Raw genomic sequence first — 57,671 nt, 5'->3', positions numbered from 1 at the left:
ATCGTTCAGGCTGACGTTCCAGTGCATATGCGGCCCGGTCGCGCGGCCAGTTGAGCCGACTTTCCCGACCACCTCACCACGCGCCAGTTGCTGGCCGACTTTCACGTCGATCTTCGACATGTGGCAGAACATGCTGATAAAGCCCTGGCCATGGTCGACGAATACCGTATTGCCGTTGAAGAAGTAATTCCCGATCAGGATTACCTTGCCGGCGGCCGGGGTTTTGATCGGCGTTCCGGCGGGTACGGCAAAGTCTAAACCCGCGTGGGGATTGCGTTCTTCGCCATTGAAGAAGCGGCGCACCCCGAACTTGCTCGACAACGGCCCATTGACCGGTTTGTCCAGCAACAGGTTGCTCGGAGTATTCGGGCTGAAGCTGCGGTAAGCCTGGATCTGCTCGGCCAACTCGCCCTCGATGCGCTTGAGATTCGCCGGGTTCGGATTGACCTGCTGCGTATTCTTCAGGGTGATGTGCTGCTCCGGGTATTTCTTGTTGCCGACGGTGAAGCTCAGGTTGCGACCACCGCTGCTCAGCGACTGGCTGCCCGGTTTGACCGTCAGCGGCACGCCGACGATGGCCAGCCAGTTGTTCTGCTCCTTGACCACCAATACGGGTTTGCCTTGATAACTGGCTTTCGGTGCCTGGGCGGAGCTGCCCAGATCCACCACGGCCACGCCACCCGGCACCGGTTTGTTCAACAGGCGGGTGATGTAACTGTCGGCGTGGGCGTTGAAGGTCAGGCACAGCAACAGCAGCGGAGCGAGAAAACGCGGCATGGATCAATCCAGTAAAGAAAGGGTGACAGGCGTCAGGTGATTGTCTTCGACCCGCACTTGCAGCTCGCCGTCGCCGAGTTTGGCTTTCAGGCGCTGGCCGGTGTGGGTTTGCGCGGCGCTGCGGATCGCGTTGCCGCGCTCGTCCAGCAGAATGCTGTAGCCACGAGCGAGGGTCGCCAACGGGCTGACCACATGCAGCGTCTGCATCTGACTTTGCAATTGCAGGCGACGGGATTTAAGCCCTTCGCGCATGGCCCGAGGCAGGCGCTCGGCGAGGCTGTCGAGGCGCTGGCGAAGCATCGCCAGTTGTCGTCCGGGATGTTGCCCGGCGAGACGGGTTTCCAGGCGGATCAAACGTTCGCGACGGGTATTGAGGCTACGTTCGAAGGCGCGGCGCAGGCGCATGTCCAGATCATCCAGGCGTTGCGCTTGCTGACGCAGGCGTTCGCCGGGATGGCGCAAGCGGCGAGAGATGCCTTCCAGACGCAGCCGATCGCGCATCAAGCGGTCACGCATGCGCATCACCAGTCGTCGGTGCAGGCTTTCGACCCGACGCACCAGATCGCTGGAGTCCGGCGCCAGCAGTTCGGCGGCGGCGGACGGCGTCGGGGCACGAACGTCGGCCACGAAGTCGCTGATCGATACGTCGGTTTCATGGCCGACGGCACTGACAATCGGCGTCACGCAGGCATCCACGGCGCGGGCCACGGCCTCTTCGTTGAAACACCAGAGGTCTTCCAGCGAGCCGCCGCCACGGGCCAGGATCAACGCATCGAAACCACGGGCGTCCGCCAGCTTCAGCGCGCGGACAATTTGCGCGGTGGCTTCGCGGCCTTGTACGGCGGTGGGGATCAGCGTCAGTTGCACCTGCGGCGCACGGCGGCGGAATACGCTGATGATGTCGCGTATCACCGCGCCGGTGGGTGAACTGATGATGCCGATGCGTTGTGGATGAGCCGGCAATGGCACTTTGCGCTCGGCACTGAACAGGCCTTCGGCGCTGAGTTTTTCCTTCAATGCATCGAAGGCCAGACGCAGGGCGCCATCACCGGCCGGCTCCACGGTGTCGAGAATCAGTTGGTAGTCACCACGGCCTTCAAACAGCGAAACCTTGCCACGGACCTTGACCGCCAGGCCATCCTTCAGCGCCTGGCGAACCCGTGCCGCGTTCTGCCGGAACAGTGCGCAACGCACCTGGGCGCCGCTGTCCTTGAGGGTGAAGTACACATGGCCGGACGCCGGGCGGGCGAGGTTGGAGATTTCGCCTTCGACCCAGATGTTGCTGAACACGTCTTCGAGCAACACCCGCGCGCGGCCGTTGAGCTGGCTGACAGTCAGGACTTCCCGGTCCAGGCCGAGTCTTGCAAAGGGATCTTTAATCATGGGGCGCAGTTTAAAGGCATTCGGCGATCAATCTCCATGAGCCAGTGTAAATCCCTTGTGGGAGCGGGCATTGCTACGGCAATCGAGTGAAGTGTTCGACGAATTGCTGAACCAGCGCGGTAGGATCTTGCCGGCAGGCGAGGGCGACGGTGCTGTAGCAATCCGGATCGGCCAAGGGGAGAAAATGGATATCTGGCGGCGCAATGTCCTGCATCGATTCCGGTAACAGCGCGATGCCGAACCCGGCCTGGATCAATTGCAGTTGCGTGGTTTTGCGTGACACCACCCGAGCCGCCCGGGGAAAGAACCCTTGGCGCATGCACAACTCGGCAGATAGATAGCTCAGGCCGCCACGCTGTGGATGAGGGATGGAAATAAACGCTTCATCTTTCAACTGTGCCAGATCGATGCCGTGCGTGGACTTGTCCACAGCCAGCCAATGATTCGGCGGCACCGCCAGCAACAGACGTTCGCTGTACAGCGGAACAATCTGCACCCCTTCACGCTGACGCAGCACCGGCAGGCGCAACAGACCCACATCGAGGCGACCTTCGGCCAACTCTTCCAGTTGTGCCTCGGAGGACAGCTTGACGATGTCCATCGACACACCGGCATGCAGATCCAGATAAACGCTGATCCCGCGCAGCAGTCGACCACTCATGGGCACGGTGCTGGAATGGCTCAGGCGCAAGACGCCCAGTTGACCAGTGCCCACTTGAGTGGCCATTTCGCTGGCCTTGGTCAGTTCGTTCAGCAGGTTTCTGGCCCGAGGCAAAAAGGCTTCACCCGCTGCCGTCAGGCGGGGCTGGCGGGCGGTGCGTTCGAACAGCGGCGTTTGCAGGCGGTTTTCCATGTCCTTGATCTGCCGGCTCAAGGCCGATTGAGCAATAAACAGTCGTTCGGCCGCCGCGCTGAAGCTACCGCTCTCGGCGATTTCCACGAAGTAACGCAATTGGCGGGTTGAAAGCACCAGATATGCCTTTTTGAGATGGGTGGTCGATTTTGAAGATATTAGTCGCAACGCCCGGCGCTGGCTAAAGTCATCACAGGAATAAAAGGAACTGTGTCGATGAATGTGTTGGAGTTGTTAAACCAATGGCCGTGGGGTGCGGTGGATTGGTTGGTGATCGGATTGGGTGTTGCCCTGGCCTACATCGTGTTCGGCATTGCCGGTTTTGGCACCGCGCTGGTGGCGGGGCCGATTCTGATTCTGTTCATGCCACTGTCGAAAATCGTGCCGCTGCTGGTGCTGCTGGATTTCGTCGCAGCGTTCGGCAATCTGCTGCCCTCGCGCCGAGATGTGGAGCGGTCCGAGTTGCTGCGACTGCTGCCGTGCATGGCGGTGGGTTGCACATTGGGGGTGATTTTTCTGCTGAACCTGAAATCCGATGTATTGCTGCTATTGATGGGGCTGTTTATCAGCGCCTATGCGATTTACAGCCTGTGGATCAAAACCCGTCCGACACAATTATCCGCCGGGTGGGCGGTGCCGATGGGCACGGTGGGCGGGATGTTCGGGGCGCTGTTTGGCAGCGGCGGCTTGCTATATGCGATCTATTTGAACAGTCGCTTACCCAAAGATGAGGCCCGAGCCACCCAGAGTGCGCTGATCAGTTGCAGCACCGTGGTGCGTTTGAGCCTGTTTGCCGTCGCCGGTGTGTATGCCGAGCTACCCTTGTTGGTATTGGCGCTGTGTTTGTTGCCGGCGATGGCGTTGGGGCTGTGGATCGGTCGGCGGTTGATCATGAAGTTGTCCCGTGAGGCCTTTGTGCGGCTGGTGACCTGGCTGGTGCTGGCCAGCGGGATTGCCTTGATTGGGCGTTATTTGAGTACTTGACCGGATTTCGTCAGGGATTAAGCTGCCGGCCGCCCTGACAATCGGCGCATCGCAGCAACATCCATTTGACGCAGTAGGCTTGCACCATGAATTCGCAAAGCATCATCGTCCCGAAAATCTCCACACTGCCGGTACACGAACCCCGGGCCCGGGCGGTCGTGCGGTGGCTGGTGCGCAAGAACATTATTAAAGAAGAGCTGACCACCTGTGGCCGCACCGGCAATCACATGGCCCACGCCATCGCCGACGGCGCTCGCGCCGTGGTCCTGCACCCTGAAGCGCTGCCGTTCGGCGAGCCGATCAATGGGCTGGAGATCATCACCAAGCGTTGCATCTATACACCGGCCAAGGGTTTTCTCGAAGAAGCCGGCTGCGCCGAGTGCCGCAAGGAGATCGGCGAAGCGCTGTTCGAAAGCCTGGAAGACTGGATGCCGGGGCGCACCGATAACTTCACCTGCCCTGAGTGCGGGCATGAAGACGACATCAACGGCTTTCTGTTTTTGCAGGAATGCGGCTTTTCCAACCTGGGGTTCATCTTCAACAATTGGCTCGAGGCCGGGTTCAAGCAGGACTTTATCGATGAGTTTGCCGATTGGCTGGATCAGCCCGTGAGTTGGGTCAAAGTCGAACTCTAAATGCCGGCGTCGGTCCCCTACGGGGGACAATGTTTCTCCGTATGTCAGTAATGCCAATAATAGACAGAGTTTTACATTGAACCCGAGAGGGTGTCTGACTATAATGGCGCGCTTCCATTTTCCCGCTCGGGAGCCCCCGCGATGCTGCGTATCAGCCAAGAAGCTCTGACATTCGACGACATTCTCCTAGTGCCCGGTTATTCCGAGGTGCTTCCTAACGAAGTCAGTCTCAAGACCCGCCTTACCCGTGGCATCGAGCTGAATATTCCACTGGTTTCCGCCGCTATGGACACCGTTACTGAAGCCCGTCTGGCAATCGCCATGGCTCAGGAAGGTGGCATCGGCATCATCCACAAGAACATGACCATCGAGCAGCAAGCTGCCGAAGTGCGCAAGGTCAAGCGTTACGAAGCCGGTGTGGTCAAGGACCCGATCACCATCGAGGCCGATGCCACGGTGCGTGAACTGTTCGAACTGACCCGCCTGCACAACATCTCCGGCGTTCCGGTACTGCACGATGGCGACCTGGTCGGCATCGTCACTTCCCGTGACGTGCGTTTCGAAAACCGCATGGACGTCAGCGTCCGTGAAGTGATGACGCCTAAAGAGCGTCTGGTCACGGTCAAGGAAGGCGCCAACAAGAACGATGTGCGTGAATTGCTGCACAAGCACCGCATCGAGCGCGTGCTGATCGTCGACGACAAATTTGCCCTCAAAGGCATGATGACTGTCAACGACATCGAAAAAGCCAAGGCTTATCCGCTGGCCAGCAAGGACGATCAAGGTCGTCTGCGCGTTGGCGCTGCAGTCGGTACCGGTAAAGACACCGGTGACCGTGTAGCTGCCCTGGTCCATGCTGGTGTTGACGTGGTGGTGGTCGACACTGCCCACGGTCACTCCAAAGGTGTGATCGACCGCGTTCGCTGGGTCAAGCAGAACTTCCCTGAAGTGCAGGTCATCGGCGGCAACATCGCCACCGGCGCTGCCGCCAAGGCCCTGGCCGAAGCCGGCGCTGACGCAGTCAAGGTCGGTATCGGCCCAGGCTCGATCTGCACCACCCGTATCGTCGCCGGTGTCGGCGTCCCGCAAATCAGTGCCATCGCCAACGTTGCCGCTGCCCTTGAGGGCACCGGTGTTCCGTTGATCGCCGACGGCGGCATCCGTTTCTCCGGTGACCTGTCCAAGGCCATCGTGGCCGGTGCCTCCTGCGTGATGATGGGCTCGATGTTCGCCGGTACTGAAGAAGCGCCAGGCGAGATCGAACTGTTCCAGGGCCGTTCGTACAAGGCTTATCGCGGCATGGGTTCGCTGGGCGCCATGTCCCAGGCTCAAGGTTCCTCCGACCGTTACTTCCAGGACTCCTCCGCGGGTGCCGAGAAGCTGGTTCCGGAAGGCATCGAAGGGCGTGTTCCTTACAAGGGCACCCTGAGCGCCATCATCCATCAACTGATGGGCGGCCTGCGTTCCTCGATGGGTTACACCGGCAGCGCCGACATCGAAGAAATGCGCACCAAGCCTGAGTTCGTGCGGATCACCGGCGCTGGCATGGCCGAGTCCCACGTTCACGACGTACAGATCACCAAAGAAGCGCCAAACTACCGCGTAGGTTGAGGCTTCAAGCAAATCGTTAAGCAACCGGGGCTGTTCTATTCAGCCCCGAGTTGTTTCTGAATCACGACTGTTTCTGAATTACTTAGACGAGACTGAATCATGGCCCTCGACATTCACGCTCACCGCATCCTGATCCTCGACTTCGGTTCCCAGTACACCCAACTGATCGCCCGCCGCGTGCGTGAAATCGGTGTTTACTGCGAACTGCATCCGTTCGACATGGACGAGGAAGCCATTCGCGAATTCGCTCCAAAAGGTGTGATCCTCGCCGGCGGCCCCGAGTCCGTGCACGAAGCTGACAGCCCTCGCTGCCCGCAAGCGGTGTTTGACCTGGGCGTGCCAGTCTTCGGTATCTGCTATGGCATGCAGACCATGGCCGAGCAACTGGGCGGCAAGGTTGAAGGTTCCGACCTGCGTGAGTTCGGTTACGCCCGTGTTGACGTGGTCGGCAAGAGCCGCCTGCTCGACGGCATCGAAGACCACATCGACGCCGATGGCCTGTTCGGCCTCGACGTATGGATGAGCCACGGTGACAAAGTCACCAAGATGCCGGAAGACTTCCACATCCTGGCCAGCACCCCGAGCTGCCCGATTGCCGGCATGTTCAACGATGACCGTGCCTACTACGGCGTGCAGTTCCACCCGGAAGTGACCCACACCAAGCAGGGCGGTCGCATCCTGTCGCGCTTCATCCTCGACATCTGTGGCTGTGAAGCGCTGTGGACGCCATCGAAGATTGCCGAAGACGCCATCGCCCAGGTCCGCGCCCAGGTCGGCACCGACAACGTTCTGCTCGGCCTGTCCGGCGGCGTGGACTCCTCGGTGGTTGCCGCGCTGCTGCACAAGGCCATTGGCGATCAGCTGACCTGCGTATTCGTCGACAACGGCTTGCTGCGTCTGCACGAAGGCGAGCAAGTGATGGCCATGTTCGCCGAGAACATGGGCGTCAAAGTGATCCGCGCCAACGCCGAAGAGCAGTTCCTCGGTAACTTGGCGGGTGAGTCGGACCCGGAGAAGAAGCGCAAGATCATCGGCCGTACCTTCATCGACGTGTTCGATGCCGAATCCTGCAAGCTGGATAACATCAAGTACCTGGCCCAAGGCACCATCTACCCGGACGTGATCGAGTCGGCTGGCGCGAAAAGCGGCAAGGCACACGTGATCAAGTCGCACCACAACGTGGGCGGCCTGCCGGAAGAAATGAACCTCAAGCTGGTTGAACCGCTGCGCGAGCTGTTCAAGGACGAAGTCCGTCGTCTGGGCCTGGAACTCGGCCTGCCGTACGACATGGTCTACCGTCACCCGTTCCCGGGTCCGGGCCTGGGCGTGCGGATCCTCGGTGAAGTGAAGAAGGAATACGCCGACCTGCTGCGTCGTGCCGACCACATCTTCATCGAAGAACTGCGCAAGGCCGACTGGTACCACAAGGTCAGCCAGGCGTTCGTGGTATTCCAGCCGGTGAAATCGGTTGGCGTTGTCGGCGATGGCCGTCGTTACGCCTGGGTCGTTGCCCTGCGTGCCGTGGAAACCATCGACTTCATGACCGCGCGTTGGGCACACCTGCCTTACGAACTGCTGGAAACCGTCAGCGGCCGCATCATCAATGAAATCGAAGGCATCTCCCGCGTCACCTATGACGTGTCGAGCAAGCCGCCGGCGACGATTGAGTGGGAGTGAGTTGAATAACAAGGGCGCCGTAAGGCGCCCTTGTTGCATCTGCAGGAAATGTTTACATCTGTGTATCCTGCGTACTGACCGGAAGCTGGTGCTCGAACAAAAAATAGTGTCAATTTTGCCGGGGCAGTGAATTCGGATTCCGACTACATGGATGTGGACAGGCTTTGAACGGGCCTGCATAAGGGATATATGGTTTCTATTTACGTCAGGGGTAAAGACGACGCTGAGCAGATCAGTGACTGGACGATAAGGAGTGACGGCCACGGTGAGTTCGTGCTGACTTGTCGCGGTCTATCCGGCGAGCGCGTTCCTTATTCGCTCGGGGACTGCGAAGTCATTCCGACCCGAGAGTTGAAAGACCAGCTTCTGCGTAAGAAAGGCAGCTCAGTAACAAGTCCCATTGAGAAAGCTGCGATCTACGGCGAGAAATATGCCGTTGTACAGTATTCGGGAAGTACGGCGCGTTACCTGTTCAAGATGGACACTATCGAGCTTTTCCCCCCTACAAAGATGAAGGATGAGCCGACCTACAGCTATTTCCTTTCCGTCGCCAATAGTCGAGTCGAACAGGCTGTGAAGCCTGCGGACAAAGTGATCGCTGAAAATGTGCTGCGCCAGCTAAGCGCAATATCTTCATGCGCGGATACTGCATTGCACGCCTACTGCACCGGGAAGAACGCTCAGCAAGAACAGGTCGGTCATTTCATCTTTCCTTTTGGTATCAATGAAAGTCAGCTTCAGGCCGTGGAGAAGGCCTTCACCTCGCAGATCAGTTTGATCGAGGGGCCACCCGGTACTGGCAAGACTCAGACCATTTTGAACATCGTCGCCAACATCCTGTTGCGTGGGAAAAACGTGGCGGTGGTGTCCAACAACAATTCGGCCGTTGCGAATGTCTGCGAAAAACTGGGTAAGTCCGGGCTGGATTATCTTGTTGCCAGTTTGGGCAGCAGCGAGAACCGTGCGGCATTCTTCGCCGATCCGCGTCCTCGACCTTCGGCGGTTCCCGAAGCCGCTCCTTCAATGGAGCGTATTCAGGTCGTGTTGCAACAGCTCAAGGGGTTTCTGAGTGCCCGCAACGCGGTGGCGCAGTTGCAGATTGAGATCGATGAGCTTGAGGTGGAGCGGCGTTATCTGCGGCAATGGCAGCAGGACAACGGCGTGCAAATGCCGGACTTGGACAAGTACAAGCTCTCCCCGCAAAAGTCCGCTGATTTGATGGCTTACCTGACACATATGGCTGGCGGCCGCGTCAGGATCAAGGACAGAATCGAGATGCTGTTCAATTTCCGAATTTTGCGCATGAAGCCATTCGATAATTGGGAAAAGCGCAAATCGACTTTCTATGCCCTGCAGCTTCATTACTACGACAAGGTTTTGCAGGAAAAGCAGGCAGCATTGACCAGCCATCAGCAAGCGTTACGACTTGGCAGTTACCAAGCGTTGCTGGAAGAGCTGACGAGCGCTTCGATGAAGTACCTCAAGCAGCACCTGCATCAGCATGTGCCGAACCCTGACCCCTTTGATGCCAAGACTTACAAACGCAAGTTGGATGGGTTCCTGAAGCGCTATCCGATCATTTCCAGTAGCACGCACTCGATCATCAACTCGCTCGAAAGCGGCGCGATGCTCGACTACGTCATCATCGACGAGGCCTCGCAACAGGACATCATTCCGGGAATATTGGCACTTGGTTGCGCAAAGAACCTGATCATTGTGGGCGATAGAAAACAGTTGGCGCACATTCCGGCAACGTTAGGTATGGCGGCGCCCAAGGATCACTACGATTGCGAGAAGCACAGCCTGCTAGATTCGTGCATCAGTGTGTTCAATGGTTCGATCCCGACGACGTTGCTCAAAGAGCACTATCGTTGCCACCCGCGAATCATTCAGTTCTGCAATCAGCAGTTCTACGACAACCAACTGGTACCGATGACCAAAGACAGCGGTGAAAAGCCGTTGTCTTTGCTGGTCACTGCCAAGGGCAACCACACGCGAAAGACCACCAACCTTCGCGAGCTGGATTCGTTGATGGCGATGCTTGAAGGAGAGGGCGAAAGTGCCTGGGAGGGTGAGGACGGTCGGGGCTTCATCGCGCCTTTCAGGGCTCAAGCGACGCTTTCGGGAACGGTTTTGCCGGCCGACTTCGTCAATGACACCGTGCACAAGTTCCAGGGGCGTGAGTGCGACGAGATAGTCTTTTCAACAGTGCTGGACAAAAAGAGCATTACCCCAAAATTCCTGACATTCGTGGACGATCCACGCATGGTCAATGTGGCGGTATCCCGCGCCAAGCATCGCTTCACCCTGGTCACGGGAGACGACGTCTTCACGAAGAACAACGGGCACATCGCGGCGCTGGTTCGCTACATCGAATACTACGCGGAAGAAGGGCAACTGCACCGCGCAACGGTGATCTCGGCCTTCGACCTGCTCTACAAGGAATACGACCAATCGCTCGAACGGCTCAAGGCCCGGTTGCGACGGAATGACTCCCGATATAGATCCGAGCAGATCGTGGCGCAGATACTGCGTGAGGCGCTGGATCAGGATGCGTTCCAGGGGATCACGTTCCACTCTCAGATCGCGCTGATTCAGTTGGTCTCGACAGCCTGCGCGGGCCTGACAACGCGGGAGCTGGCATTCATGAGAAACCACGCCAGTTGCGATTTCGTGCTCTATTACAAAGTAGGAAAAAAGCCGCTGGGTGTGATAGAGGTCGATGGGGGCGAACATGACAAACCGGATCAGGCGGAACGGGATGTCTTGAAAAACAGCATCCTGCGCAAGTGTGATATGCCCTTGTTGCGTTTGCGAACCGTCGAGAGCCGCATTGAGGAACGAGTGGCCGCATTTCTGTCGCAGTGGGCAAGCAGCGTTTCGAATTAAGTCGAGGGGGTAATTTGAAGCACAGGGGCGCCGTGCAGAGGCGTTCGACGCTTGGGCTATTCCTGTAGCCTTCTAATGAAGTGTTGGATCAGTTCTAATTTGCTGATTATTTTGAATTTTTATCACCAGTTGATAAAGAGGGTGTGATCCCCGTTTCAACTGATCGTCCGTAGCACCTGAAAGGCCCTGTGAACGCCAGTTCACGGGGCCTTTTGCGTATCAGGAACCTGCTACCTGGACGGGTTTGAGGCCTATGAGCCTCAATGCCGTCGAGAAGTCCACAATGCTGGGGTAGCGTCGGCCACTGATGGACGGCCATTTGGGGCGTTCAACATAGAATGAGCCATGGTCGCGCTGGATCGGTGTACGAACGATAGAACCATCGCTGCTGCGATGAATGAGCATGGCCCGGTTATCGATATTCATCACCACGCAATCACCGGTGTTGCGCAGACCTTTTTCCAAATTTTCGGCCAGCGTAACACTGGGCGGTGTATCCAATTGCAGACGCAGATCACTTTTGACGCTGGCCAGTGGTCGTCCGAAGTTATCGGTTGGAACCCGCCCCGGGTCCACTTCGATACCCCTCGCTGTGCCGGCATCGGTACTTTCGATGCGCAAACTGATGCCACCTTCCAGTTCACTGATACCGGGCACGCCTCGCCATGTGCTGGCGTGACTGTCCCCCATAAGCGCGACCCAGCGATGAGCACCTCGGGCAGCCTGATCGGCGCTGATGACCTGATGGGCAAAAAAATTCATCATCCTTTGTCGAAAGTCGGGTTCTACACCGGTCATTCCCGTGCTCCGGTAGCTAGCCATGCAATCAATGGCCTGTACCCGGATATGGCTTCGGCGGGCCGCCTTGACCACTTCCAGAAATGTGAACTGACCGCTGGAGTCGGTGCCGTGCCCTCGATCCTGAATTTTCAGGTAATTCTCCAGATTTTCGGACATCGTCCCCGTTCGGTTGAAGACATCCAGGTCGGCCTGGTGAAAGTCGGTCAGCAAGTGCTCCATGTAGAGCGTCTTGACCTTTTGCTTGCTCAGCACCTCCATGTTTTCGATCAGGAACTGTTTGCTCGCCACACTTGAATGGCTCTCACCGACAACCAGTCCAGATGTCAGGCGAAACAGCTTCTTGATGATGTCCTTGTTGGGCAGGCGGGCTGGCAGAGCAGGGATTTCGGGCCTGACTGGCGGGGTGTTTGACTCGAAGAACGTCGTGGCATCCTGGTACAGGGTTTTGCGCATGGCCTTGAAGTCGGCAACGGGATTGCTGCCGTCAGGCTTGGGCAGGCTGGCGGTGTAGTCTTTGAGGTCGTACTTGCTTCCCCCCCCTTGGGCGAGGTCTTTGAGCTGTTCGCGCGAGGCCTGCGGCATATCGTATGCGCTGGACGGGCTGTCGATGTCCGGCAGAGGAGTGCCATCACGGCCCCATGGCCATAGCCCGTCGAATTTGCCACCGCCGAACAGGCCCGGACGGTTGATGGGTTGCCATTCTCCGGTTGCATCCAGGCGAATGGGCAGGCTGCGATAGAACGAGTAGGGGTTGGCTGGGTCAATGATGACCCAGGTTTTCAATGCCTCGACATAGCGTACGAGGTAGTAACTGTCGCTGATCAGCACATAGCTGCCGCCGCTTGATGGCTGATAGATACCCGCGAACTTGCCCTCCTCGCTGATGGGTGACAAGCCATCCAGCACTTCATTGGTTTCGAAGGATGACAGCAGCTCCGCGCCTTGCTCCGCATAGGCTGGGCCAGGAGCGAATCGGGCAATGGGTGGTATGCCTGATGGGTGGGCTCGTCCTTCATCGATAGTTTCGGTGACGCTGTCCTGCGGACTGAAGGTTTCGCTGGCTTCGCCCACTTCGGCAAGTTCCGTTGCTCCACGCAGGAAAGGCAGGTTGAACAGGGTTTCGATACCGCTGGAGATGGCGCCAACGACTCCGGCCTTGCGCTCGGCCTTGGTGCTGCCGTTGATCGCCTGATCAATGTTCAAACCCATGTCGGCAATGCCAGCGCCAACGGCAGCCAGTGCCACCGGCCATCCAAGACCGGCCATTGAGCCGAAGAGGTGAACAAACGCGTTCAGATAGCCAATCCACATCTTTTTGCGCAGTTGTCCGTTGGAATGCAGGGACAGATCCGCATCACTGTACATACGAGCCTTCACCGAGTCTCGCAGCCAGCTGAAAACATCGCCGGTGATTGGCTCGGCGTTTTGATTGATCAAGTGATGGTCGTAGGCACCCCATGTGGTGTAGAGCAGGTCGATCGTGGCGTTCAGACCGATTTTTTCGTCGTCCGCCTGTTGGGCGGACAGCGGGAAATGGCTCATGAATCGCGCCCGATTTTCCGCAAAGTTGTTTTGCAGCAGCAGCCACCAATGAAAATCGAGCAGGGTGGAAAAGATGTGAAAGGTTTTGGTTTCACCCGGTGTGTAAAGAATATTCACGCCGTTGCGGTCGGTGATGCACAGGATGTCGCTGGCCTGATAACCCCCTATATCCAACGCGCACACCCGTAATCCGTCCGCGGTCGGTGCCTGCGTTTGCAGCATGTCCAGGCTCACCGGCCAGCTCACATTGCCGGCCACGGCTTTGATCACGGTCTTGAGGTTTTCGTTGTTCAGTCGAGCCCCGTTGTGTTCGTCCAGCGCCTGCACCAGGAAATTGAGTTTGGCCAGGGTACGAAAGTCGTCCGAATGGAGGGGCCAGAAACGCTCCATTTTATCTCGGTAGGACTGGCTGAAGTTGAGGGCCCAGAAGTCCTTCAGGACATCCCTGGGGTACATTCGGACTTCGTTGGTTTCGTTGAAAATGGAGGCGTGCGGGCCTTCGCTGTAGAAGCCGCCGTCGCCATCCGGCATGCCAGGGTCTTCCTGATCGCTGAGGCGGAATCGCTGGACGACCAATTGCGGCAAGGTCAACGATTCGCAGGGTTTGGGATAACGCTCCCAGCCCAGGAAAGCCTTGGTGCTGCTGACCGATACATTATCGAAACGGTGCCACCAGACCTTGTCCGGGTCGATGCCTTTGATTCCATGTTTTTCGAGTATGCCCTTTGCGACTTCGTAGGACATCGCATGCATATCAGGGCAAGCCTCGGTAAAAGGCAGCACCAGCGCTTTCAGAGATTGCTCGTCGGCTGGATTCGGCAACAGGGACGGGGTAATTGATTCAGCTGGGTTCATTTCTCGCTCCTTGAGAAATCGGATAGGCGTCATGGGCACTATGGCGAGTCAGCTCGCTGGCATCTGTAGGATCGGGAGCTATCGGAGTCAGGGGCGATGGACGAGGGCTGTAAGAAAACAGCTCCAGCCGATCATCACTCCTGTGACGAATGGCTGAAGTTGTGGGTGTTTAAACTGACAGACGTCTCTGGAGTGTCAGGCCCATGCGGGCGAGTGCACTACGCAGCTATGCCCAAACGCGATATGCGACCGTGCAGGGTCAGCGCCTGGCTACATCCGAAAAGTAAAACTTATCCAGCGTATGCCGCGACTCGGTGTACTCGAACTGCCTCCCGTCCTGCAGGAACGTCTGATTACTGACCACGATTACATGGCTCTGACCGTCAAGGTCCAGGTGTTGCTGGTCGTCCTTGCTGCGCGGCACCGCTTCAATGGTGCGCTGGGCGTAGGCGATTTGCAGTTGCAGGGTTTGCTCGATGAAGGCGTAGATCGAGTGCTCGGCGATGTCGCGGGACAGGCCGGGAATCACGTCGCTGACGAAATGGTTGATGTCCAGGATCACGCGTTTGCCGTCGATCCGGCGCACGCGCTTGATGCGCGTGATCAGGCTGCCTTCTGCAGCCTTGATGTGTTCGAGCAGCGGGCCTTCGAGGGGGATCTGGGTGAACTCGACCACCTCGGTGCTGACGTCGTTGCCCAGCCGCGGGTAGGTTTCCTGGAAGCTGACGATGCCGCCGAGTTGAAATTCGATCGGGTTGGTCGACAGCACGAAGGTGCCTTTACCGTGGATTTTCTGGGCGAAACCGCGCTCCTGCAGTTGCTCGATGGCCTTGCGCACGGTGCCGCGACTGGCCTGATAGCTGTCCATCAGTTCGGTTTCGGATGGCAATCGGGCGCCGCGTTCCAGACGTTCGGTGGTGATGCTGGCAAGCAGATCGCTGTAGATCTGGTTGTATTTACTCATGGGGATGGCTCTGTGCCGCGCTGTACTCAAGGTTTTGAACCTTAAGGGCAGGGTAGGGGTTTGTCCATGCGGCTTTGGGTTTCTTTGACTTCAGAGGTAGGAAATGTCGCCGCCTGTCGGGTTCAGGATAAACAAAACCAAACTCGTCTGTACGAGTTGTTGCAATAACTCGTACAGACGAGTACTTTTCGCTTCGGCGTGCTGCCAATAACAAAAAACCACAGCGGAAGAACAAGCATGAGCCATGACTATCCGAATATCGCTACCGAGCTGCTGCACAGCCTCGGTGGCAGCGACAACCTCGAGCAGGCCGCGCACTGTGTCACACGGCTGCGCCTGGCCCTCAAGGACCCGAGCCTGGTCAACAGCGCCACGCTGAACCAGATCGATCTGGTCAAGGGCTCGTTCTATACCGGCGGCTTGTTCCAGGTGGTGATCGGTCCCGGCGAAGTGGAAAAGGTCTACGCCGAGCTGCGTCGGCAAACCGGTCTCGCCGCCTCGACCATCGCTGACGTCAAACAGAAAAGCGCCGACAAGATCAACCCGATGCAGCGCTTGGTGCGGGTGTTTTCCGACGTGTTCATGCCGATTCTGCCGGCGCTGATCATTGCCGGCCTGCTGATGGGCATCAACAACCTGATCGGCGCCAAGGGCATGTTCATCGAGGGCAAGACTCTGCTGGAGGCTTACCCGACGCTTGACGGGCTCTGGAGCCTGATCAACCTGATGGCCAACACGTCGTTCGTGTTCCTCCCGGCGCTGGTGGGCTGGTCGGCGGCCAAGCGATTCGGCGGCAGCGAAATCCTTGGCATCGTGCTTGGCCTGATGCTGGTGCACCCGGATCTGCTCAACGCCTGGAACTACGGCAAGGCGGTGGCCGGGCTTGAGGGGCAGAGTCTGCCGTACTTCGACATCCTCGGGATGTTCCAGATCGAGAAAGTCGGTTACCAGGGGCAAATCCTGCCGATCCTGCTGGCCGCTTACGTGATGAGCGTCATCGAGAAATGGCTGCGGGCACGGGTGCCTAACGCGGTGCAATTGCTGGTGGTGCCGATCACTACCATCGTCGTCACCGGGGTGCTGGCGTTGGCGGTGATTGGCCCGGTGACCCGCCATCTGGGGATTCTCATCACCGAAGGCGTAGTCACCTTGTTCGATCTGGCGCCCATGATCGGCGGCGCGATTTTCGGCCTGCTCTACGCACCACTGGTGATCACCGGCATGCACCACATGTTTCTCGCAGTCGACCTGCAACTGATCTCCACCCAGGGCGGCACGTTCATCTGGCCGATGATCGTCATGTCCAACCTCGCACAAGGCAGCGCGGCGCTGGGGGTGTTCTACATGACCCGCAGTGTGCGGGACAAAAGCATGGCCTCGACCTCGGCAATTTCTGCCTACTTCGGCATCACCGAACCGGCGATGTTCGGGGTCAACCTGCGCTACAAGTTTCCGTTCTATGCGGCCCTGATCGGCTCGGCCCTCGGCTGCATCTTCCTGTCGCTGAACAAGGTCCAGGCCTCGGCGATCGGCGTTGGCGGCTTGCCCGGTTTCATCTCGATCATCCCGCAGTTCATTCCGATGTTCGTGGTCGGGATGGTGATTGCCATGGTCGTGCCGTTTGTTTTGACCTGCGGGTTGAGCATGAAGATTGTCCGGCCCGGGTATCGGGTCGCCTGACAGATCGTATTCGCCAGTACCTATTCAAAAAGGAACCCGCCATGCAAGACTGGCAACGTTCGGTGATCTACCAGATCTACCCGAAGAGCTTTCACAGCCACGCCGGCAACCCCACAGGGGATTTGCTCGGTGTCGTGGCCAAGCTCGATTACCTGCACTGGCTGGGTGTCGATTGCCTGTGGATCACGCCGTTCCTGCGTTCACCCCAGCGCGATAACGGTTACGACATCAGCGATTACTACGCCATCGACCCGAGTTACGGGACCATGGCCGACTGCGAATTGCTGATCGCCGAGGCCGCCAAGCGCGGGATCAAATTGATGCTCGACATCGTGGTCAACCACACCTCGATCGAGCACACCTGGTTCCAGCAGGCCCGCAGCAGTCTCGATAACCCTTACCGCGATTTCTACATCTGGCGCGACCAGCCGAATAACTGGGAATCCAAGTTCGGCGGTTCGGCCTGGGAGTACGAAGCCCAGACCGGCCAGTATTACCTGCACTTGTTCGACCACACGCAAGCCGACCTGAACTGGGACAACCCCAAGGTGCGCGCTGAAGTCTTCAAGATGATGCGGTTCTGGCGCGACAAAGGCGTGGGCGGTTTCCGTCTGGATGTGATCAACCTGATTTCCAAACCGGCGGATTTCCCTGAGGACAACACTGACGGTCGACGCTTTTACACCGATGGCCCGAACGTCCATGAGTACTTGCAGCAGATGCACCGCGAAGTGTTCGAAGGTCATGACCTGATCAACGTCGGCGAGATGTCCTCCACCAGTCTGGATCACTGTGTTCGCTACTCGCGGCCGGAGTCGAAAGAGCTGTCGATGACTTTCAACTTTCATCACTTGAAGGTTGATTACCCAAACCTGCAAAAGTGGATTCGCGCCGATTTCGATTTCCTCGAACTCAAACGCATCCTCTCCGACTGGCAGACCGGCATGCAGGCCGGCGGTGGCTGGAACGCGCTGTTCTGGTGTAACCACGACCAGCCGCGGGTGGTTTCGCGGTTTGGTGATGACGGCGAGCATCGGGTGGTATCGGCGAAGATGCTCGGCACCGCGTTGCATTTCCTCCAGGGCACGCCGTTTGTGTATCAAGGTGAAGAGCTGGGCATGACCAATCCGGGGTTCGATCACATCGATCAGTACCGCGATGTCGAGACTCTGAACATCTTCCGGCTCAAGCGCGAGGCTGGTGCCAGCGACGCCGACAACATGGCGGCGATCATGCAGAAGTCCCGGGACAACAGTCGCACGCCGATGCACTGGAGCGCCGAGCCGAACGCCGGTTTCAGCGCTGTCGAGCCGTGGATCGGAGTGCCGGCCAATGCCGCGCAAATCAACGTCGCCCACCAACTCGACGACCCGGATTCGGTGCTGCATCACTACCGTCAGCTGATTGCCCTGCGCCGCAGTGAAGCGCTGATGTCCGATGGTGTGTACCGACAGTTGTTGCCTGAACACACGCAAATCTGGGCGTACGTGCGTGAAGGCAATGGTGAGCGTTTGCTGGTGCTGAATAACTTTTATGGCACACCGTGCGAAGTTGAACTGCCGCCGGAGGTGATCAGCGAAGCGATGGCACAACGTCTGGTGATCAGCAATTACCCGGACTGTCCGCCACGGCATCGGCAGGTCTTTTTAAGGCCCTATGAGTCGTTCGTTCTGCACCTGACCAACATTTAAAAACACTGTTTCGAACAACACGCAGAACACTGCGCGGGGGAGTTTTGCGCGCTGGTTTTGCTGCATCACACAATAAAAATAATGAGGTGGTTCTTGAAAACAACAATAAATCGCAGTCTTGCAGTTGCGGGTGTGTGCCTTGGATTACCGTTCTCGGCCCAGGCGCTGGAGTTCGCCGGCTATTTGCGTAGCGGTGTCGGCACCTCGGTCAACAGCAGTTCACAGTCGTGCTTTCAATTGCCGGGCGCGCAGTCCAAATACCGGTTGGGCAACGAATGTGAACAGTATGCGGAGCTGGAATTGCGTCAGGATCTGTTCACGCTGGACGACGGTTCGGTGCTCAGTGTCGACGGCATGGCTTCGCTGTATAACCAGTACGACCGCAACCTGACGTTCAACGGTGACAACGGCTCGGTGCGCATGCCGCAGCTGTATGCGCAATGGTCGAACATGCCCAGCCTCAATGGTGGTTCGCTGTGGGCCGGTCGGCGTTACTACAAACGGAATGACATCCATATTTCCGACTTTTACTACTGGAACCAGAGCGCCACCGGCGGCGGTATCGAGGACGTGCTGATCGGCGATCTGAAGTACAGCTACGCCTTCTCGCGCAAGGACAACCTGTACCAGAAGGACTACATCAACCGTCACGATTTCAACGTCTCCGGCTTCAATACCAACCCTGGCGGTGAGCTGGAGTTCGGTTTGAGCTACATCGACAAACCTGACAGTCGTGATGCTCATCGCGGTTGGGCGATCACCACCCAACATGTGCAGAAGGGCTTTCTGGGCGGCAAGAACAAACTGGCCTTTCAGTACGGCGAAGGCCCCGGCACCGGGTTGGGCTATACCGGTAACGTGAAACTGGACGACAGCAGTAAAAGCTATCGCGTGGTGGAGTTCTTCGACTGGCAAGTGACGCCGCGCTTCGGCGGGCAAGTCGAGGCGGTCTACCAGAAGGACATTCGTCCCGACGGCGCCGACCAGAACTGGATTTCCCTCGGGGTTCGCCCGGCCTATGCGATCACCGAGCAAATCAAACTGGTGACCGAACTGGGCCACGATCAGGTGGAAGCCACGGGCGGCACGCGCAAACTGAGCAAGTTCACCTTCGCCCCGACCTGGTCACCCAAGGGCCCGGATTTCTGGGCGCGCCCCGAGGTGCGCCTGTATTACACCTATGCCAGCTGGAACGAGGCGGCCAAACGGGCGGCCAATGAACTGGCGGCAGGTTCGGCGTTATCCGACACCGGCGCTTTCGGCACGGCGCGGCACGGTTCGAACGTCGGATTGCAGGTCGAGTATTGGTGGAAATAAGCGATGCTGTCGGAGCCTCGCGCTCCATCGGCACTTCAAAGAACAAAAAAGCAGGTGACGTCATGGCCACACCCCAACAATTGCAACTGCTGGCACCTCTGTCCGGCGTGCTGATGCCGCTGGACCAGGTGCCTGATCAGGTGTTTTCCAGTCGCGTGATCGGTGACGGTTTGTGCATTGATCCGACCTCGTCCACCTTGTGCGCACCGCTGGCTGGAGTGATCAGCAATGTGCAGGCCAGCGGGCATGCCATCAGCATCACCGACGACAACGGCGTGCAGGTGTTGATGCACATTGGCCTCGACACTGTGAACCTGGCCGGCAAGGGCTTCACCCGGTTGGTGGAGGAAGGTCAGCGGGTTGAGGAGGGGGAGGCGCTGATCGAGTTCGATGCCGATTACATTGCCTTGAACGCCCGCAGTTTGTTGACCTTGATGCTGGTGGTCAGCGGTGAGCCGTTCACTTGGCTGACGCCTGAAACGGGCGTAGTGGAAAGTGGCCAGTCGCTGCTGAGCTTGAATCCGTCTGAAGTAGTGGCCGATGAGCCGGAGGAGGGCGAGGCACTGTTCTCCAAACCGCTGACGCTGCCCAATCTCAATGGTTTGCACGCCCGCCCTGCGGCGGTGTTTGCCCAGGCGGCGAAAGGTTTTTCGGCGAGTATTTGTTTGCATAAGCAGCAGGACAGCGCGAACGCCAAATCCCTGGTGGCGATCATGGCGTTGCAGACCGCTCACGGCGACATCGTGCAAGTCAGCGCGGCGGGCGCGGATGCTGAAGTGGCGATCAAGACCCTGGTCGAGTTGCTGGCCACCGGGTGCGGAGAAGCCGTGACGGTGATGGCAGAGGTTGAGGTTGCGGCTGATGCTTCGTCGCTGAAGGTGCTGCGTGGCGTCTGTGCATCGGCGGGGTCGGCGTTTGGTCAGGTGGTGCAGATTGCGCACCAGACCCTTGAAGTCATTGAATCCGGTCGGGGCGCGCAAGTTGAGCGCGAGCACCTGTCCCGGGCATTGGCGGCGGCGGTCCTGGACCTGCAGCAGTTGCGTGACCAGGCCACGGGTGACGCCCAGGCAGATATCTTCAAGGCGCATCAGGAACTGCTCGAAGACCCAAGCCTGCTGGATCAGGCTCTGGCGCTGATCGACGCCGGCAAAAGCGCCGGTTTCGCCTGGCGGGCGGCCACAGAGTCGACGGCTACCTTGTTCAAAAAACTGGGCAATGCCTTGCTGGCCGAACGGGCAGCGGATTTGGCCGACGTGGGTCAACGGGTGCTCAAGTTGATTCTCGGCGTAGAGGATCAGGCGATGGAGTTGCCGGAAGGGGCGATTCTGATTGCCGAGCAACTGACGCCCTCCCAGACAGCTGGCCTGGACACCCGCAAGGTGCTGGGGTTCGCGACGGTCGGCGGTGGCGCCACCAGCCATGTGGCGATTCTCGCCCGGGCCTTCGGCTTGCCGGCGATTTGCGGTTTGCCGGTTCAGGTGCTGACACTGGCCAATGGCACCCGGGTTTTGCTCGATGCCGACCAAGGCGAGTTGCAGCTGGATCCCGAGCTGGCCGCCATCGAGCAGTTGCAAGCCAATCGTCTGCGACAAAAGAAGCGCCGGCAGTACGAGCTGGAAAATGCCGCGCTGGCTGCCTGTACCCGCGATGGTCATCACGTTGAAATCACCGCCAATATCGCTTCGCTGGCCGAAGCTGAACAGGCCATGACACTGGGCGGCGAGGGCGTCGGTCTGTTGCGTTCGGAGTTTCTGTATCTGGATCGCAACCATGCACCGAGCCATGACGAGCAAGCGTCCACCTACAGCGCTATCGCCCGAGCATTGGGGCCGGCGCGCAGTCTGGTGGTGCGGACGCTGGATGTTGGCGGCGATAAACCATTGGCCTACGTGCCGATGGACCGCGAAACCAACCCGTTCCTGGGCATGCGCGGCATTCGTTTGTGCCTTGAGCGTCCGCAGCTGTTGCGCGATCAATTCAAGGCGATCCTGAGCAGCGCCGGGCTGGCTCGGCTGCATATCATGTTGCCGATGGTCACGCAATTGTCGGAGTTGCGGCTGGCCCGTCAGCTGCTAGAAGAGGAAGCCTTGGCAGCAGGCCTTACGGAACTGCCGAAACTGGGGATCATGATTGAAGTGCCGGCCGCAGCGCTGATGGCGGATCTGTTTGCGCCCGAGGTGGATTTCTTCTCCATCGGTACCAACGACCTGACGCAATACACCTTGGCCATGGACCGCGATCATCCGCGGCTGGCCAGTCAGGCCGACAGTTTTCATCCGTCGGTCCTGCGTTTGATCGCCAGCACGGTGAAAGCCGCTCATGCCCATGGCAAATGGGTCGGTGTGTGCGGTGCCCTGGCTTCGGAACATCTGGCGGTGCCGCTGTTACTGGGGCTCGGCGTGGATGAGTTGTCGGTGAGCGTACCGCTGATTCCGGCGATCAAGGCGGCGGTTCGCGAGGTGGACCTGCTGGACTGTCAGGCCATCGCCCAGCAAGTGTTGGGGCTGGAAAGTGCCGAGCAGGTACGCGAGGCGTTGCGGCTGCACCATGAGGCGACGGTCGATACTTCACTGGTTCTGGAGAACTGAACATGTTCGAGAAAATTCAACGGGTGTTCTGGAAAGCGTTGACCCCGGATCTGGTGGTGGATGAGCCAAAACCGGTAGCTCAAGCCGTTTCCGGGCTGGCGCCGACAGTCGTGGCCGCCCTGGGCGGAGTGGATAACCTCAAGTCGCATCAGCCCGTGGCGCTGACCCGGATGCGGGTGGAGTTACGGGATGTGGCGCGGATGGATCGGCAGGCGTTGATAGCGGCTGGAGTGCCAGGCGTCATGATGTTGGACGGTGGGGTGGTGCATCTGCTCACCGGTCTGCAGCCATAACCGGACCTTTGTGGTGAGGGGCTTGTCGGACCGCCGCATCGCCCCGTTGGGTCGCGAAGCGGCCCCCCGAAGGCTGCGATCTTTTGATCTTGCCCTTGTGGCGAGGGAGCTTGCTCCCGTTCGACTGCGAAGCAGTCGCCAAACCAAACACCGCGGTCTGCCTGACATAACCGGATTGCTGATTTTAGGGCCGCTCCGCAGTCCAGCGGGAGCAAGCTCCCTCGCCACAGGTGATGTGCGTCCCTAGGTTGCCCTTACTGTTTCTCATCCGCAGGTGTATCGTATTCGCCTTTTGCAGGCACCGCGCCTGTGGCTGATACGTGAGGTAGTTGAGTTCATGTCCTTTACCCGTCGACAAATACTCGGTGGTCTGGCCGGTCTTGTGGTGGTTGGCGTGGGGGCCGGTGGCGCGTCGCGTTACTGGCTGGGCAAGATGGCCGACGCTGAGGCCGGCCATGACTATGAGCTGATCGCCGCACCGCTGGACGTCGAACTGGTAGCCGGGCACAAGACCCAGGCCTGGGCGTTCGGCCCCTCGGCGCCGGGCACTGAGTTGCGTGTGCGTCAGGGCGAATGGCTGCGGGTGCGCTTCATCAACCACTTGCCAGTGGCGACCACCATTCACTGGCACGGCATCCGTCTGCCGCTGGAAATGGACGGCGTGCCCTACGTGTCGCAATTGCCGGTACTGCCGGGCGAATATTTCGACTACAAATTCCGCGTGCCCGACGCCGGCAGCTACTGGTATCACCCGCACGTGAACAGCAGCGAAGAACTCGGTCGCGGGCTGGTCGGCCCGCTGATTATCGAAGAGCGCGAGCCCACCGGTTTCAAGTACGAAAGGACCTTGAGCCTCAAGAGCTGGCATGTCGATGAAGTCGGTGCTTTTGTGCCGTTCAGCATTCCTCGTGAAGCGGCCCGTGGCGGTACGGCGGGAGGGTTGTCGACCATCAATGGCATCTCGCAAGCGGTGATCGACTTGCCTGCCGGGCAGATCACCCGCGTACGCCTGCTCAACCTCGACAACACCCTGACGTACCGCCTCAACATCCCCGGCGTCGAAGCGCAGATTTACGCGCTGGATGGCAACCCGATTGAACCGCGCCCCTTGGGCAAGGAATACTGGCTCGGTCCGGGCATGCGCATTTGCCTGGCAATCAAGGCTCCGCCGGCCGGCGAAGAACTGTCCCTGCGCAACGGCCCGGTACGCCTGGGCACCTTGCGCTCGGTGGCCAATACCGACGCGCCGACCGAGTGGCCGCCGGCACTGCCCGCCAACCCGGTGGCCGAGCCAGACCTGGCCAATGCCGAGAAACTCAACTTCAATTTTGAATGGGTGGGCTCGGTGTCGGTTAACGTCGACAATGGCAAGCCGCCCAGCCTGTGGCAGATCAACGGCAAGGCTTGGGACATCACCGACAAGACCTGTGCCGACCGACCGATTGCCAAGCTCGAAAAGGGCAAAAGCTATATTTTCGAATTGAAAAACATGACTCAGTATCAGCACCCGATCCATTTGCATGGCATGAGCTTCAAAGTCATTGCCTCGAACCGGCACAAGGTTATCCCGTATTTCACCGACACTTACCTGCTGGGCAAGAACGAGCGCGCGCAAGTGGCGCTGGTGGCGGATAACCCGGGCGTCTGGATGTTCCACTGCCATGTGATCGACCACATGGAAACCGGCCTGATGGCCGCCATCGAGGTGGCGTGATGCGCCAGATACGCCCCGCAGCGATTATCGACCGCAGCCGTGATCGTGATTTCATGCGCGAAGCCCTGGCCCTCGCCGCTCAAGGCGCGGCGCTGGGTGAAGTGCCGGTGGGTGCTGTGCTGGTGCAGGACGGTGAAATCATCGGGCGCGGTTTCAATTGCCCGATCAGCGGCAACGACCCCAGCGCCCACGCCGAAATGGTCGCGATCCGCGCCGCCGCCCAGGCCGCCAGCAACTATCGCCTGCCGGGCAGTACGCTCTACGTGACGCTGGAACCGTGCAGCATGTGCGCCGGGCTGATCGTGCATTCGCGGATTGCGCGGGTGGTGTACGGCGCGCTGGAACCCAAGGCCGGAATTGTGCAGAGCCAAGGGCAGTTTTTTACCCAGGGCTTTCTCAATCATCGAGTGTTGTATGAGGGCGGCGTGTTGGCGGAGGAGTGCGGCGCGGTGTTAAGCGAGTTCTTCAAGGCCCGAAGAGCCAGTAGAGACTGAGATCGCCAAGATCGCAGCCTTCGGCAGCTCCTGCATTGAAATGCGATCCACCTGTAGGAGCTGCCGAAGGCTGCGATCTTTTGCTTTTACTTGCGAGCGACTATTACGGCACGCATCGGCGCCGGCAGCCCTTCGATCGTTTTGCTGTGATCATCCGGATCCAGGAAGTCGCTCAACGACTGATACTTCATCCACTCCGTCCCGCGTTGTTCCTCGACCGTGGTCACGCTGACATCCACGCACCGCACGTCACTGAAACCTGCGCGACGCAGCCACAGTTCCAGCGCCGGCACCGACGGCAGGAACCACACGTTACGCATCTGCGCGTAACGGTCTTCCGGCACCAATACCTGCTGTTGATCGCCTTCGATCACCAGCGTCTCCAGCACCAGTTCACCACCCTTGACCAGGCAATCCTTCAGCGCCAGCAAATGTTCGATCGGCGAACGGCGGTGGTAAAACACGCCCATGGAAAACACTGTGTCGAACCCTTCCAGATTCGGCGGCAGGTCTTCGAAAGGGAAGGGCAGGTGCCAGGCATTGGGCTCGGACAGGTAACGCTGCACTGCCTGGAACTGGCAGAAGAACAGCCAGTTGGGGTCGACGCCGATTACGCTGTCGGCCCCGGCGCCGAGCATGCGCCACATGTAATAGCCGTTGCCGCAGCCGACATCGAGGATGCGTTTGCCCTTCAGGTCCAGATGTGGAGCCACCCGGGACCACTTCCAGTCCGAGCGCCATTCGGTGTCGACATGCACGCCGAACAGGTCAAACGGCCCTTTACGCCAAGGTGATAAACCCATCAGCGCGGTGCGCATTTGCGCACGGGTTTCATCGTCGCAATCGGTGTCCAGCTTAAGGCCGTTCAACAAGTCGACTTCGCTCGGCTGAATCTTCGGCAGCGCATCCAGCGCGCTCTGCCAGCGCTCCAGGTCGCCGTGACCTTTCTCCATTTTCTTGTCGAGTTGCGCTTGCAGGGTGGTAGCCCATTCGGCCAGCGGAGTACCGGCCAGACGGCGGGCGAGGGGGGACAAATCAATCATGGCAAGGCAATCAACGAGGCAAAGTTAAGACACTGGAACCACGGCACGACTTTCGAGAACCCGGCGGCCAACAGGCGTTCGCGATGTTCTTCAAGGCTGTCGGGCTTCATGACATTTTCGATGGCGCTGCGCTTCTGGGCGATTTCCAGTTCGCTGTAGCCGTTGGCGCGTTTGAAGGCCACGTGTAGATCGGTGAGCAGCGCGTGTTCTTCGGGGTCATTGAAGCGCAGCTTCTCCGAAAGAATCAGCGCGCCACCGGGCAGCAACGATTGGCGGATACGCGCGAGCAGTGCGGTGCGCTGGTCCGGGGCGATGAATTGCAGGGTGAAGTTCAGCGCCACCACCGAGGCTGGCTGAAATTCCAGGGCAAGGATGTCGCCTTCGATCACTTCCACCGGCAGCAACTCCTGGAACATCGAGTCCTGGCCGTTGAGGTATTCGCGGCAACGCTCGACCATGGCCGCGGAGTTATCCACAGCAATGACGCGGCAGCCGTCGGTACGCACGTGGCGGCGCAAGGCCTGGGTCACGGCGCCAAGCGACGAACCCAAATCATAGAGCACGCTGTTTGGCTGAGCGAATTGCGCGGCGAGCACGCCGAGGTTTTCAACGATGGTCGGATAACCCGGCACCGAGCGCTTGATCATGTCCGGGAACACCCGCACCACGTCCTCGTTAAAGGCGAAGTCAGGCACCTGGGCCAAAGGCTGGGCGAAAAGGCGATCGGATTCTTTGCTCACGGCGGTTCCAGCGGTGTAGGTGGAAAAGGCCGGCATTTTAGCCAACTTGGCGCGGGGATGCGCGGGTTGTCTGATAAACCGCCGGACTAACCTCGGTTAACGCAGAGACATGCTGTTGTGGCGAGGGAGCTTGCTCCCGTTCGGCTGCGCAGCAGTCGTCATCCGGTAAGTGGGTTTTGTCTGGGAAGTTGGTGTCGCCTGGGTTGGGGCTGCTTCGCAGCCCAGCGGGAGCAAGCTCCCTCGCCACAGGATTCAGCGCGGTTTCTGGGTGAACGCCGACGCCGCAATCCCCCATTGCCCCAACCAGTAACTCAGAATGATCACGTAAGGCGCGGCATGAAATGGCATCACAAACCGGTTAATGCCAATCACACTGTCAGAAAACACAAACGCCAGCGCACCCGCCGCCGCCAGCAGCGCCGAACGTTTGGGCACGTCGGTGCCGAGTCGGGCCAGTGCACGCCAGAGCATGGCGCTGATGGCCAGGCCGTAGACGATCACCGGGACCAGCAGCGGCCCCAAACCATTGGAAATCAGAATCCCCAGCAGCACACCGCCCACGCCGAGGGCGAGGATCAGCGGCAACATGGCCAACCGCCGGCAATCACTCAAATAAGCTTTCAGATACGCCAGATGCGCGACCAAAAACGCCCCAAGGCCGAATACAAACAAATCCCCCGGCCATGCCAGCAACACGTCGCCGACCAAGGAGAAAATCAAACCCAGACTGATCCAGCGCCGATATTCGCTGGGCGGTGCATCGTGCAACCAGCCGAGCAGGGCCAGCACTGGCATCGGTTTGACCAACAGGCAGAGCAGCGCGGCATGCACGCTCAGGCCATACAAAAAGGTCACCGCGCCCATCAGCGCCAGAATCAACCAGCCCACGATCAGTTAACCGCGATGGCGCAGTCGAAGGTTTGCACCGCCGGTACTTCCGGCGCCCACGGTTGTGAGTAAGTCAGCCGCAGGCGGCCAGTGCCGGTGGCGAAGGCCTGGAAACGCCAGGTCGAGACGCCGGCACTGCCGACGATCCCGGCGTCTTCCGGGTTGCTGTAAACCTCGGGGCTGAGCGCGCGCAACACACCACCGGCTGAATCCTGGATCGCCCAGCGGTAACCCGTGGTCGGGTTGCTGGGCAGGGTCAGGATCAGGGTTTGCCCGTTGTTCAGGCGCACCGGGCATTCGCTTTGTTTTTCCACGGTCACGTTCTGTTTTGGTTGCGTGGCACAAGCGCTCAGCAGAGCGAGGGCTAGGGGGATAAACAGGCGGGTGGGGGACATAAGATCAGCGGCTCCGGCGTTCACGACGAACGGCGAGCATAACTGAAGATGAGACAAATTGTGACGGTGCCGGCGGTCTGGCTCTTTGTGGGAGCGAGCCTGCTCGCGATGCACGCAACGCGGTCGTTCAGATAGACCGCGTTGACCCCCTCGCGAGCAAGCCCGCTGCCAGCGGGTTTAGAGTGTGCCGAAAACTTTCTTCGCCAAACTGGTCGCCGCTGCCGCAGGGTTCTTGCGAATGGTTTCTTCCTGTTTGCCAATCATCTCGAACAACCCGTTCAACGCCTGCTCGGTGACGTAGCTTTCGATGTTGGCATTTTTCGCATCCAGCACACCCAGCGTCGCGGCCTGTCCGGCGAACGCGTTGTATTGCTGAGCCAAACCCACCTGGTCGGTGGCTTGCTTGACGATCGGCAAGAACTTGGTGCGGATCTGTTCGCGGCTGGTTTTGCTCAGGTACTGAGTGGCCGAATCCTGGCCGCCGCTGAGAATCCCCTTGGCATCTTCCACGGTCATCTTCTTCACCGCATCCACCAGAATCGGCTGAGCCTGCGTTACCGCCGCTTCAGCTGCCTTGTTCATGCTGGTTTCCAGTTGATCGACCTGATCGCCCATGCCGAACTGTTTCATTTTCTTGGCGACCTTGCCCAGTTTTCCCGGCAGTTCGATTTTCACGTCCGGGTTGTTGCTGAAACCGCCGGGTGTGCCCAGTTGTTTAACGGCCAGCTGCGCGCCTTGGGTCAGGGCGTCCTTGAGTCCGCCGGTGGCGTCTTGTTGCGACAGGTCACTGAGTGACAGTGCCAAGGCATTTGCACAAAACATCAAGCCTGCGCACAGGCCGGCAAAGCGAAGGGTAGGGCGCAACATGGCGGTTTCCTTGTTCAGAAAAAAGTTTGGAAAAGAATTAGCGGACGGCGTCGACGCGGATCTTCAATGGCTGCGGATCTTTGCCATCCAGTTGCACGGTGTGATGTTCAGTGGTGATGAACATCAGTTCGCCGTTGACTTCGATACGTGCGCTGACTGAATAACGATGGCCGGGTTTGACCTGGGTCGGATCGTAGCTCAAATGAAACGGTAGCGGCACCTGGCCCTTGATCGGACCTTTCTGTTCATTGAGCACCACCGCCGGCGCGTCGGCCAGGGACACGTCCTGCAGGCTGATACTCAGGGTCGCGTTTGGTGGCAGGGCGATGCGTTGCAGGTAGAACACTTCGCCGTCAAGGCTGACTTTGGTGGCCGGTGTTGTTGACTGGCAGGCGCTTAACAAAGTGGCAGCAGCAAGAATAGAAATTTTTTTCATCGGAACCTCTGAGACTTGAGCATCGGAATAAACCCGACGCTCAAGGGAATCTAGCGGATTTTGGCGATAGTGTCAGTGAACGAACGCAATGATGTATCTAGCCACTGGTTGAGCATCTGCAATACACGCCAACTTGCAGGTAGTGGTGTCGGTAAAAGCTCGATTGTGCCGGGGGAAACGGAGATGGGCTGGTGATACCTGTTTTCAATCCCGCTCAGTGCATAGAGCTTACCGGGGACGACATCGCCCGGGTCATATTTCAAATAAAACGAAGTTGCTGTTTGTTCGTCGTGCGTGACGCGTACCAGCTCAAGTCCAGGGTTCCCGGTATCATGCAGGCTGATGGTCACCGCTTGCTCCGGAGGGACGGCCTCCGGTTCTTGTACTTCTACATACAAATACCCGATTGGGCTCAAGTGCAGGATTTGGCGATAGGGCGCGTGATTGACGATCACGAAGTAATCCTGTTCGAGCAGCAACGGTTGTTGGTTATGGAACATCTGTATGTTGATACGGTACTTGACGCTGATGTCCGGGTAGTGGTGCGCAAATGAAAAGCTGAACTGACCATCGGTAATCGAAGGGGATCGCCAGTCTTTGACTTTTATCGGTTGTTTGGCATTGGTGACCTGGATGTCGATAACGGTTTCATTTTTGCCGTCGGGGGGCGCAATAAAGTCAGGTGGCAAACTGAACGTCAGAGTGATATTTGGGGTTTCTTGGTTCGATAGACTCATCTCGATATCCTTATCGCGATTATTTGAAGGGAGTCTATTAATCCACGAATGAACTAACCGGAAAACAGTTGCGTGTTCCGGTTAGTTGTCAGCAAGTTTCAAGTTTCAGGCATGATCGCCGTTTCTGCCGCATCCTCACTGCGATGTAGCGCCACCTGGCGGATCGACAAGCGAATCTCTGCCGGCAGTACCCGTTTGGCGGCGCCTTCGGCCAGTTCACCCAGCAGTTCGTGGTAGCTCAGCTTGCCGGCCTCGTCGCGGCGCAGCACGTCGAGGTCCAGCATTGTCTGGATGAAATGACGGAACAGGCTCTTGTCGAAGAACTCCGGGGCGTTCAGGCCGTGGAGGATCGACAGGCGCTGGGCCATGACGGTGCACAGGTCTTCCAGTTCTTCGGCGCTGATGCTGTTCTGGCCGCTGTTGAGCAGCAGGGAAACGGTCATGTAGAAGCGCTGCAAGGTCTGGGCAATGCTTTTCGACAGCAGCGTCAGCAATACGAAATGCCGCGAGCTCGGCGCCGGGCGCAGGTACACGTCCTTCTCGAAACGCAGCAGGCCTTGCTCGACGAAGGCTTCGAGCCATTGATCGATCACGCCATCGAGTTCGTCCAGCGTCCAGCGAATGAACAGCTCCGATTGCAAGTACGGGTACAGCGCACGGGTGTAGCGCAGGATCTGCTCGCGGCTCATACGCGACGCGCTCTGGAAGAAACTCGCCAGCAGCGACGGCAACGCGAAAATGTGCAGCACGTTGTTGCGGTAGTAGGTCATCAGGACGGCATTCTGTTCGTCCAGATACAGAATCTTGCCCAGCGCATCGCTTTGCTCGGACAACAGATCCATGTCCTTCACGTGCTCGATCAACGCGCGACCGTCACCGTCCGGCAGGGTGGTGTGTGGCGAGTAGGGAACCTTGCGCAGCAGCGCCAGATATAAATCCAGCACCCGCGCCATGGCGCGGTCGTCCAGGGCCAGGCGGCTGGTGGACAGCAACGCCAGGGCTACCAGATTCACCGGGTTGATCGCCGCTGCTTCGTTCAGATGCTGTGCGACTTTCTCACCGAGGCGGTTGGTGGTCTCGTTGAGCCAGGCCGGTTTGAATTGCGGGCCGTGTGCCTGTTGGCGCCAGTCTGGTTGTTCGCTGTCGAGGAACTCCGCCAGTTTGATCGGCTCACCGAAGTTCACCGCGACCTGACCGAAACGCTGTTTGAGCGCGCCGATGACTTTGAAGATGTCGAAGATCGATTCTTTCTTCTTGCTCGCGCCACGCAATTCGCCGAGGTAGGTACGGCCTTCCAGCACGCGCTCGTAACCGATGTACACCGGCACGAACACGATCGGCATGCGCGACGAGCGCAGGAAGCTGCGCAGTGTGATCGCGAGCATCCCGGTTTTCGGTTGCAGCATGCGCCCGGTGCGCGAACGGCCGCCCTCGACGAAGTACTCGACCGGGAAGCCTTTGGTGAACAGAGTGTGCAGGTATTCGTTGAACACCGAGGTATAGAGCGGATTGCCCTTGAAGGTGCGGCGCATGAAGAACGCACCGCCGCGACGCAACAGACCGCCGATCCCCGGCATGTTGAGGTTGATCCCGGCGGCGATGTGCGGCGGGGTCAGGCCATTGCGAAATAGCAGATAGGACAGCAACAGGTAGTCGATGTGGCTGCGGTGGCAGGGGACGTAGATCACTTCGTAACCCGGGGCGACCTTTTGCACGCCTTCGATGTTGTTGACCTTGATCCCGTCGTAGATCTTGTTCCAGAACCAGCTCAGCACCACTTCCATGAAGCGGATCGCAGTGTAGGTGTAGTCGGAGGCGATTTCGTTTCCGTAGCGCAAGGCCTGGGCCTTGGCTTTTTCCGGGGAGATGTTTTCGCGCTCGGCTTCGTCGAGGATCGCTTGCTTGACCAGCGGCTGGTTGAGCAGGCCTTTGACCAGGTTGCGCCGGTGGGAAATGTCCGGGCCGATCACCGCGGCTTTCAGATTGCGGAAGTGCACCCGCAGAATCCGCTGGGCCATGCGCACCGTGCGCTCGTGGCCCTTGTTGTGTTCGATCAGTTCGCGCAGATGGATCGGCGCCGAGAACTGCACCCGGGTCTTGCGCCCCAGCACGATGATGCTCAGCAACCGGCGCAACCGTCCGGTGACCGCCCAGCTGTCGGCGAACAGCAGCTTCCATGGGCTCGACTCGCTGTCTGGCGACTGGCCCCAGAACACGCTGACCGGAATGATCTGCGCGTCTTCGGCGGCGTTCTGGCTCAGGGCGCTGACCAGACGGGTCAGGGTCGGAGGCGCACCGCGTTTGTCCTGACGGCCAAGCCAGTCGGGATCCGGTGTCAGGTAAAAGAACGCGGCGGGCTCCACCAGCGCACCCACTGATACCGGCAATACTGGACGGGGCAGGCCGGCCTTGCTGCATTCGGTATCGACCACGGCAAGGTCGGTCAGCGAAGGGTTTTGCAGGACGTAGAACACCGGCCGGCTGCGGTCGAGGTTAAGGGTGAACGACGACTGGTTGATCGTCTCTGAGCGAACCCAGAGGTACAGCAGTCGGCGCAGGGTGCCAAACACAAGACGGCGGAACGGGGAACGGGTCATACGGCTTCTGCGTGAGTGAATAAAAACCGAGCGTTTGCTCGGGCGGGCGATAGTGTGCCGGATTCGCGGAAAATCGGCAAAAAAGCGGCGAAGTAAACTCCTATTGAGAGTTTTTGCGTCTGTCATATACTCGGCGAGCCCGCACTGGCCAGACAATGGCAGCTATCAGTGCAAGCGATGTTCCCGAGGCTTTCCCGCGAAAAGCCCGATCAATAATAAAAAAGGAGTATGAACAGATGGCAACACGCGAAACCGGCAATGTGAAGTGGTTCAACGACGCCAAGGGTTATGGCTTCATTCAGCGCCAGGACGGGGTGGACGTGTTCGTGCACTATCGCGCGATCCGTGGTGAAGGGCATCGCTCGCTGACTGAAGGTCAGCAGGTTGAATACGCGGTGGTGGAAGGACAGAAGGGCTTGCAGGCTGAGGATGTTGTAGGTCTGTAAACCCGCAGAACCCTGTAGGAGCGAGCGGTGCGGCGATCCGACTTGCCCGCGAAGGCGTCATCACTGGCGCTAAAAGCTTCGCGGGCAAGCCTCGCTCCTACAGATTTATGCTTACGCAGATTACGCGGTTTTCCAGGTGATCTCTTCTTCACCATCGACACTGATGCGAATCCAGCGATCTGCCGTTTCCTCACCTTCTTCTTCGACCCAGCTACCCGGCGCGCAACGCACTTCGACGTTCAGTGCGGCAAATGCGGCGCGGGCGCAGGCAATATCGTCTTCCCACGGGGTCTGGTCACTTTCCAGGTACAGGCTGTTCCATTTGCCGACGGCTTTGGGCAGCCAGGTCACCGGCACGCTGCCGGCCTTGCACTTGTAGGTCTGGCCTTTCTGGACCCAGTCGGTGCACGGCCCCAGAGCCGCGCCGAGCCATGCGGCGATGGCTTTGTGATCGACGTCGGCGTCTTTCAGGTAAATCTCAATGTCCGGTTGGCGCATGGATGTCCTCACTGCGGGTCTGAAAAATCCATTCGCGGATTTAGCCGGTCTCAAGCCGTAGCTCAAGACCAAAGTTTGTTGGGTTATTGAAGAACGAAATAATCGTAGCGCATCGACACCGTGACTTCGAACGGCTCAGCCTGCTCGATGACCGCCGTCCGGCGTTCGGCACTGGCGCGCCAGCCGTGAGGTGTCATCGCCAAGAGGTTCGCGCGATCCTGACCATTGACCAGCGTCAGTTTGAATTCCAGGGTTTCGCTGTGTTGCAACGCCATGCCTTCCGGCACCAGCGCCAGGTGCTTGTCGTCGGTGTATTCGCGCACTTCGTCGTACAGCCGCTCACGCAATTCCATCAGATGGCCGCTGGTGGGCCCGACTTTCATCAAGCCGCCACCGGGGCTGAGCAGACGTTTGCCTTCTTCCCAGTCCAGCGGGCTGAACACGCTGGCCAGAAACTGGCAACTGCCCGAGGCCAACGGCACCCGCGCCATGCTGGCGATCAACCAGGTTAGCGCAGGGTTGCGTTTGCAGGCGCGTTTGACCGCTTCCCGGGAAATGTCCAGGGCGTAGCCATCGGCGTTGGGCAAGGCTTCGGCGATTTGCGCGGTGTAGTAACCCTCGCCACAACCGATGTCCAGCCAGCGCTGCGGCGCATAACCGGCCGCCAGTTCCGCCAGACGTTTGGCCACCGGCGCGTAATGGCCGGCGTTCAGAAAGTCGCGACGGGCTTCGACCATCGCCTGATTATCCCCAGGGTCACGGCTGTTCTTGTGCTGCACCGGCAGCAGGTTCAGGTAACCCTGCCGTGCGCGGTCGAAACGATGCCCGGCGGGGCAGGCCACGCCGTTGTCCACCGCGTTCAGCGGTTCGCTGCAGATCGGGCAGGCGAGCATCAGGCGAGCAACTTGATCAGAGTCTGGTAGTAGATTTCGGTCAGCACGTCGAGGTCGGCCGCCAGCACACGCTCGTTGACCTGGTGGATCGTCGCGTTGACCGGGCCCAGTTCAACCACTTGGGTGCCCATGGTCGCGATGAAGCGTCCGTCGGAAGTGCCGCCGCTGGTGGAGGCTTTGGTGTCACGACCGGTGATGTCCTTGATGCTCGCCGACACTGCGTCGAGCAGCGCGCCCGGCTCGGTGAGGAACGGCAGGCCGGACAGCGCCCAGTCGATGTGCCAGTCCAGGCCATGCTTGTCGAGAATGTCGGCGACGCGCTTTTGCAGGCCTTCGACGGTGGACTCGGTGGAGAAGCGGAAGTTGAATACCGCCACCAGATCACCCGGAATCACGTTGGTCGCACCGGTGCCGGAATTGACGTTGGAGATCTGGAAGCTGGTCGGCGGGAAGAAATCATTGCCGTGGTCCCAGTGCTCGGCGGCAAGTTCGGCCAGCGCCGGGGCCGCGAGGTGAATCGGGTTCTTTGCCAGGTGCGGATAAGCCACGTGGCCCTGCACACCGCGCACGGTCAATTTGGCGCCGAGGGAACCGCGACGGCCGTTCTTGACCACGTCACCCACCAGGGTCGTGCTCGACGGCTCGCCGACGATGCACCAGTCCAGACGTTCCTTGCGGGCGGCAAGGCGCTCGACCACAGCCTTGGTGCCGTGATGGGCCGGGCCTTCTTCGTCGCTGGTGATCAGGAACGCGACCTTGCCCTTGTGATCCGGATAGTCGGCGACGAAACGCTCGGCTGCCACGGTCATGGACGCAAGACTGCCTTTCATGTCTGCCGCACCACGGCCGCAGAGCATGCCGTGTTCGTCGATCACCGCGTTGAACGGATCGATCTGCCAGGCCGCCACCGGACCAGTCGGCACCACGTCGGTGTGACCGGCGAAGCACAGCACCGGGCCGTCGTGTTTGCCGTGTGTCGCCCAGAAGTTATCCACATCTTCGATGCGCATCGGTTCCAGCATAAAACCGGCATCGCCCAGGCGCTGCATCATCTGCTTCTGGCAATCGGCGTCGACCGGCGTCACGGATGGACGGCGGATCAGGTCGATGGCGAGTTGAAGGGTCGGCGAAAGGTCGGCGTGGGCCGTCATGTAAGACTCCGGAAACTGTAAATGTGGGCACGGGGCCAAATGTGGGAGCGGGCTTGCTCGCGAATACGGTGTGTCATTCAGCATTGATATTGACTGGCACACCGCATTCGCGAGCAAGCCCGCTCCCACAGGTATGGCGTTTGGCCGTCGGAACGTGCCCGGCCAAGGCCTGCAAAATGGCGGTTATCTTAAAGCAAAACGGCGGCCATTGGCCGCCGTTTAGTGCATCTGTGTCGATTTAGACCGCAGGCGCAGGCGCTACTTCCACCGAAGGTTTGGGCAGCGACGACAGGAACGCCATGATCAGCGCCGCCAGGTACGGCAGCGACTGCACCAGCAACATGGTCACCCAGAAGCGCATGTCGTTGCTTGGTATACCCTGCACCAGGAAGATCCCCAGCGCCGCGCCCCACAGCAGCAACATGATGAACAGCTCTTCGCGAGCCTCCGAAATCGCCACCCAGAAGCCGTGGTTATCGGCATTCTTCGGCGTGCGGAAGAACGGAATGCTGCTGGTGAAGAAACCGTACAGCACCGCTTTGGCGATGGTGTGCGACAACGCCAGCCCGGCCAACGCGGCGCAGAAGGCGTCTTTCAGGTTGACCCCGACCGCGCGGCGGTACAGGAAGATGATCTTGCCCACCTTGAACACGAACAGCGCCAATGGCGGGATCGCGAAAATCAGCAGCGGTGGATCGACCCGTTGCGGCACGATGATCATCGCCGCCGACCACAACAGCGCGCCGACGGTGAAGAAGATGTTCATGCCGTCCGCCACCCACGGCAACCAGCCCGCGAGGAAGTGGTAACGCTGGCCACGGGTCAGCTCGGTGTCCTTGCCGCGCAGCAGGCTGGCGGTGTGACGCTTGATGATCTGAATCGCGCCATAGGCCCAGCGGAAACGCTGTTTCTTGAAGTCGATAAAGGTATCGGGCATCAGGCCTTTGCCGTAGCTGGTGTGGTAGTACGCCGCCGACAGACCCTTTTCGAACACACGCAGGCCCAGTTCGGCGTCTTCACAGATACACCAGTCGGCCCAGCCCAGTTCCTCGAGCACCGAGCGCCGGGTCATGGTCATGGTGCCGTGCTGGATGATCGCGTCACGGTCGTTGCGGGTAACCATGCCGATGTGGAAGAAGCCTTTGTATTCCGCGTAGCAGAGCTTCTTGAAGGTGCTTTCGTTCTGGTCGCGATAATCTTGTGGCGATTGCACCACCGCGATTTTCGGGTCGGCGAAGTGCGGCACCATGTGCTTGAGCCAGTTACGGTCGACGCAGTAGTCCGAGTCGATCACCGCAATTACTTCGGCGTCCTTGGCGGTGTGCGGAATCAGGTAATTCAGTGCGCCACCCTTGAAACCGGCCAATGGCGCGACGTGGAAGAACTTGAAGCGCGGGCCAAGGGTTTCGCAGTAATCGCGCACCGGTTCCCAGACGGCCGGGTCCTTGGTGTTGTTGTCGATGATCAGGACTTCGAAGTCCGGATAGTCGAGGTTGGCCAGGGCGTTGAGGGTCTGTTTGACCATCTCCGGCGGCTCGTTGTAGCACGGCACGTGAATCGACACTTTCGGTCGATAGCTGGAGTCGCCTTCCACCGGCAGAAACTCGCGCCGGCGTTTGTGCACCCACACCGCTTCGGCCAGTTCGTGGGCTTCAGTCAGCAGCACGATGAACACCCCGAGCGCACCGAGGGCGAGGAGGAAACCCACCGTCAGGCTGAACCAGGTGCTGTATTGCTGGCTGTAGTCGTAACCGATCCACACCAGCACCGAACCGCAGAGGAACGCGATAAAGGTCAGGAAGGTACGGCCACGTTGACGCAAGGCCGAACCGTCGATCATCAGCAGGGTCAGGGACAGCAGCGCCAGCACTACCGAACCGATGGCCAGTACGCGCCACTGCGGGATCGCGACCACCGGGCCTTCGAAGTTGAACTTCTGCTGGCGCGCGGCGTTGAACACGCCCCAGTACGCGCCCACCGACCCTTCGTCACTGGCCTTCCACGGTTGGTCAAACGCTTCGATCACGAAGTAGTTGAAACCCTGACGGTTGAGCTTGTTGACCAGTGTGCGCAAGTAAATGGCCTGGTCCGCCGGCGATGCATCGGCGCCACCGCGCATGCGGCCGTTGCTCGGCCAGCCGACTTCGGAGAGCAGCAACGGTTTTTTCGGGAACATCTTTTTCAGGTCACGGGCGCGGTCAAGAACAAACTGGCCGGCCTTGTCCACAGGGATGAACTCCCAGTAGGGCAGAACGTGAGCTGCGATCAGGTCGACGTGCTTGGCCAGTTGCGGGTATTTCTCCCAGATATGCCACTGCTCGGAAGTGGTAACCGGCACTTTGACCGCTGCACGCACGCGATCGAGTAGAACGATCAACGCTTCAGGCGTGATCTCCTCACGAAACAAGGCCTCGTTACCTACCACCACGCGAACAACGCTGCGCGAGGAATTGGCCAGCTCGATGGCTCGGGTGATTTCCCGTTCGTTGCGCTCCTGGTCCGGGCTGATCCAGATCCCCAGGGTCACCCGCAGGCCGAACTCTTCCGCCAGTTTGGGAATGTCCTCCAGCGTACCGTCGACCGAGTAGGTCCGGATGTTGTCCGTCAGCTTGCTCATGATCTCCAGGTCGCGACGCATTTCATCGTCGGTCGGATACTGGTCTTTCTGCGGGTACTGGCCTTGTTGAAACGGCGAGTACGAGAAGCCGGAGATCTGTTCAGGCCAGTTGGGGGCGGTGACCGGGCGATTGATCAGCGCCCAGAAGCCGGTAAACAAGGCTGCGATGGCGAGCACCACGACCAGGTTGAGTCCAAATTTACGCGATGACATAGCTTTTTCGGGTTCCAAAGGCTGTGGAACGAAGGAACGGTTGGCGGCCGGCTGCCAGGTGGCAGGGGCGCGCATCCTACACTGGAGGTTCTCTGACCGTACAGCGAACAGGGAAACGCCCGACATTGGGCAATCCAGGTCGACTTAAGTTCTTCGACCGGGATGATGTAGCCCAATTCCAATAAATTTGTAGTCAATTGAAGCAGTCAAGATTGCCGTCCATAGCTCCAAAGGTGCTCTTGACCGCCGACAGCCCTATAATGCGCGCCGGTTTTTGGGGTAATGGTCATGAGTACAGAAGATCCGCGGTTTGCTGGTATCGCCCGCTTGTATGGCATTGAAGGCATGGAGCGCTTGCGCGCGGCCCATGTGGCGATCGTCGGCGTCGGTGGTGTCGGTTCCTGGGCGGCGGAAGCGGTTGCCCGGTGTGGCGTGGGCGAGATATCGCTGTTTGACCTGGACGACGTCTGCGTCAGCAACGTCAACCGTCAGCTGCATGCGCTGGACAGCACCGTAGGCAAGCCCAAGGTCGAGGTGATGGCCGAGCGTCTGCGCGGGATCAACCCGGATTGCACGGTGCATGCGGTGGCGGACTTCGTCACCCGCGAAACCATGGCCGAATACATCACGCCGAACATCGACTGCGTGATCGACTGCATCGACAGCGTCAACGCCAAGGCGGCGCTGATCGCCTGGTGCAAGCGGCGCAAGATCCAGATCATCACCACCGGCGGCGCGGGAGGGCAGATCGACCCGACGCTGATCCAGGTCTGCGACCTGAATCGCACGTTCAACGATCCGCTGGCGTCGAAAGTGCGCTCTACATTGCGCCGCGACTACGGCTTCTCCCGTACCGTGACCCGTCACTACAGCGTGCCGTGCGTGTTTTCCACCGAGCAACTGCGCTACCCGAAACCCGATGGCAGCATTTGCCTGCAGAAGAGTTTTGTCGGGGACGGCGTGAAGCTCGACTGCGCCGGGGGCTTTGGCGCGGTGATGATGGTGACGGCGACGTTTGGCATGGTCGCGGCGACCAAGGCTGTGGATAAGATTGTGGCTGGGGTTCGGCGTCCGGCGGATCGGGTCAAACCTCAGGTTTAATGGTTGTGGTTCGATCGTTCCCACGCTCTGCGTGGGAATCCAGCCCGGGACGCTCCGCGTCCCTTCCAGAGGCGAACACGGAGCGTCCGTGGAGGCATTCCCATGCAGAGCGTGGGAACGATCAGTGCGCTAGCTCACGCATCCGCTGCAACACCGCATTCAAGCCATTGCTACGGGATTGGGATAACTGGCGACCCAGCCCCAGCTGACTGAACCAGTCCGCCAAATCCACCTGCCGCAACTCAACCGCCGACAACCCGTTGACCCGCACCAGCAGCAACGCCACCAACCCGCGAATCAATCGCGCATCGCTGCTGGCGCTGAATTGCCAGTGCCCATCCTGCAACGTGCCGACCAGCCAGACCTGGCTTTCACAACCGTGCACGCGGTTGGCGTCGACTTTATCCACATCGCTCAACGCTGGCAGACGGTCGCCCCACTGCATCAACAGCCGCGCCCGCTGTTCCCAGCTCGCCGCCTGCTGAAACGTGTCCAGTGCCGTGACGGCATCCGCGGGCAGTGTCATCGCAACAACTCCAGGGCCTGATCCAGTGCTTCGAAAAAACGCTCAAGGTCTTCGGAATTGTTATACAGCGCCAACGACACCCGAATCGCCCCCGCCAGTTCAAAGCTTTTGAGCAACGGCATGGCGCAATGATGACCGGCGCGCACGGCGATGCCCTGTTCAGTCAGCAAATGCGCCAGATCAGAGTTATGCACACCTTCGACGACAAAACTGGCCAGCGCCAGTTGCGGTTTGCCCAGCAGGCGAATGCCGTTGCGCGCTTCCAGGCCTTTGAGCAGATAGTCATGCAGCGCCGCTTCGTGGGCGGACACGGCGTCCTGATCCAGCCCCGCGAGGTAGTCCAACGTTGCGCCCAGGCCGATCACACTGGCGATCGGCGGCGTACCGGCCTCGAACCCCAGCGGTGCGGACCGAAAGCGAGCATCGTGGTAGTTGGCGTCCAGCACCATTTCGCCGCCGAACTGCCAGGGGCGCAGCTGTTGCAGCGCTTCGTTGCGCCCGAACAGCACGCCCAGGCCATCGGGGCCGTAGAGTTTGTGGCTGGAAAATACGTAGAAGTCGCAGCCCAGTGACTGCACATCGTGCCGACCATGAACCACGCCTTGAGCGCCATCGACCACGGTCAGCGCGTTGTGTGCCTTGGCCATCGCCAACAGCGCGGGCAACGGTTGCCAGGCGCCCAGCACGTTGGACAGCTGGCTGACCGCTAGCAAACGGGTTCGCGGACCGATCATCTGCGCGGCAACATCCAGGTCGATCAAGCCATCGACATCCAACGGCAGAATCACCAGTTTCAGGTCGCGACGGTGAGCCAGTTGCTGCCACGGCAACAGGTTGGCGTGGTGCTCCAGAGCGCTGATGACAATTTCATCGCCCGGATTGAAAAGGTGTTCCAGGCCATAGGCCAGGAGGTTCAGCGCGGAAGTCGCACCGTGGGTAAAGATAATCTGTCCGCAATCGCCGGCATTGAGCCATTGCGCAACTTTGCGGCGGCTGTCCTCGAACGCCTGGGTAGCATGGGCACCGGGCAAGTGCTGAGCCCGATGCACGTTGGCCGCGCCGTTGGCGTAGTAATGCGCCAGGGCATCCAGCAAGGCTTGAGGTTTTTGCGTGGTGGCGGCGTTGTCCAGATAGGTCTGGTCTTGCCGTTGCAAGGCGGCGATGGCCGGAAAATCGGCGCGCCAGGGAGAAGGAATCATCATGTTGTTCGGCCCTGGTGACATGGGCGGGTGTACGCCTGACCTGTGCAGGAGCAGAGCTTGCTCCTGCACAGGTGATCATTTGACGCTCTGCTTAGTTGTGAGCGTGCAGCGCTTCGTTCAGTTCGATGGCCGATTTGTGGGTTTTGCACTCCACGGCACCGGTTTCCGAATTGCGGCGGAACAACAGGTCAGGTTGACCGGCCAGTTCACGGGCCTTGACCACTTTGACCAGTTTGTTGTGCTCGTCCAGCAGCGCAACCTTGGTGCCGGCCGTCACGTACAGGCCCGACTCAACGGTGTTGCGGTCGCCCAACGGGATACCGATACCAGCGTTGGCGCCAATCAGGCAGCCTTCGCCGACCTTGATCACGATGTTGCCGCCGCCCGACAGGGTGCCCATGGTCGAGCAACCGCCGCCCAGGTCCGAACCCTTGCCGACGAATACGCCAGCCGACACGCGGCCTTCGATCATGCCCGGGCCTTCGGTGCCGGCGTTGAAGTTGACGAAACCTTCGTGCATCACGGTGGTGCCTTCGCCCACATAAGCGCCAAGGCGAATACGTGCCGCGTCAGCGATACGCACGCCGGCCGGTACCACGTAGTCGGTCATTTTCGGGAACTTGTCCACCGAGAACACTTCCAGCAGTTCGCCACGCAGACGGGCTTCCAGTTGATGCTCAGCCAGTTCGGACAGGTCAATCGCACCCTGACTGGTCCAAGCCACGTTTGGCAGCAGCGGGAAGATCCCGGCCAGGTTCAGGCCGTGCGGCTTGACCAGGCGGTGGGACAGCAGGTGCAGTTTGAGGTAAGCCTCAGGCGTGGAACTCAGCTGTGCGTCTTCAGCCAGCAATGTGGCAACCAGTGGCTTGTGGCTCTCGGCCAGACGGGTCAGCAACGCAGCCTGGGCTGCGTCGACGCCTTTGAGCGCTTCGGCCAATTGCGAGGCTTGAGCGGTGCTGAAGGCGATGGCCTGATTGCCTTCGGTGTAGCCCAGAACCGGCGCAATGGCCGCGATCAGTTCGGCCGAAGGGTTGAGCAGTGGTTGCGCGTAAAACACTTCCAGCCATGCGCCTTGACGGTTTTGAGTGCCGACACCAAAGGCCAGGCTGAACAGGGTAGTGGACATGTTGATACCTCTAACAAAATGGAACGGGCTGCCTTACTTGAGTGCGGCCGCGTAGATATCTGGCTTGAAGCCAATCAGGGTTCTGTCACCGAGATCGAGCACCGGGCGCTTGATCATCGAGGGTTGTGCGAGCATCAGTTCGATGGCTTTCGGCTGGTCGAGATCGGCTTTGCGTTCGTCGTCGAGCTTGCGAAAGGTCGTGCCTGCACGGTTCAACACCACTTGCCAGCCGTGCTCCTCGCACCAATGGGTCAGGTGTTCACGGTCGATTCCGACCGCTTTGTAATCATGAAAGTCATAGCTCACAGCGTGTTCATCGAGCCAGGTGCGCGCCTTTTTCATGGTGTCGCAGGCTTTGATGCCGAAAAGGTGCAACGTTTTGCTTGAAACGGTCAAGGAATTGCCCCCTTTACAGGTGCTGAAAATAAAAGGTGACGGATTATGCCATGACCGGACGGTTTCGCGTCGGTTGTGGTCGGGTTTGTCTGTTTGTCACGATCATTCGCTGTTCCATGGTGCATCGGTCAGCCTGCAGTCTAGGCGGCAAATATTGCACTTTCGGAATGGGGTTGCCGGAGCGGCTTGAAAGCGCTGTGGGCGCTCGGTCTGGAGTTTTATAGCCTGAGTCGTCATCACCCGATCGGTGATGACGCAGGAGGTATTGTGTGAGCCTGAAGCTCGACAATGGGTAGGGGTAGATCGGTTTATTTTGGGTAGAGCAGTTTCATCAAGCGCTTGTCTTTTTTGCTGATTTCGCGGTTGATCGGGATTTCCCAGTCACCCACTGTCAATGCATTCGCCACCGGGTGGTGCATGATCGATTTTTTGTCATAAGAAGTGTAAATCGCATCTAGTGTGTTGAAGGATGCGAACAGGTTTCTGTCGACTTGTTCTCGAGTGAGCGGGTTCATCTCGCGGTTCTGGTAAAACTCATACACCTTCGGTTTGTCCCAGGGAATATTCGCCTGCGGGTGCTGGTGTTCATGCATCGCGCCAAGTGCATGTCCGAATTCGTGAATCACGATCACTGCGAAGTCTTCATGTTCGGGTTTGACGCCCAGGTTCATGGTGGGGTGATCAGGATGAATCAACAGGGCGTCGGTACCCAGCATCGAGCTGTTGTCGTTGTTCTTGGTGGCTACGCGAATATCGCCTTTCAAATCATCGACGAAATCAAATTTGAGGTTGATATACGGTAACCATTGGCTGGCGGCAGCAATAATCTTCTTTTTTTGATCGGCGTCGGGCGCATCCATAAAGGCGATTTTCAACGTGCGGCCGTTGGCCCACAGTTTTGAATAATTGACCACCGAGCGTTTACGGCGAGTGCCGTTGGCGGAGCCTGCATTGGCAGGATTTTCATTAATGGCAGCCTCGTAAGCCGCTTGGTCGTCTGGCCACTGCATAAGCCTGCAGTCACAAATGTCATTGATCATCAGCTTCTTCCGTGAAGTTCAGATAAGGGTTTGTCAGGCGCAGCAAAGTGCGCCGCACAAGACTGAAGTCTGGTCGGCAAGCGGGTGAGGTAGATAGTTATTTGAAGTGTAACTTTATATAAAAAATGCCCGCGCCAGATGGCCTGGCGCGGGCCGTCAGCCGTTACTTGTGGCGGGTAATGAACGCGCGAATCCGTTCAGCCGCCTCCACGCACTCCACCAGCGGCGCAACCAGCGCCATCCGCACACGCCCGGCGCCCGGATTGACGCCATCAACTTCTCGGGACAGATAAGAACCCGGCACCACGGTCACGTGCTCTTGCTCGAACAGATCCCGGCAGAACGCAGCGTCATCGCCTTGCACATTCGGCCACAAATAGAAACCGCCATCCGGGCGCTGTACATCCATCACCGGGCTGAGGATTTCCAATACCGCATCGTACTTCTCACGGTACAGCGCACGGTTGGCCCGCACATGAACTTCGTCGTTCCACGCGGCAACGCTGGCCAGTTGCGTTTGAACCGGCATCGCGCAACCGTGGTAAGTGCGATACAGCAGAAAGCCCTTGAGGATGTCTGCATCACCGGCCACAAAGCCTGAACGCAGGCCCGGCAAGTTGGAGCGTTTGGACAGGCTGTGGAACACCACGCAACGCTTGAAGTCTTTGCGACCCAGTTCCACACAGGCGCTGAGCAGGCCGGGTGGCGGAGTCTGTTCATCGAAGTACAGTTCGCTGTAGCACTCGTCGGCGGCGATCACGAAGTCGTATTCGTCGGCCAGGGCGATCAGCTTTTTCAGGGTTTCAACCGGGATCAATGCGCCGGTCGGGTTGCCCGGCGAGCACAGGAACAGGATCTGGCAGCGCTTCCAGATATCTGGTGAAACAGCGTCGAAATCCGGGTTAAAGCCATTTTCGTCCAGGCATGGCAGGTAATGCGGCTTGGCTCCGGCCAGGAACGCCGCGCCTTCATAGATCTGATAGAACGGGTTCGGGCTGACCACCAGCGCGTCTTCACCACGGTTGACCACGGTCTGGGTGAATGCAAACAACGCTTCGCGGGTGCCGTTGACGGGCAGCACGTTGCGCGCGGGGTCGAGCCAGCCATTTGGAACGCTGAAACGGCGTTCGCACCATGCGGCGATCGCTTCACGCAGGGCCGGGATGCCGAGGGTGGTCGGGTACACGGCCATCTGATCCAGATTGCTTGCCAGCGCTTCGGCGACAAAGCTTGGCGAGCGATGCTTCGGTTCGCCGATGGACAGCGCGATGGCGCGTTTGTCCGGGTTTGGCGTGACGCTGCCGAGCAGGGCGCGGAGCTTTTCGAACGGGTAGGGCTGCAACTGGTTCAGAGCGTTGTTCATGGAGGCCTCGTTCAATGTGGGAGCGGGCCTGTGTGGCGAGGGAGCTTGCTCCCGTTCGACTGCGCAGCAGTCGCAAGCTTTTGGGGTCGCTTCGCGACCCAGCGGGAGCACGCTCCCTCGCCACACAAGCCCGCTCCCACAGGGGGATTGGGTTGATTCAGATGCTGATGCGCGAATGTTTGATATCGGGTTCCTGGTTGACGCTCAGTTGTTTGACGATTGCATCCTGCAAACGACTGCACAGCAACGGGTCGGATAGCGGCTGATTGTTGGCGTCGGTGATGAAGAACACGTCTTCAACGCGCTCGCCCAAGGTGGCGATCTTGGCGTTCTGCAACGACAAGTCGAACTCGAGGAAGATCGTGCCGATTCGTGCCAGCAACCCAGGACGGTCGGGTGCACTGAGTTCCAGCACGGTCACCGGACGCTGGGCATCGTTGTGGATCGTCACCTGTGGCGCAAAGGCAAAATGTTTGAGCTGACGCGGTACCCGACGCTGGATAATCGTTGGGTAGTTGTCCGGATTGCGCAGGGCTTCGGTCAGGCCTTCGCGGATCTGCTTGACCCGCGCCGGGTTGTCGCCGATCGAGTCTCCATCGGTGTCGAGCACGATATAGGTGTCGAGGGTGAACTGGCTGCTGGAGGTGATGACCCGGGCGTCGTGAATGTTCAGGTTGAGCTGGTCCATCGCCGCCACGGTCACGGCGAAGAAGTCGTGCTGGTCCGGCGCATAAATGAAGATCTGCGTACCGCCCTCGAACTCGCGCTGGGTGGTTTCCTTGATCAGCACCAGCGGGCCGCCGTCGGCCGGCTGCTGCAAGATTGCATCGGTGTGCCAGGCTACGTCACCGGCGGTGTGACGCAGGAAGTAGTCATCGCCCAGTTGCGCCCACAACTGCTCGACGTCGTCCGGGTCGGTGCCGCCGCGTACCAGAATGTCCAGTGCTGCGCTTTGGGTCTGGCGGATCTGCTCTTCGCGATCCACCGGGTTTTCCAGGCCGCGACGCAAGGCGCGCTTGGTCTCGGTGTAGAGCTGGCGCAACAGGCTCGCGCGCCAGGAGTTCCATAGCGTCGGGTTGGTCGCGTTGATGTCGGCAACGGTCAGCACATACAGATAATCGAGGCGGGTTTCATCGCCGACAATCTGCGCGAAATCGTGGATCACATGCGGGTCGGACAAGTCCTTGCGCTGGGCAGTGGTCGACATTACGAGATGGTTTTGCACCAGCCAGACGATCAGGCGGCTGTCCCAGATCGGCAACTGATGGCGCTGACAAAAGGCTTCGGCGTCCACTGCGCCGATTTCCGAGTGGTCGCCATGCCGGCCCTTGCCGATGTCGTGGTACAGGCCGGCCAGGTAAATCAACTCCGGCTTGGGCAGTTTGGCCATGAGCTTGCTGGCCAGCGGGAATTTTTCCGACACCTGGGTGTACTGCAACTTACGCAGGTGCTTGATCAGGTTCAGGGTGTGCGCGTCGACGGTATAGATGTGGAACAGGTCGTGCTGCATCTGCCCGACAATAAAGCCGAACTCTGGCAGATAACGCCCAAGGATCCCGTAACGGTTCATCCGCCGCAGGTTGCGGTGGATACCGATCTTGCACTTGAACAATTCGATGAACAGGCTGGTATTGCGAATATCGTTGCGGAAGTCGTCGTCGATCAAATGACGGTTCTCGCGCAGCAGGCGGATGGTGTCGGCGCGTACGCCTTTGATCTCCGGCTGCTGGGCCATCAGCACGAAGATTTCGAGCATGGCGAACGGCGTGCGGCGGAACACATTGTTGTTGCGCGCCTCGATGTAGCCGTCGTGCAGTTGGAATCGCGAGTTGATTGGCTGCGGCGGTGCTTCGTCTTCGGGGGCCAGGATCACTTCTTCGAAGTGCTGGATGATCAAGTCGCTGAGCTGGGCAATGCTCATGACCACCCGGTAGTACTGCTGCATGAAGTTTTCGATGGCGTGCTTGGCGTCATTGCCGACGAAACCCAGCAGCCCGGCAATCGTGCGCTGGTGGTCGAACAGCAGGCGGTCTTCGGCGCGGCCGGCGAGCATGTGCAGCGCGTAACGCACTTTCCACAGGAATTCCTGGGACGAAGCCAGCAAGGCGTTCTCGCTCTCCACCAGGAAACCTTCGCCGGCCAGGGCCCGCAGGTTCAGGGTGCCGTACTGACGACGGGCGACCCACAGAATCGTCTGAATATCGCGCAAGCCACCGGGCGAGCCCTTGACGTTGGGTTCCAGGTTGTACTCGGTGTCGTTGTACTTGTGGTGACGGGCTTTCTGTTCGGCGCGCTTGGCCAGGAAGAATTCCTTGCTGGGCCACATGTGTTCTGTGCTGGTCACGTCCAGCATGCGCTGACGCAGGCGCTCGGGGCCGGCAATGGTACGGCTTTCCATCAGGTTGGTGATTACCGTCAGGTCGGCGCGGGCCTCCTCGGCGCATTCGTCCACCGAGCGAACGCTCTGGCCGACTTCCAGGCCGATATCCCACAGCAACGTCAGAAAACGCTCGATGGAATCACGGAAAATTTCGTGGTCGGCACCGTCCAGCAGGATCAGCAGGTCGATGTCGGAGTAGGGGTGCAACTCGCCACGACCGTAGCCGCCGACCGCGACCAGCGCGATGTCGGCTTCGAAGTTCCAGTTGAACTGCTCCCAGGCCTTTTGCAGGATGTTATCGACGAACCAGGCACGATCCTCGATCAACCGGCGGATCTCCCGGCCACTGCGAAACCGCTCGTCGAGCACTTCGCGGGCCTGACGGATCGCCTTCTTGAAAGCAGCGATAGGGCTTGCCTTCAGGGCCAGTTCAGCCTGGAACTGGCCGCGGTCGAAGAGTTCGGGATCCACCTGCGGCATCGATTGGCTTTCCTTTCTATAAGACTGGGAACGGAGCGGGCGCGATCAGGCCGAAACGCGCGGGATGGTGTCGTCGCTGCGCAGGGTGAAGATCTCGTAGCCGGTATCGGTCACCAGCAGGGTGTGTTCCCATTGCGCCGACAACTTGCGGTCCTTGGTGATCGCGGTCCAGCCGTCGCCCAGCACCTTGGTGTCGGCCTTGCCCTGGTTGATCATCGGCTCGATGGTGAAGGTCATGCCGGCTTTCAGTTCCATGCCGGTGCCGGCGCGGCCGTAGTGCAGGATCTGCGGTTCTTCGTGGAACACCTTGCCGATGCCGTGGCCGCAGAACTCGCGAACCACCGAGAAACCGTTCTTTTCCGCGTGCTTCTGGATCACTTCACCGATATCGCCCAAGCGGCAGCCGGGTTTGACCAGTTCGATGGCCTTGTACATGCATTCCTGCGTCACCTGGGACAGACGCTCGGCCCAGACTGGCACGGTGCCGACGTGGAACATGCGGCTGGTATCGCCGTGGTAGCCGTCCTTGATCACTGTGACGTCGATGTTCAGCGTGTCGCCATCCTTCAACGGCTTCTCGTTCGGGATGCCATGGCAGACCACGTGGTTGATCGAGGTGCAGATCGACTTCGGAAAGCCCTTGTAGTTGAGCGGGGCAGGAATGGCTTTCTGCTCGTTGACGATGTAGTCGTGGCAGATGCGGTCCAGCTCTTCGGTGGTAACGCCCGGCTTGACATAATCGGCAATCATTTCCAGCACATCGGCGGCCAATTTGCCGGCGATCCGCATTTTTGCGATGTCCTCTGGGGTTTTGAGGGTGACGGTCATACAGGCTCTCTCTGCGCTCAATGGCGCCTTCTAAAACGAAATGGGCATTGCGCGAACGATCGTCGCGGCCCTGAAAAACGCAATTCTACCAGACGATCAGGGCAAATCTGAGCTTCTGTGCATCGCTTCTCTCTATAGGATGGCGCATTCTTGGGGGATTCCAAGGGCGGGATCAAAAGCATTCGCCAGGTTTTCAGAATCCGGGTTCCGTTTTTTCCGGCCTTGTGATATAAAATGCGCCGCTTTCCGGGGATACCCTGAAAAGCTTAAATCCACACACGTGTCGACACGATGACCTGGGTGCCTTCAGCTGATGCTGCTGGTTGGTCATTGGGATACGTGGAGGCCAAACCCGACTTATTAAGGAACTATCATGTCCCAAGTCAACATGCGCGATATGCTGAAGGCCGGTGTGCACTTCGGTCACCAAACCCGTTACTGGAATCCGAAAATGGGTAAGTACATTTTCGGCGCGCGTAACAAGATTCACATTATCAACCTTGAAAAAACCCTGCCAATGTTCAACGAAGCGCTGACTTTCGTAGAGCGTCTGGCTCAGGGCAAAAACAAGATTCTGTTCGTCGGCACCAAGCGTTCCGCTGGCAAGATCGTTGCTGAAGAAGCAGCACGTTGCGGTTCGCCGTACGTCGATCACCGCTGGTTGGGCGGCATGCTGACCAACTTCAAAACCATCCGTGCTTCCATCAAGCGTCTGCGTGACCTTGAAGTGCAAGCCGAAGACGGTACTTTCGCCAAGCTGACCAAGAAAGAAGCGCTGATGCGTTCTCGCGATCTTGAGAAGCTGGATCGTTCCCTGGGTGGTATCAAGGACATGGGCGGTCTGCCAGACGCTCTGTTCGTTATCGACGTTGATCACGAGCGCATCGCGATCACCGAAGCCAACAAGCTGGGCATCCCGGTTATCGGCGTAGTCGATACCAACAGCAGCCCGGAAGGCGTTGACTACATCATCCCAGGCAACGATGACGCAATCCGCGCTATCCAGCTGTACATGGGTTCGATGGCTGACGCTGTTATCCGTGGTCGCAACAATGTTGCTGGCGGCACTGTAGAGTTCGCTGCTGAAGAAACTCAGGCAGCAGCTGAGTAATTGACGCCCTGGCGTTGACTCAGTAAGCAAAAAGGGGGCTTGGCCCCCTTTTTGCCACCTCGAAAACCATTTGTCGGCGCCCACTGCTTTATCTGTAACGTGCGGCAGCTAACAAGGGTGGTTCGGGAAGAATTGATCGCCCGTTCGATCGGGTGGAATGGTTGAAAACCTATCCAAGAGGAATTTGAAAATGGCAGAGATTACTGCAGCGTTGGTCAAAGAACTGCGCGAGCGTACTGGCGAAGGCATGATGGACTGCAAAAAGGCCTTGACCAAGGCTGGCGGCGACATCGAAAAAGCCATTGATGACATGCGCGCTTCGGGCGCCATCAAGGCTGCCAAGAAAGCTGGCAACGTTGCCGCTGAAGGCGCAATCGCTCTCAAGGAAGACGGTAAATCCGCCGTTCTGCTGGAAGTGAACTCGCAGACCGACTTCCTGGCTCTGCAGGACGACTTCAAGGCATTTGTTGCTGCCAGCATTGAAAAAGCGTTCGCTGACAAACTGACCGATGCTGCTCCGCTGATCGAAGCGCGTGAAGCTGATCGTCTGGTTCTGGTTGGCAAGGTTGGCGAAAACGTCAACATTCGTCGCCTGGCTCGCGTTGAAGGCGATGTTGTTGGTGGCTACCTGCACGGCAACAAGATTGGTGTTGCGGTTGTTCTCAAGGGCGGCGACGTTGAGCTGGCCAAGGACATCGCTATGCACGTAGCGGCTACCAACCCTGAATTCCTGCTGCCGTCGGAAGTTTCCGCTGAAGCGATCGAGCGCGAGAAAGGCGTGTTCCTGACCCTCAACGCTGACAAGATCGCTGGCAAGCCAGAAAACATCGTTGAAAACATGGTCAAAGGCCGTATCAGCAAGTTCCTGGCTGAGGCGAGCCTGGTTGAGCAGGCGTTCGTCAAGAACCCTGAAATCAAGGTCGGCGACCTGGCCAAGAAAGCCGGTGCTGAAATCGTTTCCTTCACCTACTTCAAAGTAGGCGAAGGCATCGAGAAGCCAGTAGACAACTTCGCAGAAGAAGTTGCTGCCCAGCTGGCTGCCAGCAAGCAATAAGACGGTTTTTTAACTGTCGCCCTGAAGAGGCTGCCCGCTTACGCGCGCAGCCTCTTTTCAGATGGGGTTGCCAATTTTATTTGGTTTCCTTTTGGAACTGGCTTACAAAGCCATGTTCCGATGGCGCTGAAGCAGCGCCAAGCTAGAGTGAACGCCAGCTGTAAACAGCTCGCAAAGAATTTTTAAAATACGCCGCAGGAGAGATTCGCAATGGCTCAGCAGGGCAGTGGTTATCAGGCTCGCTATAAACGCATTCTACTCAAGCTTAGCGGCGAGGCCCTGATGGGCTCGGAAGAGTTCGGGATCGATCCGAAAGTTCTGGATCGCATGGCGCTGGAAGTTGGCCAACTGGTTGGCATCGGTGTTCAGGTCGGTCTGGTGATCGGTGGGGGCAACCTGTTTCGCGGCGCAGCGCTCAGCGCAGCCGGCATGGATCGGGTCACTGGCGACCACATGGGCATGCTGGCCACTGTGATGAACGCCCTGGCGATGCGCGACGCGCTGGAACGTGCCAATATCTCGGCCATCGTAATGTCGGCCATTTCCATGGTTGGCGTGACCGATCACTATGATCGCCGCAAAGCCATGCGCCACTTGAACTCCAAGGAAGTCGTGATTTTCGCGGCCGGTACCGGCAACCCGTTCTTCACTACGGACTCGGCTGCCTGCCTGCGTGCAATCGAAATCGATGCCGATGTCGTGCTCAAGGCAACGAAGGTCGATGGCGTTTACACCGCTGACCCGTTCAAAGACCCGCATGCCGAGAAGTTCGATCATCTGACCTACGATGAAGTACTGGATCGCAAGCTGGGCGTGATGGATCTGACGGCCATTTGCCTGTGCCGCGACCACAAGATGCCGTTGCGCGTGTTTAACATGAACAAACCCGGCGCCCTGCTGAATATCGTACATGGCGGCGCTGAAGGAACCCTGATCGAGGAAGTTCAACAATGATCAACGAAATCAAGAAAGACGCTAAAGAGCGCATGCAGAAGTCCGTAGAATCGCTGGTGCACAACTTCGGCCGTATCCGTACAGGCCAGGCGCACCCAAGCATTCTGGAAGGCGTGATGGTTCCGTACTACGGCTCCGACACCCCGATCAAGCAAGTGGCGAATATCACCGTCAAGGACGCTCGTACCCTGCAAGTTGTCGCCTTTGAGCGCAACATGCTGGGCGCGGTCGACAAGGCCATCGGTAGTGCTGGTCTGAACCTCAACCCGACTAACCTGGGTGAGTTGTTGCTGATCTCCATGCCGGCCCTGACCGAAGAAACCCGCCGGGGCTTCACCAAGCAGGCTCGTGATGTGGCTGAGGATGCCCGTGTTGCCGTGCGCAACATCCGTCGTGATGCAAACAGCTCGCTGAAGGATCTGGTCAAGGAAAAAGAAATCAGCGAAGACGAAGAGCGTCGCGCCACTGGCGAGATCGACGATCTGACCAAGAAGTTCGTGGCTGAAATCGACGCTAAATTAGCGGAAAAAGAAAAAGACCTGATGGCCGTATAAGGGTCGAGTTTCAAATGGACAAGACCAAGCAGACTGCGCCGTCCGCGGTGCCGCGCCATGTCGCGATCATCATGGATGGCAATAATCGTTGGGCGAAAAAACGCTTTATGCCGGGTGTCGCCGGGCATAAAGCGGGTGTGGATGCAGTTCGTGCGGTCATCGAGGTGTGTGCTGAGGCCGGGGTTGAGGTATTGACCCTGTTCGCATTCTCCAGTGAGAACTGGCAGCGCCCGGCCGATGAGGTCAGTGCCTTGATGGATCTGTTCTTTAAGGCGTTGCGTCGCGAGGCCAAGCGCCTGAATGACAACAACATCAGTTTGCGCATCATCGGCGACCGTTCGCGTTTTCATCCGGAGCTTCAAGCTGCCATGCGCGAAGCTGAGGCGATGACCGTCGGTGCTAACCGCTTTATCCTGCAGATCGCCGCCAACTACGGCGGTCAGTGGGATATCGCGCAAGCCGCTCAGCGTCTGGCGCGTGAAGTCCAGGCTGGGCATCTGCGTCCCGAAGACATCACCCCGGAGCTGTTGCAAACCTGTCTGGCGACCGGCGATCTGCCGTTGCCGGACTTGTGTATCCGTACCGGTGGCGAGCATCGCATCAGTAACTTCCTGCTGTGGCAACTGGCTTACGCCGAGTTGTACTTCTCCGACCTGTTCTGGCCGGACTTCAAACACGACGCCATGCGCAATGCGCTGGCCGATTTCGCTTCTCGCCAGCGTCGCTTCGGTAAAACGAGCGAGCAGGTCGAGTCTGGAGCCCGGGTTTAATGCTTAAACAACGAATCATCACGGCACTGATTCTGCTGCCGATTGCCCTGTGCGGGTTTTTCCTGCTTGAAGGGTCCGGTTTTGCGCTGTTTATCGGGCTGGTGGTGACGCTGGGGGCATGGGAGTGGGCACGCCTGGCAGGTTTTGCTGGCCAGGCGATCCGTGTTGCTTTTGCAGCTGTGGTCGCGCTGATGCTGTTTGTCATGCACATCCTGCCGGGGCTCGCGCCTTGGGTGCTGGGCGCCTCGGTGCTTTGGTGGGGTGTGGCGACGTACCTGGTGCTGACTTATCCACGGTCCAGCGAACACTGGGCCAGCGCCGCCTGCAAGCTGGCGATCGGTTTGTTGATTCTGTTGCCAGCCTGGCAAGGTCTGATCCTGATCAAGCAGGAGCCCTTGGGCAATTGGCTGATTATGGCGGTGATGGTGCTGGTCTGGGGTGCCGATATCGGTGCGTACTTTTCCGGCCGGGCTTTCGGCAAGCGCAAGCTGGCGCCACAGGTCAGCCCTGGCAAGAGCTGGGAGGGCGTGTACGGCGGCTTGCTGCTGAGTCTGGTGATCACGGCAATCGTCGGTTTTGCACGGGGCTGGAGTTTCGCTCAGATGCTGATGGGGCTGTTTGGTGCGGCGGTCATCGTGTTCATTTCAGTGGTGGGCGACCTCACCGAAAGCATGTTCAAACGCCAATCGGGCATCAAGGACAGCAGTAATCTGCTGCCGGGGCACGGCGGTGTGCTGGACCGCATCGACAGTCTGACAGCGGCGATTCCGGTGTTCGCTGTGTTGCTGTGGATGGCGGCATCGTGAGTCGCCCACAACAGATTACCGTGCTGGGGGCGACCGGTTCGATTGGGCTGAGCACTCTCGACGTCATCGCCCGTCATCCCGAGCGCTATCAGGTTTTCGCCTTGAGTGGTTTCACTCGTTTGAGTGAGCTACTGGCGCTGTGCGTGCGTCATGCACCTCGTTTTGCGGTCGTGCCGGAATCTGGCGCTGCCCGAGGCTTGCAGGACGAGTTGCGTGCAGCTGGCTTGTCGACCCGCGTTCTGGTGGGGGAGGAGGGCTTATGTCAGGTCGCTTCCGCCCCGGAAGTCGATGCGGTGATGGCGGCGATCGTCGGGGCGGCGGGTTTGCGTCCGACCCTGGCGGCGGTCGAGGCCGGCAAAAAGATTCTTTTGGCCAATAAAGAAGCGCTGGTGATGTCTGGTGCGCTGTTCATGCAGGCCGTGCGTAAAAGCGGTTCGGTATTGCTGCCGATCGACAGCGAACACAACGCGATTTTCCAGTGCATGCCACAGGATTTCTCTCGTGGGTTGGGCGCGGTCGGTGTCCGCCGGATTTTACTGACAGCCTCTGGCGGTCCGTTCCGACAGACACCCCTGGCCGAACTGGCGCATGTTACCCCCGAGCAAGCGTGTGCCCACCCGAATTGGTCCATGGGGCGCAAGATTTCGGTGGATTCGGCCAGCATGATGAACAAAGGGCTCGAGCTGATCGAGGCCTGCTGGCTGTTCGACGCCACCCCCTCTCAGGTCGAAGTAGTGGTTCATCCACAAAGCGTGATTCATTCACTGGTCGACTATATCGATGGTTCGGTGCTGGCGCAGTTAGGCAATCCGGATATGCGCACGCCGATTGCCAATGCCCTGGCCTGGCCAGAGCGGATCGACTCGGGTGTTGCACCGTTGGATCTGTTTGCCATCGCTCGCCTGGATTTCCAGGCGCCTGATGAAGAGCGTTTCCCTTGTCTGCGCCTTGCGCGTCAAGCTGCCGAGGCTGGTAACAGCGCGCCGGCCATGCTCAATGCTGCGAATGAAGTGGCTGTGGCAGCCTTTCTCGACGGACGGGTTCGCTATCTGGAAATCGCGAGTATTATCGAGGAAGTATTGAACCTCGAGCCTGTAGTTGCGGTTGATGATCTCGAGGCAGTGTTTACGGCCGATGCGAAAGCACGGGTACTGGCCGGGCAATGGTTGAGTCGTCACGGGCGATAAGTGTTGCAACACGTTGGCCCATGCAGCACTGATAGGATTGCGGGAGAAAGTAGATGAGCGCGCTCTATATGATTGTCGGCACCCTGGTAGCACTGGGCGTGCTGGTCACCTTCCACGAATTCGGCCATTTCTGGGTCGCACGTCGCTGTGGGGTCAAAGTGCTGCGTTTCTCCGTGGGCTTCGGCATGCCGCTGCTGCGCTGGCATGACAGCAAAGGCACCGAATTCGTGGTCGCCGCCATCCCGCTGGGTGGCTACGTGAAAATGCTCGACGAGCGCGAAGGCGAAGTTCCGACCGATCAGCTCGATCACGCTTTCAATCGCAAGTCCGTCCGTCAGCGTATTGCCATCGTGGCGGCCGGCCCGATCGCCAACTTTCTACTGGCGATGGTGTTTTTCTGGGCATTGGCAATGCTGGGCAGCGAGCAGGTGCGCCCGGTTATCGGCGCGGTCGAGTCCGGCAGTATCGCCTCCAGGGCAGGTTTAAGCCCGGGACAGGAAATTATTGCCATCGATGGCGAGCCAACTTCCGGCTGGGCTGCAGTGAACCTGCAACTGGTCCGTCGTCTGGGCGAGAGCGGTTCCCTTCAGTTACTGGTCCGCGAACAGGGCTCCACGGTCGATTCGCCCCGTGAGCTGGTGCTGGACAAGTGGCTCAAGGGCGCTGATGAGCCGGATCCGATTCACTCCCTGGGTATTCGTCCGTGGCGTCCGGTATTGCCACCGGTGCTGGCCGAAATTGATCCGAAAGGGCCAGCGAAGGCTGCGGGCCTGAAAGCCGGTGACCGCCTGTTGGCCCTTGATGGCAAGGCGCTGGATGACTGGCAGCAGGTGGTCGATATCGTCCGCATGCATCCGGGTAACAAAATCATGCTGCGCGTTGAGCGCGATGGTGCTCAAATCGACGTCCCTGTGACGCTGGCCGCACGCGGCGAGAGCAAAGCGCCCAGTGGTTACCTGGGGGCTGGGGTGAAAGCGGTTGATTGGCCGCCAGAGATGATTCGCGAGGTCAGTTACGGTCCGGTGGCTGCGATTGGGGAGGGTGCCCGGCGCACCTGGACCATGAGTGTGCTGACCCTCGATTCGCTCAAGAAAATGTTGTTCGGCGAGCTCTCGGTAAAAAACTTGAGTGGACCGATAACCATTGCTAAAGTGGCGGGCGCTTCTGCCCAGTCGGGCGTCGCTGATTTCCTGAATTTCCTTGCTTATCTGAGTATTAGCCTGGGTGTTCTGAATTTGCTGCCCATTCCTGTACTGGATGGGGGGCATTTGTTGTTTTATCTGATCGAGTGGGCGCGTGGTCGTCCCTTGTCAGATCGGGTGCAAAGTTGGGGGATACAGATCGGTATCAGTTTGGTGGTCGGGGTGATGTTGCTTGCTCTGGTCAATGATCTGGGTCGACTGTAACGCTTCGCTGAATTGCGAATCTGCCGCATTTTGCGGCAGTTTTTATTGCCAGTTGGAATAAGAAAGGACTTCATGAAACGTCTGCTGCTAACTGCGGTTCTCACCGTATTGATGATCGCCGAAGTTCACGCCGAGTCCTTCACTATCTCTGATATTCGCGTCAATGGCCTCCAGCGGGTCTCCGCGGGTAGTGTCTTTGGTGCCTTGCCGTTGAACGTCGGCGAGCAGGCGGATGATCGTCGCCTGGTGGAATCCACTCGTGCGCTGTTCAAAACCGGGTTCTTTCAAGATATCCAGCTGGGCCGCGATGGCAACGTCCTGGTCATCACTGTAGTCGAGCGTCCGTCGGTCGCCAGTATCGAGATCGAAGGCAACAAGGCGATCTCCACTGAAGACCTGATGAAGGGCCTCAAGCAATCCGGTCTGGCCGAAGGTGAGATCTTCCAGCGCGCCACCCTCGAAGGTGTACGTAACGAACTGCAGCGCCAATACGTCGCTCAGGGCCGCTACTCGGCTACCGTCGACACCGAAGTGGTGCCACAGCCGCGAAACCGCGTAGCCCTGAAAGTCAACATCAACGAAGGCACCGTAGCGGCGATCCAGCACATCAACGTGGTGGGCAACACGGTCTTTCCTGACGAAGACCTGATCGACCTGTTCGAACTCAAGACCAGCAACTGGCTGTCGTTCTTCAAGAACGATGACAAGTACGCCCGTGAAAAGCTCTCCGGTGACCTGGAGCGTCTGCGCTCCTATTACCTGGACCGTGGCTATATCAATATGGATATCGCTTCGACCCAGGTGTCGATCACCCCGGACAAGAAACACGTCTATATCACCGTCAACGTCAACGAAGGCGAGAAGTACACCGTTCGTGACGTGAAACTCAGCGGCGACCTGAAAGTGCCTGAAGACCAGGTCAAGTCCCTGCTGCTGGTTCAGAAAGGCCAGGTGTTCTCGCGCAAGCTGATGACCACCACCTCCGAACTGATCACCCGCCGCCTGGGTAACGAGGGCTACACTTTCGCCAACGTCAACGGCGTGCCTCAGCCTCATGATGAAGATCACACGGTCGATATCACGTTCGCTGTCGATCCGGGTAAGCGGGCTTATGTGAA

At 58.9% G+C, this 57,671-nt stretch carries 48 protein-coding genes (2 of these 48 running past the window's edge); 23 read left to right on the top strand and 25 right to left on the bottom strand.

Annotated elements, in window-relative coordinates:
* The 3 genes from AC30D7_RS20775 to AC30D7_RS20765 form a co-directional block, all read right to left on the bottom strand.
* Positions 1-777: the 5' portion of a peptidoglycan DD-metalloendopeptidase family protein gene (locus AC30D7_RS20775; protein WP_490135306.1), read on the bottom strand. The gene continues 45 nt to the left of window position 1, outside the view; the window shows 777 of its 822 coding nt (coding positions 1-777); the start codon lies at positions 775-777; its stop codon lies beyond the left edge, outside the window.
* Positions 778-780: 3 nt separating this feature from the next.
* On the bottom strand, positions 781-2,160 hold the full coding sequence (gene xseA / locus AC30D7_RS20770) for an exodeoxyribonuclease VII large subunit (protein ID WP_018927054.1): 1,380 nt from the start codon (positions 2,158-2,160) through the stop codon (positions 781-783).
* A 73-nt stretch (positions 2,161-2,233) separates the two neighbouring features.
* Complete coding sequence (locus AC30D7_RS20765; protein ID WP_490135305.1) at positions 2,234-3,130, bottom strand: LysR family transcriptional regulator; 897 nt, start codon at positions 3,128-3,130, stop codon at positions 2,234-2,236.
* Positions 3,131-3,229: 99 nt separating this feature from the next.
* Here AC30D7_RS20765 and AC30D7_RS20760 point away from each other — a divergent pair, with 99 nt between their 5' ends.
* The 5 genes from AC30D7_RS20760 to AC30D7_RS20740 all read left to right on the top strand — a co-directional run bounded on the left by AC30D7_RS20760 (position 3,230) and on the right by AC30D7_RS20740 (position 10,809).
* Positions 3,230-3,997: a sulfite exporter TauE/SafE family protein gene (locus AC30D7_RS20760; protein ID WP_490135304.1), complete on the top strand. Its 768-nt coding sequence runs from the start codon at positions 3,230-3,232 to the stop codon at positions 3,995-3,997.
* A gap of 86 nt (positions 3,998-4,083) precedes the next feature.
* Positions 4,084-4,632, top strand: a complete 549-nt coding sequence (locus AC30D7_RS20755) for a hypothetical protein (RefSeq protein ID WP_018927051.1) — start codon at positions 4,084-4,086, stop codon at positions 4,630-4,632.
* 141 nt (positions 4,633-4,773) lie between these two features.
* A complete protein-coding gene (guaB, locus tag AC30D7_RS20750; RefSeq protein WP_018927050.1) occupies positions 4,774-6,243 on the top strand; it encodes an IMP dehydrogenase in 1,470 nt (489 codons plus the stop codon).
* Positions 6,244-6,342: 99 nt separating this feature from the next.
* On the top strand, positions 6,343-7,920 hold the full coding sequence (gene guaA / locus AC30D7_RS20745; protein ID WP_064620114.1) for a glutamine-hydrolyzing GMP synthase: 1,578 nt from the start codon (positions 6,343-6,345) through the stop codon (positions 7,918-7,920).
* A gap of 189 nt (positions 7,921-8,109) precedes the next feature.
* Entirely contained in the window at positions 8,110-10,809 is a 2,700-nt protein-coding gene (locus AC30D7_RS20740; protein ID WP_490135303.1) for an AAA domain-containing protein, read from the top strand.
* A gap of 219 nt (positions 10,810-11,028) precedes the next feature.
* On the opposite strand, the gene AC30D7_RS20735 is transcribed toward AC30D7_RS20740, so the two are convergent.
* Together AC30D7_RS20735 and treR are read right to left on the bottom strand one after the other, a co-directional pair.
* A complete protein-coding gene (locus AC30D7_RS20735) occupies positions 11,029-14,007 on the bottom strand; it encodes a membrane-targeted effector domain-containing toxin (protein WP_490135302.1) in 2,979 nt (992 codons plus the stop codon).
* Positions 14,008-14,266: 259 nt separating this feature from the next.
* Complete coding sequence (gene treR, locus AC30D7_RS20730) at positions 14,267-14,971, bottom strand: trehalose operon repressor (protein WP_490135301.1); 705 nt, start codon at positions 14,969-14,971, stop codon at positions 14,267-14,269.
* A gap of 237 nt (positions 14,972-15,208) precedes the next feature.
* Between treR and treP the strand changes: the two genes are divergently transcribed.
* The 7 genes from treP (at position 15,209) to tadA (ending at position 24,748) form a co-directional block, all read left to right on the top strand.
* On the top strand, positions 15,209-16,651 hold the full coding sequence (gene treP, locus AC30D7_RS20725; RefSeq protein ID WP_490135300.1) for a PTS system trehalose-specific EIIBC component: 1,443 nt from the start codon (positions 15,209-15,211) through the stop codon (positions 16,649-16,651).
* A gap of 41 nt (positions 16,652-16,692) precedes the next feature.
* Positions 16,693-18,342 (top strand): alpha,alpha-phosphotrehalase, encoded by a 1,650-nt coding sequence (treC, locus tag AC30D7_RS20720; RefSeq protein ID WP_490135299.1) that lies wholly within the window; start codon positions 16,693-16,695, stop codon positions 18,340-18,342.
* A gap of 93 nt (positions 18,343-18,435) precedes the next feature.
* Positions 18,436-19,659, top strand: a complete 1,224-nt coding sequence (locus AC30D7_RS20715) for a maltoporin (RefSeq protein WP_490135298.1) — start codon at positions 18,436-18,438, stop codon at positions 19,657-19,659.
* A gap of 62 nt (positions 19,660-19,721) precedes the next feature.
* Positions 19,722-22,247 (top strand): phosphoenolpyruvate--protein phosphotransferase, encoded by a 2,526-nt coding sequence (ptsP, locus tag AC30D7_RS20710; RefSeq protein ID WP_490135297.1) that lies wholly within the window; start codon positions 19,722-19,724, stop codon positions 22,245-22,247.
* A gap of 2 nt (positions 22,248-22,249) precedes the next feature.
* Positions 22,250-22,540, top strand: coding sequence for a PTS sugar transporter subunit IIB (locus tag AC30D7_RS20705; protein WP_490135296.1), 291 nt, complete (start codon positions 22,250-22,252; stop codon positions 22,538-22,540).
* A gap of 337 nt (positions 22,541-22,877) precedes the next feature.
* Positions 22,878-24,254, top strand: a complete 1,377-nt coding sequence (locus AC30D7_RS20700) for a multicopper oxidase family protein (protein WP_490135295.1) — start codon at positions 22,878-22,880, stop codon at positions 24,252-24,254.
* Positions 24,254-24,748: a tRNA adenosine(34) deaminase TadA gene (tadA, locus tag AC30D7_RS20695; RefSeq protein ID WP_490135294.1), complete on the top strand. Its 495-nt coding sequence runs from the start codon at positions 24,254-24,256 to the stop codon at positions 24,746-24,748. Before AC30D7_RS20700 ends, tadA begins: the two co-directional genes overlap by 1 nt.
* Before the next feature lie 86 nt (positions 24,749-24,834).
* Here the strand turns inward: tadA and cmoB are convergent, their stop codons facing one another.
* From cmoB to plsB, 8 genes are all read right to left on the bottom strand, one after another.
* Positions 24,835-25,791, bottom strand: a complete 957-nt coding sequence (gene cmoB, locus AC30D7_RS20690) for a tRNA 5-methoxyuridine(34)/uridine 5-oxyacetic acid(34) synthase CmoB (RefSeq protein WP_490135293.1) — start codon at positions 25,789-25,791, stop codon at positions 24,835-24,837.
* Positions 25,788-26,567, bottom strand: coding sequence for a carboxy-S-adenosyl-L-methionine synthase CmoA (cmoA, locus tag AC30D7_RS20685; protein ID WP_018927038.1), 780 nt, complete (start codon positions 26,565-26,567; stop codon positions 25,788-25,790). Before cmoA ends, cmoB begins: the two co-directional genes overlap by 4 nt.
* A gap of 216 nt (positions 26,568-26,783) precedes the next feature.
* Positions 26,784-27,419: a lysoplasmalogenase gene (locus AC30D7_RS20680; protein WP_490135292.1), complete on the bottom strand. Its 636-nt coding sequence runs from the start codon at positions 27,417-27,419 to the stop codon at positions 26,784-26,786.
* A 2-nt stretch (positions 27,420-27,421) separates the two neighbouring features.
* Positions 27,422-27,814: a protease inhibitor I42 family protein gene (locus AC30D7_RS20675; protein WP_490135291.1), complete on the bottom strand. Its 393-nt coding sequence runs from the start codon at positions 27,812-27,814 to the stop codon at positions 27,422-27,424.
* Between the two features lie 177 nt (positions 27,815-27,991).
* The gene (locus AC30D7_RS20670; RefSeq protein WP_490135290.1) at positions 27,992-28,681 is read right to left on the bottom strand and encodes a DUF4197 domain-containing protein; all 690 of its coding nucleotides are present in this window, start codon (positions 28,679-28,681) and stop codon (positions 27,992-27,994) included.
* Positions 28,682-28,718: 37 nt separating this feature from the next.
* Positions 28,719-29,117 (bottom strand): YbaY family lipoprotein, encoded by a 399-nt coding sequence (locus tag AC30D7_RS20665; RefSeq protein ID WP_490135289.1) that lies wholly within the window; start codon positions 29,115-29,117, stop codon positions 28,719-28,721.
* A gap of 50 nt (positions 29,118-29,167) precedes the next feature.
* Entirely contained in the window at positions 29,168-29,854 is a 687-nt protein-coding gene (locus AC30D7_RS20660) for a hypothetical protein (protein WP_490135288.1), read from the bottom strand.
* 98 nt (positions 29,855-29,952) lie between these two features.
* The gene (gene plsB, locus AC30D7_RS20655) at positions 29,953-32,451 is read right to left on the bottom strand and encodes a glycerol-3-phosphate 1-O-acyltransferase PlsB (RefSeq protein ID WP_490135287.1); all 2,499 of its coding nucleotides are present in this window, start codon (positions 32,449-32,451) and stop codon (positions 29,953-29,955) included.
* A 236-nt stretch (positions 32,452-32,687) separates the two neighbouring features.
* On the opposite strand from plsB, the gene AC30D7_RS20650 reads away from it, so the two are divergent.
* Complete coding sequence (locus AC30D7_RS20650; RefSeq protein ID WP_007940478.1) at positions 32,688-32,897, top strand: cold shock domain-containing protein; 210 nt, start codon at positions 32,688-32,690, stop codon at positions 32,895-32,897.
* Between the two features lie 120 nt (positions 32,898-33,017).
* Here AC30D7_RS20650 and AC30D7_RS20645 read toward each other — a convergent pair whose 3' ends face one another.
* From AC30D7_RS20645 to AC30D7_RS20630, 4 genes are all read right to left on the bottom strand, one after another.
* Entirely contained in the window at positions 33,018-33,395 is a 378-nt protein-coding gene (locus tag AC30D7_RS20645) for a hypothetical protein (RefSeq protein WP_018927031.1), read from the bottom strand.
* A gap of 83 nt (positions 33,396-33,478) precedes the next feature.
* Positions 33,479-34,288 carry a putative RNA methyltransferase gene (locus tag AC30D7_RS20640; RefSeq protein WP_490135286.1) on the bottom strand — a complete coding sequence of 270 codons (810 nt, stop codon included), beginning with the start codon at positions 34,286-34,288 and terminating at the stop codon, positions 33,479-33,481.
* Positions 34,288-35,439, bottom strand: coding sequence for a succinyl-diaminopimelate desuccinylase (gene dapE, locus AC30D7_RS20635; RefSeq protein ID WP_028939204.1), 1,152 nt, complete (start codon positions 35,437-35,439; stop codon positions 34,288-34,290). The genes AC30D7_RS20640 and dapE overlap by 1 nt, the downstream gene beginning before the upstream one ends.
* A 238-nt stretch (positions 35,440-35,677) precedes the next feature.
* The gene (locus tag AC30D7_RS20630) at positions 35,678-38,269 is read right to left on the bottom strand and encodes a glycosyltransferase (RefSeq protein ID WP_490135285.1); all 2,592 of its coding nucleotides are present in this window, start codon (positions 38,267-38,269) and stop codon (positions 35,678-35,680) included.
* Between the two features lie 288 nt (positions 38,270-38,557).
* On the opposite strand from AC30D7_RS20630, the gene tcdA reads away from it, so the two are divergent.
* Positions 38,558-39,370: a tRNA cyclic N6-threonylcarbamoyladenosine(37) synthase TcdA gene (gene tcdA, locus AC30D7_RS20625; protein WP_371929203.1), complete on the top strand. Its 813-nt coding sequence runs from the start codon at positions 38,558-38,560 to the stop codon at positions 39,368-39,370.
* 121 nt (positions 39,371-39,491) lie between these two features.
* On the opposite strand, the gene AC30D7_RS20620 is transcribed toward tcdA, so the two are convergent.
* The 8 genes from AC30D7_RS20620 to map all read right to left on the bottom strand — a co-directional run bounded on the left by AC30D7_RS20620 (position 39,492) and on the right by map (position 48,711).
* Positions 39,492-39,896 (bottom strand): SufE family protein, encoded by a 405-nt coding sequence (locus AC30D7_RS20620; protein WP_490135284.1) that lies wholly within the window; start codon positions 39,894-39,896, stop codon positions 39,492-39,494.
* Positions 39,893-41,098: an aminotransferase class V-fold PLP-dependent enzyme gene (locus tag AC30D7_RS20615; RefSeq protein WP_490135283.1), complete on the bottom strand. Its 1,206-nt coding sequence runs from the start codon at positions 41,096-41,098 to the stop codon at positions 39,893-39,895. Before AC30D7_RS20615 ends, AC30D7_RS20620 begins: the two co-directional genes overlap by 4 nt.
* Before the next feature lie 91 nt (positions 41,099-41,189).
* Complete coding sequence (gene dapD / locus AC30D7_RS20610) at positions 41,190-42,224, bottom strand: 2,3,4,5-tetrahydropyridine-2,6-dicarboxylate N-succinyltransferase (RefSeq protein ID WP_490135282.1); 1,035 nt, start codon at positions 42,222-42,224, stop codon at positions 41,190-41,192.
* A gap of 33 nt (positions 42,225-42,257) precedes the next feature.
* Entirely contained in the window at positions 42,258-42,620 is a 363-nt protein-coding gene (locus AC30D7_RS20605; RefSeq protein WP_490135281.1) for an ArsC family reductase, read from the bottom strand.
* 308 nt (positions 42,621-42,928) lie between these two features.
* A complete protein-coding gene (locus AC30D7_RS20600) occupies positions 42,929-43,660 on the bottom strand; it encodes a M12 family metallopeptidase (RefSeq protein WP_490135280.1) in 732 nt (243 codons plus the stop codon).
* Between the two features lie 163 nt (positions 43,661-43,823).
* Positions 43,824-45,023 carry a succinyldiaminopimelate transaminase gene (gene dapC / locus AC30D7_RS20595; protein WP_490135279.1) on the bottom strand — a complete coding sequence of 400 codons (1,200 nt, stop codon included), beginning with the start codon at positions 45,021-45,023 and terminating at the stop codon, positions 43,824-43,826.
* A gap of 157 nt (positions 45,024-45,180) precedes the next feature.
* On the bottom strand, positions 45,181-47,883 hold the full coding sequence (locus AC30D7_RS20590; RefSeq protein WP_490135278.1) for a [protein-PII] uridylyltransferase: 2,703 nt from the start codon (positions 47,881-47,883) through the stop codon (positions 45,181-45,183).
* Positions 47,884-47,928: 45 nt separating this feature from the next.
* Positions 47,929-48,711, bottom strand: coding sequence for a type I methionyl aminopeptidase (gene map, locus AC30D7_RS20585; RefSeq protein ID WP_018927020.1), 783 nt, complete (start codon positions 48,709-48,711; stop codon positions 47,929-47,931).
* Between the two features lie 373 nt (positions 48,712-49,084).
* Between map and rpsB the strand changes: the two genes are divergently transcribed.
* The 9 genes from rpsB to bamA all read left to right on the top strand — a co-directional run.
* Positions 49,085-49,822 carry a 30S ribosomal protein S2 gene (rpsB, locus tag AC30D7_RS20580; protein WP_003222119.1) on the top strand — a complete coding sequence of 246 codons (738 nt, stop codon included), beginning with the start codon at positions 49,085-49,087 and terminating at the stop codon, positions 49,820-49,822.
* Positions 49,823-50,012: 190 nt separating this feature from the next.
* On the top strand, positions 50,013-50,876 hold the full coding sequence (tsf, locus tag AC30D7_RS20575) for a translation elongation factor Ts (RefSeq protein ID WP_018927018.1): 864 nt from the start codon (positions 50,013-50,015) through the stop codon (positions 50,874-50,876).
* Between the two features lie 210 nt (positions 50,877-51,086).
* Positions 51,087-51,830 (top strand): UMP kinase, encoded by a 744-nt coding sequence (gene pyrH / locus AC30D7_RS20570; protein ID WP_003198235.1) that lies wholly within the window; start codon positions 51,087-51,089, stop codon positions 51,828-51,830.
* Positions 51,827-52,384 (top strand): ribosome recycling factor, encoded by a 558-nt coding sequence (gene frr, locus AC30D7_RS20565; protein ID WP_490135277.1) that lies wholly within the window; start codon positions 51,827-51,829, stop codon positions 52,382-52,384. Before pyrH ends, frr begins: the two co-directional genes overlap by 4 nt.
* A gap of 14 nt (positions 52,385-52,398) precedes the next feature.
* Complete coding sequence (gene uppS / locus AC30D7_RS20560; RefSeq protein WP_490135276.1) at positions 52,399-53,154, top strand: polyprenyl diphosphate synthase; 756 nt, start codon at positions 52,399-52,401, stop codon at positions 53,152-53,154.
* Complete coding sequence (locus AC30D7_RS20555) at positions 53,154-53,960, top strand: phosphatidate cytidylyltransferase (protein WP_490135275.1); 807 nt, start codon at positions 53,154-53,156, stop codon at positions 53,958-53,960. The genes uppS and AC30D7_RS20555 overlap by 1 nt, the downstream gene beginning before the upstream one ends.
* On the top strand, positions 53,957-55,147 hold the full coding sequence (gene ispC / locus AC30D7_RS20550; protein ID WP_490135274.1) for a 1-deoxy-D-xylulose-5-phosphate reductoisomerase: 1,191 nt from the start codon (positions 53,957-53,959) through the stop codon (positions 55,145-55,147). Before AC30D7_RS20555 ends, ispC begins: the two co-directional genes overlap by 4 nt.
* Before the next feature lie 53 nt (positions 55,148-55,200).
* Positions 55,201-56,553, top strand: coding sequence for a sigma E protease regulator RseP (gene rseP, locus AC30D7_RS20545; protein WP_490135273.1), 1,353 nt, complete (start codon positions 55,201-55,203; stop codon positions 56,551-56,553).
* A gap of 72 nt (positions 56,554-56,625) precedes the next feature.
* Positions 56,626-57,671 carry the 5' portion of an outer membrane protein assembly factor BamA gene (bamA, locus tag AC30D7_RS20540; protein WP_490135272.1) on the top strand. 1,333 nt of this gene lie beyond the right edge of the window, so 1,046 of the gene's 2,379 nt are visible here — the first part of the coding sequence; its start codon is at positions 56,626-56,628; the stop codon falls past the right edge of the window.

The organism is Pseudomonas sp. DF5 (assembly GCF_058148225.1).
Note: the sequence above shows the minus strand (reverse complement) of the source record. Positions and strands in the feature narration are given on the sequence as shown.

What these genes read in the sequence shown, in the direction of transcription:
- AC30D7_RS20705 (WP_490135296.1), top strand. Translation starts at nt 22,250, where the DNA reads ATGTTCGAGAAAATTCAACGGGTGTTCTGGAAAGCGTTGACCCCGGAT.
- rpsB (WP_003222119.1), top strand. Translation starts at nt 49,085, where the DNA reads ATGTCCCAAGTCAACATGCGCGATATGCTGAAGGCCGGTGTGCACTTC.
- AC30D7_RS20740 (WP_490135303.1), top strand. Translation starts at nt 8,110, where the DNA reads ATGGTTTCTATTTACGTCAGGGGTAAAGACGACGCTGAGCAGATCAGT.
- uppS (WP_490135276.1), top strand. Translation starts at nt 52,399, where the DNA reads ATGGACAAGACCAAGCAGACTGCGCCGTCCGCGGTGCCGCGCCATGTC.
- AC30D7_RS20700 (WP_490135295.1), top strand. Translation starts at nt 22,878, where the DNA reads ATGTCCTTTACCCGTCGACAAATACTCGGTGGTCTGGCCGGTCTTGTG.
- AC30D7_RS20665 (WP_490135289.1), bottom strand. Translation starts at nt 29,117, where the DNA reads ATGAAAAAAATTTCTATTCTTGCTGCTGCCACTTTGTTAAGCGCCTGC.
- AC30D7_RS20600 (WP_490135280.1), bottom strand. Translation starts at nt 43,660, where the DNA reads ATGATCAATGACATTTGTGACTGCAGGCTTATGCAGTGGCCAGACGAC.
- pyrH (WP_003198235.1), top strand. Translation starts at nt 51,087, where the DNA reads ATGGCTCAGCAGGGCAGTGGTTATCAGGCTCGCTATAAACGCATTCTA.
- cmoB (WP_490135293.1), bottom strand. Translation starts at nt 25,791, where the DNA reads ATGATTGATTTGTCCCCCCTCGCCCGCCGTCTGGCCGGTACTCCGCTG.
- AC30D7_RS20735 (WP_490135302.1), bottom strand. Translation starts at nt 14,007, where the DNA reads ATGAACCCAGCTGAATCAATTACCCCGTCCCTGTTGCCGAATCCAGCC.
- AC30D7_RS20630 (WP_490135285.1), bottom strand. Translation starts at nt 38,269, where the DNA reads ATGTCATCGCGTAAATTTGGACTCAACCTGGTCGTGGTGCTCGCCATC.
- tadA (WP_490135294.1), top strand. Translation starts at nt 24,254, where the DNA reads ATGCGCCAGATACGCCCCGCAGCGATTATCGACCGCAGCCGTGATCGT.
- dapD (WP_490135282.1), bottom strand. Translation starts at nt 42,224, where the DNA reads ATGTCCACTACCCTGTTCAGCCTGGCCTTTGGTGTCGGCACTCAAAAC.
- tsf (WP_018927018.1), top strand. Translation starts at nt 50,013, where the DNA reads ATGGCAGAGATTACTGCAGCGTTGGTCAAAGAACTGCGCGAGCGTACT.
- AC30D7_RS20615 (WP_490135283.1), bottom strand. Translation starts at nt 41,098, where the DNA reads ATGATGATTCCTTCTCCCTGGCGCGCCGATTTTCCGGCCATCGCCGCC.
- AC30D7_RS20660 (WP_490135288.1), bottom strand. Translation starts at nt 29,854, where the DNA reads ATGAGTCTATCGAACCAAGAAACCCCAAATATCACTCTGACGTTCAGT.
- plsB (WP_490135287.1), bottom strand. Translation starts at nt 32,451, where the DNA reads ATGACCCGTTCCCCGTTCCGCCGTCTTGTGTTTGGCACCCTGCGCCGA.
- treC (WP_490135299.1), top strand. Translation starts at nt 16,693, where the DNA reads ATGCAAGACTGGCAACGTTCGGTGATCTACCAGATCTACCCGAAGAGC.
- xseA (WP_018927054.1), bottom strand. Translation starts at nt 2,160, where the DNA reads ATGATTAAAGATCCCTTTGCAAGACTCGGCCTGGACCGGGAAGTCCTG.
- treP (WP_490135300.1), top strand. Translation starts at nt 15,209, where the DNA reads ATGAGCCATGACTATCCGAATATCGCTACCGAGCTGCTGCACAGCCTC.
- AC30D7_RS20620 (WP_490135284.1), bottom strand. Translation starts at nt 39,896, where the DNA reads ATGACACTGCCCGCGGATGCCGTCACGGCACTGGACACGTTTCAGCAG.
- ptsP (WP_490135297.1), top strand. Translation starts at nt 19,722, where the DNA reads ATGGCCACACCCCAACAATTGCAACTGCTGGCACCTCTGTCCGGCGTG.
- cmoA (WP_018927038.1), bottom strand. Translation starts at nt 26,567, where the DNA reads ATGCCGGCCTTTTCCACCTACACCGCTGGAACCGCCGTGAGCAAAGAA.
- dapE (WP_028939204.1), bottom strand. Translation starts at nt 35,439, where the DNA reads ATGACGGCCCACGCCGACCTTTCGCCGACCCTTCAACTCGCCATCGAC.
- rseP (WP_490135273.1), top strand. Translation starts at nt 55,201, where the DNA reads ATGAGCGCGCTCTATATGATTGTCGGCACCCTGGTAGCACTGGGCGTG.
- AC30D7_RS20555 (WP_490135275.1), top strand. Translation starts at nt 53,154, where the DNA reads ATGCTTAAACAACGAATCATCACGGCACTGATTCTGCTGCCGATTGCC.
- AC30D7_RS20675 (WP_490135291.1), bottom strand. Translation starts at nt 27,814, where the DNA reads ATGTCCCCCACCCGCCTGTTTATCCCCCTAGCCCTCGCTCTGCTGAGC.
- dapC (WP_490135279.1), bottom strand. Translation starts at nt 45,023, where the DNA reads ATGAACAACGCTCTGAACCAGTTGCAGCCCTACCCGTTCGAAAAGCTC.
- AC30D7_RS20640 (WP_490135286.1), bottom strand. Translation starts at nt 34,288, where the DNA reads ATGCTCGCCTGCCCGATCTGCAGCGAACCGCTGAACGCGGTGGACAAC.
- AC30D7_RS20755 (WP_018927051.1), top strand. Translation starts at nt 4,084, where the DNA reads ATGAATTCGCAAAGCATCATCGTCCCGAAAATCTCCACACTGCCGGTA.
- guaA (WP_064620114.1), top strand. Translation starts at nt 6,343, where the DNA reads ATGGCCCTCGACATTCACGCTCACCGCATCCTGATCCTCGACTTCGGT.
- AC30D7_RS20650 (WP_007940478.1), top strand. Translation starts at nt 32,688, where the DNA reads ATGGCAACACGCGAAACCGGCAATGTGAAGTGGTTCAACGACGCCAAG.
- treR (WP_490135301.1), bottom strand. Translation starts at nt 14,971, where the DNA reads ATGAGTAAATACAACCAGATCTACAGCGATCTGCTTGCCAGCATCACC.
- map (WP_018927020.1), bottom strand. Translation starts at nt 48,711, where the DNA reads ATGACCGTCACCCTCAAAACCCCAGAGGACATCGCAAAAATGCGGATC.
- frr (WP_490135277.1), top strand. Translation starts at nt 51,827, where the DNA reads ATGATCAACGAAATCAAGAAAGACGCTAAAGAGCGCATGCAGAAGTCC.
- AC30D7_RS20590 (WP_490135278.1), bottom strand. Translation starts at nt 47,883, where the DNA reads ATGCCGCAGGTGGATCCCGAACTCTTCGACCGCGGCCAGTTCCAGGCT.
- AC30D7_RS20760 (WP_490135304.1), top strand. Translation starts at nt 3,230, where the DNA reads ATGAATGTGTTGGAGTTGTTAAACCAATGGCCGTGGGGTGCGGTGGAT.
- AC30D7_RS20645 (WP_018927031.1), bottom strand. Translation starts at nt 33,395, where the DNA reads ATGCGCCAACCGGACATTGAGATTTACCTGAAAGACGCCGACGTCGAT.
- tcdA (WP_371929203.1), top strand. Translation starts at nt 38,558, where the DNA reads ATGAGTACAGAAGATCCGCGGTTTGCTGGTATCGCCCGCTTGTATGGC.
- AC30D7_RS20670 (WP_490135290.1), bottom strand. Translation starts at nt 28,681, where the DNA reads ATGTTGCGCCCTACCCTTCGCTTTGCCGGCCTGTGCGCAGGCTTGATG.
- guaB (WP_018927050.1), top strand. Translation starts at nt 4,774, where the DNA reads ATGCTGCGTATCAGCCAAGAAGCTCTGACATTCGACGACATTCTCCTA.